This window comes from Streptomyces sp. NPDC001606, assembly GCF_053596835.1.
Genome location: NZ_JBSFHC010000030.1, coordinates 1 through 56,858 on the forward strand (window position 1 = coordinate 1; position 56,858 = coordinate 56,858).

A 56,858-nucleotide genomic window follows, 5' to 3' on the forward strand; every position below is an offset into this window, starting at 1 on the left:
GACGTGGTCGGCGAGGACGAGCTGAACCCGAACTACATCATCCCCAGCGTCTTCAACGACAAGGTCGCGGGCGCCGTCGCCGGAGCCGTCCGCGACGTGGTGCGGCAGAGCGCCTGACCGGCCGGGCACGGTCGGCCCCGGCGTCAGCCGCCGGGGCGCTCCGCCGTCAGATAGGCGATCACCATGTCGCCCAGCATGGTCCGTTGCTGCTCCCGCCGCGCCGGGTCCAGCAGGTCCCGGGCGAACAGGGCGCCGAAGGTGTGCCGGCCGGCGACCCGGAAGACGCAGAACGAGCTGATCATCGCGTACAGATCGACCGCGTCGATACCGGTCCTGAACAGCCCCGACGCCTGCCCGTCGGCGAGGGCCCGGCGGATCGCCTCCAGCGCGGGGCACTCGGTCCGGCCGGGCTTCCCGGCGGCCGCCATGTTCCCGGTGCCGACCAGGCGGACGAAGTCGGGATGCCGCTCATGGTGGTCGAAGACCAGCTCGGCGAGGCGCCGGATCGCCGCGACCGGGTCCAGGTGCTCCACGTCCAGCCGCTGCCCGGCCTCGCGGATCACCCCGTACGCCCGCTCCAGCACGGCCGCGAACAGCTGTTCCTTGCCGCCGAAGTAGTAGTAGATCATCCGCTTGGTGGTGCGGGTACGGGCCGCGATCTCGTCGACGCGGGCACCGTCGTAGCCGGCCCGGGCGAACTCCTCCGTGGCCACGTCGAGGATCTCGCCCCGGGTCCGGGCGGCGTCACGCAGCCGCCCGGCGGGTCGTACCGGTTCTTCGACGCTCGTCATCGGATTCCTTCGGGGCGGCGGGCTGCCGGGGCACGCATACCGTGCCGGTGATTCCGGGGCACACGCACACGCGTGCCGGTGATTCTAGAAGCAGCCCCCCGTCCCCCCACCAGCCCCCACCCAAGCGGCCCGCCGCCCGGCCCGGGCCCCGACGGCCCGCGTAGTGAGGGTTCCGGGGCGCCTGGTGGCCTGTGTGATGAGGGGTCCGGGACCCCGGTGGCCTGCGTGGTGAGGGGTTGGGGGCGCCTGGTGGCCTGCGTGGTGAGGGGTCCGGGACCCCGGTGGCCCGCGTGGTGAACGCTTCGGGACGTCCTGTGGCCCGCGCGGTGAACGGCACCGGACCCGGAGAAGGGCCCGGTGAACCCCTGGTGAGACCTCGGTGAGACGCGGCCCGGCGGCCCGGTCCCGGGCGGCACGGCGACCCATACTCGGCCGCGGCCTGACCAGCGTCCGGCCAGGAGATCCCCGAAGCGCCCGGAAGGCCACGCATGCCGCCCCCCGACCGACACCCCGCGGAACCCACCGAGCCCGCACGCCCCCACTCCGCCCGCCGGCCGCCGGAGCATGCGGCTGCGGCGGCCGGGGGTCCGGACTCCGGTCGCCAGCCGTCGGAGCCCGCTGCGGCTGTGGAGCAAGATTCCGACCGCCAGCTACCAGAGCCTGCTGCGGTCCCGGACCGGGTCTCCGGTCGGGGGCGTCCGGAGCCCGCTGCCACCGTGGAGCCGGAATCCGGCCGACAGTTCCGGGAGTCCGCTGCGGCCCTGGGGCCGGTCCCCGGCCGACGATCGCCCGAGTCGGCTGCGGCCGTGGGGGCGGGCCCTGGCCGAAGGTCGTCGGAGCTTGCCGTGGGCGTGGGTTCGCGCCCGGACCTGCGGTCGCCGGAGTCCGCCGCGGGTCCGGACTCCGGTCGGGGGCTCCCGGAGCCTGCTGCGGCCTTGGGGCCGGTCCCCGGCCGACGATCACCGGAGTCGGCTGCGGCCGTGGGTTCGCGCCCGGACCTGCGGTCGCCGGAGGCCGCTGCGGGTCCGGACTCCGGTCGGGGGCTCCCGGAGTCGGCTGCGGCCTTGGGGCCGGTCCCCGGCCGACGGCCGCCGGAGTCGGCTGCGGCCTTGGGTCCGCACCCCGGCCGACGATCGCCGGAGTCGGCTGCGGCCGTGGGTTCGCGCCCGGACCTGCGGTCGCCGGAGGCCGCTGCGGGTGTGGGCCCGGACTCTGGTCGAGGACTCCCGGAGCCCGCTGCGGGCCTGGGGCCGGTCCCCGGCCGACCATCGCCGGAGGCGGCTGCGGCCTTGGGCCCGCCCCCCAGTCGACGGTCGCCGGAGCCCGCTGCGGCCCTGGGTCTGCCCCCCGGCCGACCATCGCCGGAGCCTGCCGCAGGTGCGCGCACGCGCGTCGCGCGCCATGAGCGGTCGCTGCTCGCGGTGATCGTCGCACTCACCGCCGTACTGTGCCTGTGGGGGCTGGATCACAGCACCTACCACCCGTTCTACGCGAGCGCCGTGCGCAGCATGACCGGGAGCCCGGCCGCTTTTTTCTACGGCTCCTTCGACCCGGCGTCCTCCATCACCCTGGACAAGCTGCCCGGGTTCCTGTGGCCGCAGGCCCTCTCCGCGCTGCTGTTCGGCTTCCACCCGTGGGCGCTGGTGGTGCCGCAGGCGCTGGAGATGACCGGCTGTGTGCTGCTGCTCCATCTGCTGGTGCGCCGCTGGGCCGGTGTCCCGGCCGGGCTGCTGGCCGCCCTGTTCATGGCGCTGACCCCGGTCACCGTGGGCCTCGGCCGCTCGGTCACCGAGGACGCCCCGTTCCTGCTGCTTCTGCTGCTGGCCGCCGAGGCCACCTGGCGCGCCACCGTCCGGGCCCGCCCGCGCACCCTGCTGCTCGCCGGCGTCTGGGTCGGCCTCGCCTTCCAGTGCAAGATGCTGGAGGCCTGGGCGGTGCTGCCCGCGCTGGCCGCGACCTATCTCGTCGCCGCGCCCGCCACCCGGCGCCGCCGGCTCGCCCATACGGCCCTGGCCGGTGCGGTGACCGTGGCGGTGTCGCTGTCCTGGATGCTGGTGGCCGCGCTGACCCCGGCCGGTGCCCGGCCGTATCTCGACGGCACCACGGACGACTCGCCGTTCGCGCTGGTCGTCGGCTACAACTTCCTCACCCGCTTCCACGCCGTCGGCGTCGACGCGGCCGGCACTGGAAGCATCGTCGCGAGCCGGGCGGCGCACGCGGCCGGCCGGATGCCGCCGGGCATGGGCGACGGCGTCGGTAAGATGTTCAGCCCCGGCCTGGCCAGCCAGACCGGGTGGCTGTATCCGCTGGCCGCGTTCGGGCTGGCCGCCGCGGTGCTGGCGGTGCGCCGCCGCCGGGTGCCGCGCACCGACCCGCTGCTCGCCGGCCAGGTGCTGTGGGGCGGCTGGCTGGCGACGTTCTTCACCGTGTTCACCTTCGGCAGCGTGACCGGGCACACCTACTACATGGGGGTCGTGGCGGCCGCCCTGTCCGCGTGGGCCGCCGTCGGAGCCGTACGGGCCCGCCGCTCCCGGGCGCTGCCCGCGGTGCTCGCCGTCAACGTCGGCTGGTGCGTGGCGCTGGCGCTGCACTACCCGCACTTCGCCGGCTGGTCCGCGTTCTTCGCGGCCGGCCTGTGCCTGCTCGCCCTCGCGCTGGCCGGCGCCCGCCGCCGGGCCGCGTTCGCCGTGGGGCTCGCGGCCGTGCTGCTCGTCCCGGCGGTGTGGTCGGCGTCCGCGCTGTCCCCCCGCTACAACCAGCCCGGCAGCTTCGGCCGGGTCGGACCCACCAGCGTCCGCGGCGACACCACCCTGGCCACCCTCGGCCCGCAGCACCGGCGGCTGCTCGGCTGGCTGACCGCGCACCGCGGCGGTGCCCGCTATCTGGCCGCGCTGCCCGGCTGGCAGGCGGCCGCGCCGTACGTCATCGCCGCCGACGCACCCGTCCTGCCGCTGGGCGGCTACACCGGCCGTGTCCCGTACCCGGCCCCGGCCGACTTCCACCGCCTCCTGGACACCGGGCGGCTCCGCTATGTCGTGCTCACCGCCCGCTCCCTCACCGAGCGCACCCCGGCCGCGGCGCTGCTCCGCTGGACCGCCGCCCACTGCACGCCGGTCCCCGCGGCCGCCTACGACCCCGCCGACCGGACCCGGTTGCTGTACGACTGCGGCCCGGGCCACACACGGTGACCCGGGCCGGAGGGCAGTACAACTCCCGTACTACGGACGCACGTTCCACTCGGCGATCACCGGGCGGCCGTGCTCGGTGGACAGCCGGCTGAGCGTGCCGGTCGCCAGCTGGAAGAGCCGGCCCTCGGCGGGCGGCAGGCCCAGGCGGCGCGCGGTGAGCACCCGCAGGAAGTGGGCGTGCGCGACGAGCACCACATCGCCGGACCGGTCGGCGAGGGCCGCGTCCACCCGGGCGAGCACCCGGTCGGCGCGGTCGCCGACCTCGGCCGGGGACTCGCCCGGCTGGCCCTCTGCTCCCGCCGGAACGCCGTGTACCCACAGGTCCCAGTCCGGGCGGCCGCGGTGGATGTCCACGGTGGTGACGCCCTCGTAGCCGCCGTAGTGCCACTCGTGCAGCTCGGGGTCGGGGACGGCCCCGGTCACGCCCGCCAGTTCCGCGGTGCGGACCGCCCGCTGGAGCGGGCTGGTCAGCGCGAGCGCGAAGGTCCGCCCGGACAGCAGCGGGGCCAGCGACTTCGCCTGCTCCTCACCGTGCCGGGTCAGGGGCAGGTCGGTGAAGCTGGTGTGCCGGCCCGTCAGGCTCCACTCGGTCTCGCCGTGCCGGACCAGCAGCAGATCGCCCACGTCAGTCCTTCTTCTCCACCGCGTGTCCGCCGAACTGGTTGCGCAGCGCCGCGATCATCTTCATCTGGGGGGAATCGTCCTGCCGGGAGGCGAACCGGGCGAACAGCGAGGCGGTGATCGCCGGGAGCGGTACCGCGTTGTCGATGGCCGCCTCGACGGTCCAGCGGCCCTCGCCGGAGTCCTCCGCGTAGCCGCGCAGCTGCTCCAGGTGCTCGTCCTCGTCGAGGGCGTTGACCGCGAGGTCCAGCAGCCAGGAGCGGATGACGGTGCCCTCCTGCCAGGAGCGGAACACCTCGCGGACGTTCTCCACGGAGTGGACCTTCTCCAGCAGCTCCCAGCCCTCGGCGTACGCCTGCATCATGGCGTACTCGATGCCGTTGTGGACCATCTTGGAGAAGTGCCCGGCGCCGACCCGGCCCGCGTGGACATAGCCGTACGGGCCCTCCGGCTTGAGCGCGTCGAAGATCGGCTGGAGCGGTTCCACGTGCTGCCGGTCGCCGCCGACCATGAGCGCGTAGCCGTTCTGCAAGCCCCACACACCGCCGGAGACACCGGCGTCGACGAAGCCGATGCCCTTGATGCCGAGCGCGGCGGCGTGCTTCTCGTCGTCGGTCCAGCGGGAGTTGCCCCCGTCGATCACCGTGTCGCCGGGCTCGAGCAGGTCGCCGAGCTCGTCGATGACGGTCTGGGTGGCGGTGCCCGCGGGCACCATCACCCACACATGGCGGGGCGCGTCCAGCTTGGCGACCAGTTCCTCGAGGCTCTTGACGTCGGTGACGTCGGGGTTGCGGTCGTAGCCGATGACGGTGTGGCCGGCGCGGCGGATGCGCTCGCGCATGTTGCCGCCCATCTTGCCGAGACCGATGAGGCCGAGCTGCATGATCAGTTCTCCGATGCGTTCTTGAGAGTGCGGTAGGCGGCGACGAGGGCCGTGGTGGACGGGTCGAGACCGGGCACGTGGGCGCCCTCGGTCAGGGCCGGTTCCACCCGCTTGGCGAGGACCTTGCCGAGCTCGACGCCCCACTGGTCGAAGGAGTCGATGTTCCACACCGCGCCCTGCACGAACACTTTGTGCTCGTAGAGGGCGATCAGCTGGCCGAGCACCGACGGGGTCAGCTCGGTGGCGAGGATGGTCGTGGTCGGGTGGTTGCCGCGGAAGGTGCGGTGGGCCACCTGCTCCTCGGCGACGCCCTCCGCGCGGACCTCGTCGGCGGTCTTGCCGAAGGCGAGCGCCTGGGTCTGGGCGAAGAAGTTGGCCATCAACAGGTCGTGCTGCGCCGCGAGTTCGGGGCTCAGCTCGGCGACCGGGCGGGCGAAGCCGATGAAGTCGGCCGGGATCAGCTTGGTGCCCTGGTGGATCAACTGGTAGTAGGCGTGCTGGCCGTTGGTGCCCGGGGTGCCCCAGACGACCGGCCCGGTCTGCCAGTCCACGGGCTCTCCGTCCCGCTGCACCGACTTGCCGTTGGACTCCATGTCCAGCTGCTGGAGGTAGGCGGTGAACTTGGACAGGTAGTGGCTGTACGGCAGCACCGCGTGCGACTGGGCGTCGTGGAAGTTGCCGTACCAGATGCCCAGCAGGCCCAGCAGCAGCGGGGCGTTGGCCTCGGCCGGGGCGGTGCGGAAGTGGTCGTCGACGATCCGGAAGCCGTCGAGCATCTCCCGGAAGCGGTCCGGCCCGATGGCGATCATTAGGGACAGGCCGATCGCGGAGTCGTACGAGTAGCGGCCGCCGACCCAGTCCCAGAACTCGAACATGTTCTCCGGGTCGATCCCGAACCCGGTGACCTTCTCGGCGTTGGTCGACAGCGCCACGAAGTGCCTGGCGACCGCCTTCTCCTCGCCGTCCAGGCCGTCGAGCAGCCACGTCCGGGCGGAGGTCGCGTTGGTGATCGTCTCGATCGTGGTGAACGTCTTGGACGCGACGATGAACAGGGTCTCCGCCGGATCCAGGTCACGCGTGGCCTCGTGCAGGTCGGCGCCGTCCACGTTGGACACGAACCGGAACGTCAACTCCCGGGCGGTGAACGGGCGCAGCGCCTCGTAGGCCATCGCGGGGCCGAGGTCGGAGCCGCCGATGCCGATGTTGACGACGTTCCTGATGCGCTTGCCGGTGTGGCCGGTCCACTCGCCGGAGCGGACCCGGTCGGCGAAGCGGGCCATCCTGTCCAGCACCGCGTGCACCTTCGGTACGACGTTCTCGCCGTCGACCTCGATCACCGCGTCCCGCGGGGCGCGCAGCGCGGTGTGCAGCACCGCCCGGTCCTCGGTGACGTTGATCCGCTCGCCGCGGAACATGGCGTCCCGCAGCCCGAACACGTCGGTGGCCGTGGCGAGTTCCTGGAGCAGGGCCAGGGTCTCGTCGGTGATCAGGTGCTTGCTGTAGTCGATGTGGAGGTCGCCGACCCGGACGACGTACCGCTCGGCGCGGCCCGGGTCCGCGGCGAACAGCTCGCGCAACTGCGGCTGTCCCTGGGCGCGGTGGTCGGCGAGCGCGGTCCACTCGGGCCGCTGGGTGAGCTTGGGGAAATCTGACTGGGCCATCTCAGGCGGTCTCCTTGGCGGCCACGCCCTGGAGGGCGATGGCGTACATCTCGTCGGCGTCGAGGCGGCGCAGCTCCTCGGCGATGAGTTCGGAGGTGGCGCGGACCTTCAGGGCGAGGGTGCGCGGCGGCTGGCCCGGCAGGGACAGCGTGGCGAGCGGGCCCTCGGGGCGGTCGATGACGATCTCGCCGTCGGCGGTGCCCAGGCGTACGGCGGTGACCACCGGCCCGGTGGTGACCACGCGCTCCACAGCGACGCCGAGGCGGGCCTCCAGCCAGCGGGCGAGCAGCTCGGCGCTGGGGTTGTCGGCCTCCGCCTCGACGGCGGCCGAGGTGATCCGCGTCCGCGCCTGGTCCAGCGCGGCGGCCAGCATCGAGCGCCACGGGGTGAGCCGGGTCCAGGCGAGGTCGGTGTCGCCGGGCGCGTAGTTGCGCATCCGGGTCTCCAGCACCTCCAGTGGCCGCTCGACCGCGTACAGGTCGGTGATCCGGCGCTGGGCCAGCACCCCCAGCGGGTCCTTGGAGGGGGTGTCGGGCGCGTCCACCGGCCACCACACGACCACCGGGGCGTCCGGCAGCAGCAGCGGCAGCACCACCGAGTCGGCGTGGTCGGAGGCCTCGCCGTAGGTGCGCAGCACGACGGTCTCGCCGGTGCCGGCCTCGGAGCCGACCCGGACCTCGGCGTCCAGCCGGGAGTGGGTGCGGTCACGCAGGGTGCGGGCCTGCCGCTTGATCACCACCAGGGTGCGCGAGGGGTGCTCGCGCGAGGCATCCTCGGCGGCCTTCAGCGAGTCGTAGGCGTTCTCCTCGTCCGTGACGATGACCATCGTCAGGACCATGCCCACGGCGGGTGTGCCGATGGCGCGGCGGCCCTCCACCAGCGCCTTGTTGATCTTGCTTGCCGTGGTGTCGGTCAGGTCGATCTTCATGGCCTGCGCCAGCTCCGTCCGTCTCGTGCGAGCATCTCGTCGGCTTCCCTCGGTCCCCAGCTGCCCGACGCGTACTGCGCCGGCCGGCCGTGTGCCGCCCAGTACTCCTCGATCGGGTCGAGGATCTTCCAGGACTCCTCGACCTCCTCCGTGCGCGGGAAGAGGTTGGCGTCGCCGAGCAGCACGTCCAGGATGAGCCGCTCGTACGCCTCCGGGCTGGACTCCGTGAACGACTCGCCGTACGCGAAGTCCATGGACACGTCCCGGATCTCCATCGAGGTGCCCGGCACCTTGGAGCCGAACCGCACGGTCATGCCCTCGTCCGGCTGGACCCGGATGACGATCGCGTTCTGCCCCAGCTCCTCGGTCGCCGTGGAGTCGAAGGGCGAGTGCGGGGCGCGCTTGAAGACCACCGCGATCTCGGTGACCCGGCGGCCGAGCCGCTTGCCGGTGCGCAGATAGAAGGGGACGCCCGCCCAGCGGCGGTTGTCGATGCCCAGCTTGATCGCCGCGAAGGTGTCGGTCTTCGACTTCGGGTCGATGCCGTCCTCCTCGAGGTAGCCGAGGACCTTCTCGCCGCCCTGCCAGCCGCCCGCGTACTGGCCGCGCACGGTGTGCCCGCCGAGGTCCTCGGGCAGCCGCACCGACTTCAGCACCTTCAGCTTCTCGGTGAGCAGCGCCTCCGCGTCGAACGCGATGGGCTCCTCCATCGCGGTCAGCGCGAGCAGCTGGAGCAGGTGGTTCTGGATGACGTCCCGGGCGGCGCCGATGCCGTCGTAGTAGCCGGCGCGGCCGCCGATGCCGATGTCCTCGGCCATGGTGATCTGCACATGGTCGACGTACGACCGGTTCCAGATCGGCTCGTACATCTGGTTGGCGAAGCGCAGCGCCAGGATGTTCTGGACGGTCTCCTTGCCGAGGTAGTGGTCGATCCGGAACACCTGGTCCGGCTCGAACACGTCGTGCACGATCGCGTTCAGCTCGCGGGCGCTGGCGAGGTCGTGGCCGAAGGGCTTCTCGATGACCGCGCGCCGCCAGGAGCCCTCGGGCGGAGCGGCCAGGCCGTGCTTCTTCAGCTGCTGCACGACCTTCGGGAAGAACTTCGGCGGCACCGAGAGGTAGAACGCGAAGTTGCCGCCGGTGCCGCGGGAGGCGTCCAGCTCCTCGACGGCGTCCTTGAGCTGCTTGAACGCGGTGTCGTCGTCGAAGTCGCCGGGGATGAACCGCATGCCCTCGGCGAGCTGCTGCCACACCTCCTCGCGGAAGGGGGTGCGGGAGTGCTCGCGCACGGAGTCGTGGACGACCTGCGCGAAGTCCTGGTCCTCCCACTCCCGGCGGGCGAAGCCGACCAGCGAGAAGCCCGGCGGCAGCAGACCGCGGTTGGCCAGGTCGTACACGGCCGGCATCAGCTTCTTGCGGGACAGGTCACCGGTCACACCGAAGATGACCAGCCCGGACGGGCCGGCGATGCGCGGCAGCCGGCGGTCGCGGGCGTCCCGGAGCGGGTTGACCCAGTCGGCGGCCGGGAGAACCGGTACGCGCACCTCCTCGGGCGCCGCCTGGGCTGCGGATGCGTTGTCGGTCATCGGGCGTCAGCTCCCTTGCTCTTCAGGGACGTCGTGACGGCGTCCAGCAGGTCCTGCCAGGCCACCTCGAACTTGGCGACGCCCTCGTCCTCCAGCTGCTGGACGACCTCGTCGTAGGAGATGCCGAGCCGCTCGACGGCGGCCAGGTCGGCGCGGGCCTGCGCATAGCCGCCGGTGACCGTGTCACCGGTGATCTCGCCGTGGTCGGCGACGGCGTTCAGCGTGGCCTCCGGCATGGTGTTGACGGTGCCCGGCGCGACCAGTTCGTCCACGTACAGAGTGTCCTTGTACGCGGGATCCTTCACCCCGGTGGACGCCCACAGCGGGCGCTGCCTGTTCGCGTGCGCCCCGGCCAGCGCCAGCCACCGCGCGGAGGCGAAGACCTCCTCGTAGGCCTCGTAGGCGAGCCGGGCGTTGGCGAGGGCCGCGCGGCCCTTGAGGGCGACGGCCTCGTCGGTGCCGATGCCGTCCAGGCGCTTGTCGATCTCCGAGTCGACCCGGGAGACGAAGAAGGACGCCACGGAGTGGATCAGCGACAGGTCCAGGCCGCGCTCGCGGGCCTTCTCCAGACCGGCCAGGTAGGCGTCCATGACCGCGCGGTAGCGCTCCAGGGAGAAGATCAGGGTCACGTTGACGCTGATGCCGAGGCCGATGACCTCGGTGATCGCCGGCAGGCCCGCCTCGGTCGCCGGGATCTTGATCATCACGTTGGGGCGGTCGACCAGCCAGGCCAGCTGCTTGGCCTCGGCGACGGTCGCCCGGGTGTCGTGGGCGAGACGCGGGTCGACCTCGATGGAGACCCGGCCGTCACGGCCGTCCGTGCGGTCGTACACGGGGCGCAGGATGTCCGCGGCGGCGCGCACGTCGGCGGTCGTCATCATCCGCACGGCCTCGTCCACCGTCACACCGCGTACGGCGAGGTCGGTGAGCTGCTCCTCGTACCCCTCGCCGGAGCCTATGGCGGCCTGGAAGATCGAGGGGTTGGTGGTGACGCCGACGGCGCTTCCGTTCGCCACCAGCTCGGCGAGGCCGCCCGAGGTGATCCGCTTGCGCGACAGGTCGTCGAGCCAGATCGACACGCCCTCGTCGGCGAGGCGCTTGAGGGCTCCCGGGGTCGCGATTGCTTCGGTCACAGTGATCGTCTTTCTTTCTTTCTCTCGGGAAGGAGTCGGGCGTCGGGGTCAGGCGCGCGCGGCGGCGAGCGACTCGCGGGCCGTGGCGGCGACGTTCTCGGGGGTGAAGCCGAACTCGGTGAAGAGGGTCGTGGCGTCGGCGGAGGCACCGAAGTGTTCGAGCGAGACGATCCGCCCCGCGTCACCCACGTACCGGTACCAGGTCAGGCCGATCCCGGCCTCCACCGCGACCCGGGCCCGGACGGCGGGCGGCAGCACGCTCTCGCGGTACTCGCGGGGCTGCTCCTCGAACCACTCCACCGACGGCATCGACACCACGCGGGTGCCCGTGCCCTCGGCCTCCAGCAGCTCGCGGGCGGCCACGGCCAGCTGCACCTCGGAGCCCGTCGCGATGATGATCACCTCCGGGACCTCCGTCGAGGACTCGCGCAGCACATAGCCGCCCTTGGCCGCGTCCGGGTTCGGCGCGTACACCGGCACGCCCTGGCGGGTGAGCGCGAGCCCGTGCGGGGCGGGGTCGGTGGCGTGCCTCTTCAGGATCTCGGCCCAGGCGATCGCGGTCTCGTTGGCGTCGGCCGGGCGGACGACGTTCAGGCCCGGGATGGCGCGCAGCGAGGCCAGGTGCTCCACCGGCTGGTGGGTCGGGCCGTCCTCGCCCAGACCGATGGAGTCGTGCGTCCACACGTACGTCACCGGCAGCTGCATCAGCGCCGCCATCCGTACCGCGTTGCGCATGTAGTCGGAGAACACCAGGAAGGTGCCGCCGTAGATCCGGGTGTTGCCGTGCAGGGCGATGCCGTTCATCTCCGCGGCCATGGAGAACTCGCGGATGCCGAAGTGGACGGTACGGCCGTACGGGTCGGCCTCCGGCAGCGGGTTGCCCTTGGGCAGGAAGGAGCTGGCCTTGTCGATGGTGGTGTTGTTCGACCCGGCGAGGTCGGCGGAGCCGCCCCACAGCTCGGGGATGACCGGGCCGAGCGCCTGGAGCACCTTGCCGGAGGCGGCACGGGTGGCGACGGACCGGCCCTCCTCGAAGACGGGCAGCGCGTCCTCCCAGCCCGCGGGCAGCTCGCCCTTGCTGACGCGGTCGAACAGCTCGGCCCGCGCCGGCTGGGCCGTGCGCCACTCGGCGATCCGCTTCTCCCAGGCCGCGTGCGCCTCGGCACCGCGGTCCAGGGCCCGTCGGGTGTGGGCGATGACCTCGTCCTCGACCTGGAAGGTCTGCTCGGGGTCGAAGCCGAGCACGCGCTTGGTGGCGGCGATCTCCTCCGCGCCGAGCGCCGAGCCGTGGGAGGCCTCGGTGTTCTGCGCGTTCGGGGCCGGCCAGGCGATGATCGTGCGCATCGCGATGATCGACGGCCGCTCGGTCTCCGCCTGCGCGGCCTTCAGCGCCGCGTGCAGGGCCCGGACGTCGACGTCGCCCTCGGGGGTGGGCTCGATGCGCTGGGTGTGCCAGCCGTAGGCCTCGTACCGCTTCAGCACGTCCTCGGAGAAGGCGGTCGCCGTGTCGCCCTCGATGGAGATGTGGTTGTCGTCGTAGAGGAAGACCAGGTTGCCGAGCTTCTGGTGGCCGGCCAGCGAGGAGGCCTCGGCGGAGACGCCCTCCTCCAGGTCGCCGTCCGAGACGATCGCCCAGACGGTGTGGTCGAAGGGGGAGGTGCCCGCGGGGGCCTCCGGGTCGAACAGGCCGCGCTCGTAGCGGGCCGCCATCGCCATGCCGACCGCGTTGGCGACCCCCTGGCCGAGCGGACCCGTCGTGGTCTCGACCCCGGCGGTGTGCCCGTACTCCGGGTGGCCCGGCGTCTTCGAGCCCTGCGTCCGGAAGGCCTTCAGGTCGTCCAGCTCCAGCTCGTACCCGGCCAGGAACAGCTGCGTGTAGAGGGTCAGCGAGGTGTGACCGGGGGACAGCACGAAGCGGTCACGGCCCGCCCACTCCGGGTCGGCCGGATCATGACGCATCACCTTCTGAAAGATCGTGTACGCGGCAGGCGCCAGGCTCATCGCGGTGCCCGGGTGGCCGTTGCCCACCTTCTGCACCGCGTCGGCGGCCAGCAGACGGGCCGTGTCCACGGCACGCCGGTCCAGGTCGGTCCACTCGAAACCGTCGGAAGTCTGCGTGCTCATCTTCAAGAAGTCCTCGTTCAGTGCGGGAAGGCTGGTCGGACGCGTTCAAACTTAAAAGTCTGACTTTTTCGACGGAAGGTCGGGGTGTGTCAGTCTGTGGTGAATCTGGGACAGCGATCAGGGAACAGGGACGGCGCGAACAGGACATGGCTGACAGAACGCCACAAGCCCACGGCAGTGCGACGGGCGGTGGCAGCGCCGGGGACGGCGACGTCATCAGGACCTTCCCCTTCCCCGCCGAGCTGGCCGTCGGCGGTGTCGGCATGCAGATCGGACCGATGGGGACCGGCCGCACCTGGCACGCCGACGCCCCCCTCGACCGCGTCCACCGCATCGACTTCCACGTCGTCATGCTCTTCACCGACGGACCCGTCCGGCACATGGTCGACTTCGCCGAGTACGAGGCGGACGCCGGCGACCTGCTGTGGATCCGCCCCGGACAGGTCCACCGCTTCTCCCGGGAGAGCGTGTACCGCGGAACGGTCCTCACCATGCAGCCCGGCTTCCTGCCCCGCGCCACCGTCGAGGCCACCGGCCTGTACCGCTACGACCTCCCGCCGCTGCTGCACCCCGACCCCGCCCAGCTCACCGCGCTCCAGGCGGCCCTCGGCCAGCTGTGCCGCGAGTACGAGGACACCAGCACGCTCCCGCTCAGCCTGCACACGGCCGTGCTGCGGCACACCCTGACCGCGTTCCTGCTGCGTCTCGCCCATCTCGCGGCCAGCTCCCCGGAGGCCTCGCGGCAGCATCCCGACAGCACCTTCACCCGGTTCCGCGACGCCGTCGAGCAGGACTTCGCGGTCAACCACAGCGTCAGCGCCTACGCCGACGCCCTCGGCTACTCCCGTCGCACCCTCGTCCGCGCGGTCCGCGCCGCCACCGGCGAGACCCCCAAGGGCTTCATCGACAAGCGCGTCGTCCTGGAGGCCAAGCGCCTGCTCGCCCACACGGACCTGCCGATCGGCCGCGTCGGAGCGGCCGTCGGCTTCCCCGACGCGGCCAACTTCTCCAAGTACTTCCACCTGCACACCGGACAGACCCCGGTGGCATTCCGCGCGGAACTGCGCTGAGACGCCCGGCGAGGAGCACGCCGAAGGCCGGCCGCGATCGCGCGGCCGGCCCTCGGTGTCGGATCGTCAGTGGCCTCGTCAGTGGCCGAAGTCGAACCAGTTGACGTTCACGAAGTCGGACGGCTGGCCGCTGGAGAAGGTCAGGTACACATCGTGGGTGCCGGTCACCGCGCCGATGTTGGCCGGGACCGTCCGCCAGGACTGCCAGCCGCCCGTGTTGGCGACGGCGAAGCTGCCGACCGGGGTGCTGGTGGCGCTGTCCAGGCGCACCTGGACCAGGCCGCTGACCCCGGACGCGGCGCCGCTGGCGACCCGCGCGTAGAACTGGTGAGCCGCCGTGGAGCCGAAGTTCACGCCCTTGTACAGCGCCCAGTCACCGTTCGAGACGTAGGCGACGTCCTGGCCGCCGCCGCTGTCGGTCGTGGTCTCGGTGCCGAGGCCGGACTGGCCGTCGTACGACTCGGCCTGGATGGGGCTGTAGGCGTCCCGGCCGCCGGAGGGCGGGGGAGTGGTGCCGCCGCTCCCGCCGGACGACAGCACCTGCACATAGTCCACGGCCATCGGGTGGCCGGGTTCCGTCGCGCCGGTCGGGCCGCCGCCGAACGCCCCCGGGAAGCCGCCGCCCATCGCCACGTTCAGGATGACGAAGAAGCCGTGGTTCGTGGCGTTGGCCCAGGTGGTCGCGTCCATCTGGGCCGCTGTGACGGTCTGGTAGTTCACCCCGTCGACGTAGAAGCGGATCGCCTCGGGGCTCACCGAGCGGTCCCACTCCATGGTGTACGTGTGGAATCCCGACTGGCAGGTGCTGCCCGGACAGGCGGTGGAATTGCCCAGGCCGGACGTCTCGTTGCACGGGCCGCCCGGGTTGGTGCCGCAGTGCATGGTGGCCCAGGTCTTGTTCAGACCCTGGACGTTCTCCATGATGTCCAGCTCGCCGACGCTCGGCCAGTTCTGGTAGTTGCCCCGGTACGGCGCGCCCAGCATCCAGAAGGCGGGCCAGTAGCCGGCGGCCGCGTCGCCGGTCACGTTCGGCATCTGGATACGGGCCTCGACCCGCAGCTTGCCGCCCGCCGGGGGCTGGAAGTCGGTGCGGGTGGTCTCGATCCGGCCGGAGGTCCAGTTGCCGGAGGCGTCCCGGCGCGGGGTGATGAGCAGGTTGCCGTTGCCGTCGAGGGAGACGTTGCTGGTGCTGGAGGTCATCGACTCGACCTCGCCGGTGCCCCAGTTGGCGGCTCCGCCCGGGTACGACGTCCCGGTGTCGTACTGCCAGTTGGAGGTGTTGACGCCGGAGCCGGCCGCGCCGTTGAAGTCGTCCAGGAAGACCTGGTTCCAGCCGGACGGGGGCGCGGGCGCGGAGGCGTCGGCGGGTGCGGTGGCGGCCGTCGCGGCGGCCGCGGCCAGGCCGAGCGTCGCGACGACGGCGAGGAGCGTGCGCCGCAGCGGGCGGGGTCTGGGTGTGCCGGAGGATGCGCTCATGGGGGGAGGCCTCTCGGGTACGGGGGACTGTGCGGGGGGTTGCTGGGAGCGCTCCCGAAGCTCCTTGAGAGCGCTCTCACGGTGACCGCCAATGTGCTCCCCGGGCCCCCGGCCGTCAAGCCTTGAAGCAACCAAACTCCCTACGTGCCGCGGAAGTTCACCGGATGAAGCCACCCGTACCCGCGCAGACCGCGCCACCTGCCCGGGAGTTGGCGCCGAGCCCGCTCCCAGCCCCCTGCTACGGTGGCCGGATGGCATCGGTCAGGCAGTTCCAAGTCACCTTCGACTGCGCCGAACCCGAGCGTGTCGCCCGCTTCTGGTGCGAGGTGCTGGGGTACGTCGCCCCGCCGGTCCCGGACGGGTTCGCGACCTGGGACGACTACAACCGTTCCCTGCCGCCCGAGCAGCAGGGTGCCTGGTTCGCGTGCAGTGACCCCACCGGCGTGGGTCCCCGGCTGTTCTTCCAGCGCGTGCCCGAGGGCAAGGTCGTCAAGAACCGGGTGCATCTCGATGTGCGCGTCGGCACCGGGCTCGTGGGCGCGGAGCGCCTCGCCACGCTCGAGGCCGAGTGCGCCCGGCTGGTCGCGCTCGGCGCCACCCGCGTGCGCCTGCTGGCGGCCGACGAGGAGAACGAGTCGTGCATCGTGATGCAGGACGTCGAGGGCAACGAGTTCTGCCTCGACTGAGCGCCTTGCCGACCCGGGCCGGTGATCCGAGCGTGGAAATGATCGGAAACGGCGGGTAGCGTTCCCGGCCGGGGACTCGGGAAGGGTGCTGAGGTGAGGCTGACAATTCTGGGCGGCGGCGGATTCCGGGTGCCGCTGGTGTACGGCGCGCTGCTCACCGACCGCGGCGAGGGCCGGATCACCGAGGTCGTCCTGCACGACCTGGACGACCGCCGGCTGTACGCGGTGAGCCGGGTGCTGCACGAACAGGCCGCCGGCCTCCCCGACGCCCCGCGGGTGACCGCCACCACCGATCTGGACGAGGCCCTCGTCGGCGCCGACTTCGTCTTCTCCGCGATCCGCGTCGGCGGCCTGGAGGGCAGGGCGAACGACGAGCGGGTCGCGCTCGCGCACGGCGTCCTCGGCCAGGAGACCGTGGGCGCCGGCGGCATCGCCTACGGTCTGCGCACCGTACCCGTCGCCGTGGACATCGCCCGGCGCGTGGCCCGTCTCGCCCCCGACGCCTGGGTCATCAACTTCACCAACCCGTCCGGCCTGGTCACCGAGGCCATGTCCCGCTACCTCGGCGACCGGGTGATCGGCATCTGCGACTCGCCGGTCGGCCTCGGCCGCCGTATCGCCCGGGTGCTCGGCGCCGACCCGGCGGCGGCCTATGTCGACTACGTCGGCCTCAACCACCTCGGCTGGGTCCGCGGGCTGCGCGTCGCCGGCCGCGACGAGCTGCCGCGTCTGCTCGCCGACCCGGCACTGCTCGGCTCCTTCGAGGAGGGCAGGCTCTTCGGCGCCGACTGGCTCCAGTCGCTCGGCGCGATCCCCAACGAGTACCTGCACTACTACTACTTCACCCGGGACACCGTCCGTGCCTACCAGGAGGCCGAGCAGACCCGCGGCGCCTTCCTGCACCACCAGCAGGCCCGCTTCTACACCGAGGCCGGCGCCCCCGGCGGCTCCGCACTGCGCGCCTGGGACCGCACCCGCGCCGAGCGCGAGGCGACCTACATGGCCGAGAACCGGGAGAGCGCCGGGGCCGGCGAGCGCGAGGCCGACGACCTCTCCGGCGGCTACGAGAAGGTGGCCCTCGCCCTGATGCGGGCCATCGCCCGGAACGAACGCGCCACCCTGATCCTCAATGTGCGCAACCGCTCCACCCTGGCCGTCCTCGACGCCGACGCGGTCATCGAGGTGCCCTGCCTGGTCGACGCGAGCGGCGCCCAGCCGCTCGCCGCCGCACCGCTGCCCGGCCACGCCACCGGGCTGGTGTGCGCGGTCAAGGCCGTCGAGCGCGAGGTGCTCGCCGCGGCCGAATCCGGGTCCCGGGCCACCGCCGTCAAGGCGTTCGCGCTGCATCCGCTGGTGGACTCCGTCACCGTCGCCCGCAGGCTGGTGGAGGACTACATCGAGGTCCATCCTGGACTCGCCTACCTCAAGTAAGAGCCCCCGCTACCTCACCTAAGCCTCCGCCGGCAGACGCACCTCTCCGACAAGCGCCCCCTCGCCCCGGGCGCCCCTCGGACACAGGCATGATGTAAGCGCTTTCCGTCCTGCTTCCCGCCTCCCCGCCTCCGTTTCCCCCTGGAGACCTCATGCACGACGAACGCCCCCGGATCGAAGGGCGCGTGGAACGCCTGCACACCCAGCGGATCAAGCCCGCGATCCACGCCGCCGCCGTCCCCCTGGAGGTCCAGGCCTGGCAGGCGCCGGGCGAGCCGGTCCCGTTCGCCGAGGCCGCGGCCGCCGGGTACCAGCCGTTCGCCATGGGCACCCCGTGGGGACCGCCCTGGGGCACGACCTGGTTCCGGATGCGCGGCCGGGTCCCCACCGACTGGGCCGGCCTGCGCGTCGAGGCGGTCATCGACCTCGGGTTCACCACCGACTGGCCCGGCAACCAGGCCGAGGCCCTGGTGCACCGCATCGACGGCACCCCGCTGAAGGCGGTCAACCCGCTCAACCAGTACGTGCCGGTGGCGCGTCCGGCGGCGGGCGGGGAGACGGTCGACTACCTGGTGGAGGCCGCGTCCAACCCGGACATCCTGGCCGACGGCTTCGCCCGCCCGACCCCGCTCGGCGACATCCGGACGGCCGGCGACCGGCCCCTGTACACCTTCCGCCGCGCCGACCTGGCCGTGCTCGACGAGCAGGTGTTCCATCTCGACCTGGACATCCAGGTGCTGCGCGAACTGATGCGGGAGCTGGGCGAGCACGACCCGCGCCGGCACGAGATCATGCACGCCCTGGACCGGGCCATGGACCTGCTCGACCTGGACGACGTCTCCGGCTCCGCAGCCGCCGTGCGCGAGGCCCTGCGCCCGGCGCTGGCCAGGCCCGCCCACGCCAGCGCGCACATCCTGTCCGGCGTCGGCCACGCGCACATCGACTCCGCCTGGCTGTGGCCGGTCCGGGAGACCAAGCGCAAGACCGCCCGGACCTTCGCCAACGTCACCGCCCTGGCCGACGAGTACGAGGACTTCGTCTTCGCCTGCTCCCAGGCCCAGCAGTACGCCTGGGTGCGGGACACCTGCCCGCAGGTGTGGGAGCGGATCAAGAAGGCGGTGGCCAGGGGCCAGTGGGCGCCGGTCGGCGGCATGTGGGTGGAGGCCGACGGCAATCTGCCCGGCGGTGAGGCGCTCGCCCGCCAGTTCGTGCACGGCAAGCGGTTCTTCATCGAGCACTTCGGCATCGAGACCAAGGGCGTGTGGCTGCCGGACTCCTTCGGCTACAACGCCGCCTACCCGCAGCTCGCCAAGCTCGCCGGCAACGAGTGGTTCCTCACCCAGAAGATCTCCTGGAACCAGACGAACCGCTTCCCGCACCACACCTTCTGGTGGGAGGGGATCGACGGCACCCGGATCTTCACCCACTTCCCGCCCATCGACACCTACAACGCCCGCTTCAGCGGCGAGGAGATGTCCCGGGCCGTGCGCAACTACGCCGAGAAGGGCGGCGCCACCCGCTCCCTCGCCCCCTTCGGCTGGGGCGACGGCGGCGGCGGACCCACCCGGGAGATCATGGAACGGGCCCGGCGGCTGCGCGACCTGGAAGGCTCGCCCAGGGTCGAGATCGAGCACCCCGACGCCTTCTTCGCCAAGGCCCGCGCCGAGTACCCGAACGCGCCGGTCTGGGCCGGCGAGCTGTACCTGGAGCTGCACCGCGCCACCTACACCACCCAGGCCCGCACCAAGCAGGGCAACCGGCGCTGCGAACACCTGCTGCGGGAGACCGAGTTGTGGGCCACCACGGCCGCCGTGCACGCCCCCGGCTACAGCTACCCGCACGAGCGGCTGGACCGGCTGTGGAAGACGGTCCTGCTGCACCAGTTCCACGACATCCTGCCGGGCTCCTCCATCGCCTGGGTGCACCGTGAGGCGGAGGCCGAGTACGCCCGGGTGGCCGCGGAGCTCCAGGCGCTGACGGCCGAGGCGATCGCCGCCCTCGGCCCCGGCACCCCGCGCGTCTTCAACACGAGCCCCCGGGACCGCGCCGAGGTGATCCGTACGGCCGACGGCGCACCGGTGTACGTACGGGTGCCCGCGAACGGCTCCGCGCCCCTCACCGCCGCCGAGCCCCCGCACCCGGTGACGGTGCGCGGGCACGTCCTCGACAACGGGATCGTCCGGGTGCGGGTGGCGGCCGACGGCACCCTGTCGTCCGTGTACGACCTGCGGGCCGGCCGCGAGGTCCTGGCCGGCCCCGGAAACCTCCTGCGCCTGCACACCGATCTGCCCAACCACTGGGACGCCTGGGACATCGACCAGCACTACCGCAACCGCTACACCGACCTGCTGGAGACGGAGCCGGTCACCGTCGTCGAGGACACCCCGCTCGTGGGTGCCGTCCGGGTCGTCCGCGCCTTCGGCAAGGGCTCCCGGATCACCCAGACGATCACCGTCCGGGCGGGCAGCGCGCGCATCGACTTCGAGACGGACATCGACTGGCACGAGACGGAGAAGATCCTCAAGGCCGGTTTCCCGGTGGACGTCCGGGCCGCGCACTCCAGCGCCGAGATCCAGTTCGGCCATGTCCAGCGCCCCACCCACACCAACACCAGCTGGGAGGCGGCGCGCTTCGAGGTCCCCGGCCACCGCTGGGTGCACATCGCCGAGCCCGGCTACGGCGTCGCCGTCGCCAACGACTCCACCTACGGCCACGACGTCACCCGCACCGTCCGCGAGGACGGCGGTACGACCACCACGGTCCGGCTCAGCCTGGTCCGTGCCCCGCGCATCCCCGACCCCGAGGCCGACCAGGGGCGGCACCGCCTCAGCTACGCGCTGCTGCCCGGCGCGAGCATCGAGGACGCGGTCGCCGAGGGCTACGCCCTCAACCTCCCGCTGCGCACGGCGGACGCCGCGGGCGCGCCCGCACCCGTCGTCTCCGTCGTGGGGGAGGGGGTGACCGTGGAGGCGGTCAAGCTCGCCGACGACGGCTCCGGGGACGTGGTGGTCCGGCTCTACGAGTCCCGGGGCGGCCGCGCGAGCGGGGTGCTGCACACCGGGTTCCCGCTGGCCGGGGCCGAGACCACCGACCTGCTGGAACGGCCGCTCGGCCCGGCACCGGCCGACGGGAACGCCGTACCGGTGACCCTGCGCCCGTTCGAGGTGCGGACGCTGCGGCTGGCCGTGGCCCGCTGACCCGGCCGGCCGCCGTGCTTCCCGCTGCCCGGCCGGGTGTCTACAGCGGCAGCGCCTGGGCCGCCGCTCCGGCCGGCTGCGCGGGCAGCGCGACGGGGGCCGCCGGTACCGTCGGGCCGGCCTCCTCGGTCCGCTGCCGCGGCAGCGGCGTGGGCAGCAGCGGACGCGGTCCCGACACCACCGCGTAGTCCGCACCGAGGAACGGCGGTTCGACCAGGCCGGGGTCCTCGCCCAGCGCCAGCTGCACCGCGGCCCAGGGCGCGTTCACCCCGCAGAGCGACAGCTGGTGCAGGCCGCCGGCGGCCCGGGTGTTGACGTCGAGCAGCACCGGGCGGTCGCCGAACATCCGGAACTGGATGTTGGACAGGTAGTGCAGCCCGAAGCCCTCCGCGATCGTCCGGGCCGGCTCCAGCCACCGCTCGTCCAGGGTGAAGCCCCGGCGGCGGCCGTTCTTGGTACGGCCGATCGCCATCCGCACCCGGTTGTCGGGCCCGGTCAGGCAGTCCACGGACACCTCCGGCTGCTCCAGGCGCGGCATCACCAGCCAGTCCACGGGCTCCTCGGCCCGCCGCAGCGCCTCGAGAACCAGGTCCAGCTGCACATACGGCCCCGGGAAGCCGTCGAGGTGGGCGAGCGAGAAGGGCGCCCGGGTGATCACCCGGAAGCCGACCCCGCCCGCACCGGCCGCCGGCTTGAAGCACGCCTTGTGCCCGGCGGCCTCCAACTCCTCTACAGCAGTGAGGAGTTCGTCCGCCGACCGGACCCGCCACCACGGCGGCACCGGCACCCCGACCGCGCCGACCGCCTCGTACGCGGTCGCCTTGTCCTCGAACACCGCCACCGCCTGGGGCGTGGGCGCCAGCAGCGCCGTACCCGCCGCCTCGAACTCCGCGCGGTGTGCCACGATCGCGTCCTGGTGCAGGCGCGGCACGAAGACGTCGATGCCGCGCCGCGCGCACTGGTCGAGGGCGTACTCGACATAGCCGGCCGGGGACAGGCCCTCCGGCTCCAGGTCGGCGGTGTCGGCGGCGGCCAGCACGGGGGAGTCGGGGTCGCCGTGCGTCGCATGGATCTCCACCGCGCGATCGCTGGGATTTCTCCGCAGCTGATCCATGAAGAAGACGTTCTCCGCGTACGTGCGGTTGAGCCATACGCGTACGCGAGAGAACATACGGGCCGCCTTTCGGGTGTGCGGGCAGGGCTCAGCGGCCCGTGCCCGGGCAGGAGGAAGGAAGGGTCACCAAACAGCCCTTGCAAGAAGGGGAGTGAGGGCTTCGGTGTCGGGGCGATCATACGGCGTGCCGGAGGCCCCGCGTGCAACGCGGGTGTTACGGATTTCCGGAAGTGCCGCACGGCCCGCCGGCGCTCGTCGCACGCCGGCCGCGCGCGCTCGGCGCACCGCGCCGGGGAGGTGCGCGGGGCGCCCCGCCCGGCGCCGTACCGACCGGTCCCGTACCCCTCGGCGGGGCGGCACCGCTCGGCAGGGCAGGAAGCTGACAGGCCGCCAGGTGGCCCCTTGTCCCCTGTCCGGATATGTGTTCTTGTGGACTCGGCGTGCTGGTGATCGGAAGGGGCGCGGGGTGGAGTCGACGGCCGGGGCCGGACAGCTGCTGGCCATCAGCGATCTGCACATCTCCTATCCGGAGAACCGGACCCTGGTCGAGGAGATGCACCCCGCCGGCGACGAGGACTGGCTGATCGTCGCCGGTGACATCGCGGAGACCGTCGCCGACATCCGCTGGACCCTCAGCACGCTCGCCGGCCGCTTCCGCAAGGTGCTGTGGGCCCCCGGAAACCACGACCTGTGGACCCACCCGAAGGACACCGTCACGCTGCGCGGCGTCGCCCGCTACGAACTCCTGGTCGAGATCTGCCGCGAACTCGGCGTGGTCACCCCGGAAGACCCCTACCCGGTGTGGCACGGCTCCGGCGGCCCGGTCGTCGTCGCCCCGCTCTTCCTGCTGTACGACTACTCCTTCCTGCCCGCCGGCTGCACCACCAAGGAACAGGGCCTGGCCTACGCGGAGAGCACCGGCATCGTGTGCAGCGACGAGTACCTGCTGCACCCCGACCCCTACCCGAGCCGCGAGGCGTGGTGCCGGGCCCGGGTCGCCGAGACCGAGCGCAGGCTCGCCGAGCTGCCCCCGGACATGCCGACCGTGCTGGCGGCCCACTATCCGCTGGACCGGCACCCCACCGAGGTCCTGTGGCACCCCGAGTTCGCCATGTGGTGCGGCACCACGCTGACCGCCGACTGGCACCGCCGGTTCCGGGTCGCGACCATGGTCTACGGCCATCTCCACATCCCCCGCACCACCTGGCACGACGGAGTCCGCTTCCTGGAGGTCTCGGTGGGATACCCCCGTGAATGGCGCAAGCGTCCGGAACCCCCGGGAAGGCTGCGCCGCGTCCTGCCGCTGGAGGTCGAAGCAGGTGATCGAGGAGCTGCTCCCGGAGTCGGTCGTGGCCGTGGAGGCACACCGTGACGACCCGCTGTGGGAGTCCCCGCTCTACCCGCAGGAGGCGCAGCTGGTCGCCCGCGCGGTGGACAAGCGCCGCCGCGAGTTCGCCGCCGTACGGGGCTGCGCCCGCGAGGCCATGGAGAAGCTCGGAGTGCCCGCCCAGCCGGTCCTCAGCGGTGAGCGGGGCGCGCCGCGCTGGCCGGACGGCCTCATCGGCAGCATGACCCACTGCGACGGCTACTGCGCCGCCGCACTGGTCCGCGCCACCGACCTGGCCTCCCTCGGCATCGACGCCGAGCCGCACGGGCCGCTCCCGGACGGCGTCGGCCCCTCCGTGTTCCTGCGCGCCGAGAGCGAGCGGCTCGCCCGGCTCGCCGGCCGGCGGCCCGCCGTGCACTGGGACCGGATCCTGTTCAGCGCCAAGGAGTCCGTCTACAAGGCCTGGTACCCGCTCACCCACCAGTGGCTCGACTTCTCCGAGGCCGACATCACCCTGCACTCCGGCCCCGGCGGCGAGTCCAGCGGCACGCTGCGCGCGGAACTCCTCGTCCCCGGTCCGCTGGTCGGCGGCCGGCGTCTTCAGACCTTCGAGGGCCGGTGGGCGGTGCGGGGCGAGGTGGTGATGACCACCGTCGTCGTACCGCACTCCTGACGCGGTGCCCGGTGGTCAGACGGGCGGGCACCAGGCGCGCAGCAGGCGGAAGAACTCCTCCTCGGTGCCCGTGAGACCCGCCCGGGCGAGGGCCCTGTCCGCCTCGGCGAGCACCGCGGGCGGCACGACGACGGGCCCCTCGCTCCCCGGTGGCCCGTCGAGGGCGGCGCGCACCGTGTGCAGCAGCCGCAGATAGGCCTGGACAGCGGTGCGTTCACGGTCGGTCAGTACGACGGTCGGCATCGGTCGGCTCTCCCCGAGTGGACGTCATGGTCACGCGCCCTGCTGGCGCCGCGCGCCGTGTCGTACGGCGCACAGGTCCAGCTTGCCGCCCACCACTGACAACGCCCCCCGGGCCCGCGCCGGTTCGCCCGCTCAGCGGAGGTGAAAACGCGCCGCTGGCCGCGAGGCCGAGGGCGTCCTCTGCCCCCGGCTCACGCCTCGGGCCGCTTGACGCTCTCCAGGAGCATGTCCAGCCACTCGGCGACCTTGTCCCGGTGCTGGTCGGTGGGCAACTGCGCGGCGCGCCAGGCGATTCCACGCACCCCGTGGTCCTGGAGCAGCCGCTCCAGCGGGTCCTCGGCGGTCACTGCGGCGGCCCGCTCGCGGTCGGCGAGCTTCTGGAGCAGTTCCTGCTCGGTGCGCTGGAGCGCGCCCGCCAGCGCCTCGGGGTCCTCCGCGGTGAGGAAGCCGGCGTGCACCCGGAAGAAGCGCTGGAGCGCGTCGCAGTGCTCCATGGTGGGCCGCCGGTCGCCGTTGATGAGGGCCCCGGCCTGCTGCCGGGACATGCCCGCGCCGTCGGCTATCTCCTGCTGGGTGTACTTGCGTCCGTTGGGTTTCATCCGGGTACGGCGCAGCAGGTCCAGGCGTTGCAGGAAGCGGGACTGGACATCCGGTTCGCCCGCCGGCCGGCCGCTGAGCAGAGCCTTGACCACCGGCTCCGGCACCCCGCAGGCGAGGGAGAGCCGGCCGGTGTCGAAGACCTCGGCCTGCGGCACGCCGAGCCGGTCGGCGAGGGCGGTGACGCGGGCGACGACGGCCGGCAGCTGAGCGGTCGCCGCGGCGCCCGGATCCTCGTAGCCATCGGTCACCGACAGAACTCCTACGTTTCTCGAGGGCTTCGGACGCGTGCGTGTTCTCCGCAAGCGCTCGCCGTGAACTTCCCGGAGAGTAGCCGGTGCCGAGAACTCGCATCCAGGTCTCGCCACAACTGTGGCGAATTTCAGCCGTCAACCGGCATGAAATGCCACGATAGTTGACATGGATCGCGGCGGGGCAGCAGGATCGCATCGCCGCGTGAAGGCCGCAGAGGCAAGAGGGGTGACCTCCCGATGGCACATCAGGCAGGAGGGCAGCGGCCGGTACCGCGGCCCGTCCCCGAGACCTCCGACACCTTCGGGACCCAGGCGTATCTGAGGGACTACGCCCTGCTGCTGGACTCTTTGCCGTTCCCGTCGCTGGTCGTCGACCACCGCTGGAACGTCGCACTGGCCAACGGCGCCTTCGGGACGCTCTTCCACGGCGTGCGGCCGCACCCGACGGCCATGCCGACGGAGAACTTCCTGCGGTTCGTGCTCTTCCACCCGGACGCGGCGGACGTCCTCGGCGAGCACGAGTCCGGCTGGTGCCTGCCGATGCTGGCCCACCTCAAGTCGGCCCTGGACAGCCACGGCCACGACCACGAACTCCAGTCGGTCCGCCGCGACGTCGCCGAGGACCCGATCATGGAGGCCGCCTACCGGCAGGGGCTGCCGCACTGGATCCGGGCCGTCGGCGAGTCCGGCACCCGGCTCGACGGTGCCGTACGGCTGCTGCTCCACCCGGACCCGCGCCGGGGCCCCACCGAGTGCCGCATCGTGGAGGAGACCCCGCAGACCCTGCGGGAGCTGGGCCACCGGCGGCTGACGATGGTCCTGCGCGACCCGCGCCGGACCGCCGCGCCGGTGCGCCGCCCGCGCCGGCCACGGGGCGGCGCCGCGCACCTGGCGGTCGTACCCACCGCCCAGGACTGAGCCGCACCGCACCTTCACCGCGCCACGCGGACCCGCGCCGAGATTTCACATGAGCGCCACCACCCCCTTCCCTGACGTTTGTTGCTCTTGGAACACTCGCTCCGCGCAGAATCCGTCATGCGCCCGTCGTGCGACGGGCACACGACGGCGTGCGGCACCACCGACGTCAGGACGAGAGGACCCTCACTCATGCCCGAAGTCAACCGGCGGCGTTTCCTCCAGATAGCGGGGGCGACCGGCGCCTTCACGGCGCTGTCCGGCAGCATCCAGCGCGCGGCCGCGCTGCCCGCCCACTACCGCACCGGGACGCTCGAAGACGTCGAGCACATCGTCGTCCTGATGCAGGAGAACCGTTCCTTCGACCACTACTTCGGCTCGCTCAACGGTGTCCGGGGCTTCGGCGACCCGCGCGCGGTGACCCAGAACGGCCGCTCCGTCTGGCAGCAGTCCGACGGCACGAAGGACATCCTGCCCTTCCACCCGGACGCCGACGACCTGGGCCTCGCCTTCATCCAGGACCTGCCGCACGGCTGGAACGACACCCACGCCGCCTTCGACAACGGCAAGTACGACAAGTGGGTGCCGGCCAAGTCGACGACGACGATGGCCTACCTGACCCGGAACGACATCCCGTTCCACTACGCGCTCGCGGACGCCTTCACCATCTGCGACGCCTACCACTGCTCCTTCATGGGCTCCACCGACCCCAACCGCTACTACCTCTGGTCGGGCTACGTCGGCAACGACGGCACGGGCGGCGGTCCGGTCCTCGGCAACGACGAGAAGGGGTACGGCTGGACGACGTACCCCGAGCGGCTGGAGCGGGCGGGCGTCTCCTGGAAGATCTACCAGGACATCGGCGACGGCCTCGACGCGAACGGCAGCTGGGGCTGGATCCAGGACGCCTACCGCGGCAACTACGGCGACAACTCGCTGCTCTACTTCAACCAGTACCGGGACGCCAAGCCCGGCGACCCGCTGTACGACAAGGCCCGCACCGGCACCGACGCCGCCAAGGGCGAGGGCTTCTTCGACCGGCTGAAGGCGGACGTGACGGCAGGCACGCTGCCGCAGGTCTCCTGGATCGTCGCCCCCGAGGCCTTCACCGAGCACCCCAACTGGCCCGCCAACTACGGCGCCTGGTACGTCTCCCAGGTCCTGGACGCGCTGACCGCCAACCCCGAGGTGTGGGGCAAGACCGCGCTGTTCCTCACCTACGACGAGAACGACGGCTTCTTCGACCACGTCCTGCCGCCGTTCCCGCCGGCCTCCGCCGCGCGGGGCAAGTCGACGGTGGACGTCTCCCTGGACCTGTTCAAGGGGGACGCGAGCCATGTCGCCGGCCCCTACGGCCTCGGCCAGCGGGTGCCGATGCTGGTCGTCTCGCCGTGGAGCAAGGGCGGTTACGTCTGCTCCGAGACCCTGGACCACACCTCGGTCATCCGGTTCATCGAGCGCCGCTTCGGGGTGCACGAGCCGAACATCTCGCCCTGGCGGCGGGCCATCTGCGGCGACCTGACCAGCGCCTTCGACTTCTCCCGCAAGGACAGCCGGCCGGTCCTGCTGCCGTCCACGGCCGGCTACGCGCCGCCGGACCGCGACCGCCACCCCGACTACGTGCCCAAGCCGCCCGCCAACCCCTCGCTGCCCCGGCAGGAGCGCGGCAGCCGCCCCACCCGCCCGCTGAAGTACGCCCCGCTGGTGGACGGTGCGGCGGACACCGCGGCCGGGACGTTCACGCTCGCCTTCGCCTCGGGGGCGGAGGCGGGCGCGGCCTTCCTCGTCACCTCGGGCAACCGCACCGACGGCCCCTGGACCTACACCACCGAGGCCGGCAAGACCCTCTCCGACACCTGGAACTCGGCCTGGTCCGGCGGCTCCTACGACCTCGCGGTGCACGGCCCCAACGGCTTCCTGCGCCTGTTCAAGGGCCGGAACAAGGTCGCGGGCCCGGAGGTCACCGCCCGGCACAGCGGTGACGACCTGGAACTCACCTTCACCAACCGGACGTCCGGGACGGTGCGGCTGAAGGTGGCCGACGGCTACGGCGGCCCGTCCTGCACGGTGTCCGTACGCTCCGGCGCCACCGTGCGGCACACCGTCGACCTCACGGCGAGCCGGCGCTGGTACGACCTGACCGTCACCTCGGAGGCCGACCCCACCTATCTGCGCGGCTTCGCAGGGCATGTCGAGAACGGGCTGCCCGGCGTCAGCGATCCGGCGATCGCCACCCGGTGAACGGGCGGTGAACAGGGCTCCGTGCGGACTGGTCAGGTACCGGTCAGGGCAGGGTAGTGTGCCCCGGTGACCACGCAATCGAACACTCCCGCAGGCTGGTACCCCGATCCGCACGGGGCTCCGCAGACGCTTCGCTACTGGGACGGGGCCCAGTGGACCGAGCACACCAACCAGCAGCCGCAGCAGGGCCAGGCGCCGCAGGAGGCCGCCGCTCACATCCCGCAGCAGCAGGCCGCCGACCCCAGGGTGCAGCGTCAGGTGCAGCAGCAGGCCGGGATCGCGGCCGCCGGTCCCGGCGGGGGCACCCTGTTCACCGAGCCCGTGCTGGTGGTGAACCAGAAGGCCAAGCTGATCGAGGTGACCAACGAGTACAAGGTCATGGATCAGAACGGCCGGGAGATCGGCTCGGTCACCGAGGTCGGCCAGGGTGTACTGAAGAAGATCCTGCGCTTCGTCTCCAGCTGGGACCAGTTCATGACCCACAAGCTGGAGATCCGCGACGCCCACGGCCAGCCGCAGCTGCTGCTGACCCGGCCCGCGAAGATCTTCAAGTCCCGGGTCGTGGTGACCCGTCCGGACGGCTCCGAGGTCGGCGAGATCGTCCAGCAGAACATGATCGGAAAGATCAACTTCGCCATGATCGCGGGCGGCCAACAGGTCGGCGCGATCAAGGCGGAGAACTGGCGGGCCTGGAACTTCGCCATCGTGGACCACGCGGACAACGAGGTCGCCCGGATCACCAAGACCTGGGAAGGCCTCGCCAAGACGCTGTTCACGACCGCCGACAACTACGTCCTCCAGATCCACTACCAGCTGCCCGAGCCGCTGCTGAGCCTGGTGGTCGCGACGGCCCTGACCGTCGACACCGCCCTCAAGCAGGACCAGCGCGGCTGGAACTGAGCGGCGCCGCACGGGGGCGGACGGGGAGCACGGCAACGGCGGCCGGTCCACGCGAGACGCGTGCGGACCGGCCGCCGCCGTTGTTCGCCCACCGTGCCGCTCGCGGCACCGTTCACAGCGCCGTGAGGTGTCCCGGCTGCTCCGGCTGACGCGGCACCAGCGCCGGCTCGGCCGTGGCCGTCTCCGGCTCCAGCGCCAGCACCGCGGCCACCGGGTGGTCGGCGTCGCCGTGGCCGTCGTACATCTCGTCCGTCTCGTCGCCGGGGTACCCGGCCTGCGGCGCCACCCGGGTGAGCAGCAGCACGCCCCACGCGGCCAGGCCCGCCCCGGCCAGCGCCAGCAGCACACCGGCGGCGCCGCCCCGCAGACCCTGCCCGAGCAGGGTGAGCCCGATCACCGCGGCCGCCGTCGGGTTGGTGAGGGTGACCAGGGCCAGCGGGGCGCCGAGGCCGCCGCGGTACGCGGTCTGGGACAGCAGCAGTCCGCCGACCGCGAAGGCGGCGACGAGCACCGCGACCACGATCACCTCGACGCCCAGGACCGGGCCGGACCGGTCGGTGGCCGCCACCGTCACCGTCTGGGTGAGCGCGGAAGCGACCCCGGAGGCGATACCGGAGGCGGTCGCGTGCCGAAGGCCCGGCCGGGCGCCGGGCCGGGACAGCAGTCCGATCAGCGCGCCGGTCGTACCGGCGACGGCCACCGCCTCGGTCAGGCTCAGCACCCGCTCGGGTGCCGGACCCGACGCGGTGACCAGCAGCGCGCCGAGCCCCAGCAGCGTCAGCGCCGTACCGCGCCACTCCGCCGTGCTGACCCGCCGCCCGGCCGCCCGGGCGCCCAGCGGGACGGCCGCGACCAGGGTGAGCGCGCCCAGCGGCTGGACGACGGTGAGCGGGCCGTACCGGAGAGCCACGACATGCAGCAGCGCGGCGGCCGCGTTCAGGCCGACCGACGACCACCAGGCGCCCGTGCCGAGCAGGCGCAGCAGGCCGGTGTCCGCGCTGCGCGAGGCGAGGCGCTCCTGGGCGACGGCGGCGAGGGCGTAGGCGACGGCCGAGACCAGCGACAGCGCGACGGCGATCAGGGCGGGGGCGTTCATCGGCCCGCTCCCACCAGGACCTGGCGGCGCGGGATGTCCTGGCCACCGGTGCCCTGATCACGGGTGTCGTGGCCGGCGGTGCCGGGCGTCCGGCGCGGCGGCCGGATGACGGCGAGGGTCAGACCCAGCATGGCGGTCGCGACGAGCGCGTCCAGCCAGTAGTGGTTGGCCGTGCCCACGATGACCAGCAGGGTGATCAGCGGGTGCAGCAGCCACAGCGGGCGCCAGCGGGACCGGGTGGCCGCGATCAGTCCGATCGCCACCATCAGCGCCCAGCCGAAGTGCAGCGAGGGCATCGCCGCGAACTGGTTGGACAGATGGTCGCTGGACGGCGGGCCGTACACCGAGGGGCCGTAGATCCGGGCGGTGTCGACCAGGCCGGTGCCGGTCAGCATGCGCGGCGGGGCCAGCGGAAACGTGAACGGCAGCACGAGGGCCGCCGTGGTGACGACCGCGAGGACCCGCCGCGCCCATATGTAGTGCGGGGGCCGGCGCAGATAGAGCCAGACCAGGAAGGCGAGCGTGGCCGGGAAGTGAACGGTCGCGTAGTAGGTGTTCGCCAGGCGGACGAGGGTGTCGCCGTGCAGCAGCGCCGACTGTACGGCGGTCTCGTGCGGCAGGTGCACGGCCCGCTCCAGGTCCCAGACGCGGTGCGCGTTGTGGAAGGCGTTCGCCGTGTGGCCGGTCGCCAGCTGGCGGCCGAGCTTGTAGACGAGGAACAGCCCGGCGACGAGCAGGAACTCGCGCAGCAGCGGCGGGCGCGATGTCGCGTCCGGAGCGCTCGGAGCGTCTGGCTCCGTTTCTGCCTCCGCAGGCTCGGTGCGGGCGTTCATCCCCCGGCCCCCTTCGCTGACGTGGTGGTGCTGACGGTGGTGCGTGGACGGTGTGCCGGTGGTGCGTGGAGCACTCATCGATACGTTGTCGTTCCGATACGTCAGTGTACCGATACGCTTGGGTACCGGTACACTGGCGTATCGATTGATGTGCGACACACTGGAGACATGTTTCGGACGGCGCTCGAGAAGCGCCTGACCGGACTCCGGTGCCGAAGGAGGGCACCGGCCGTACACGAGTGAGGGGAAGCACCGCATGACGTCGCAGGCCGCGGAGGGACCGGAGTCGGTCGTCGCCTCGCGCCGCTCCAAGATCACGCCGGAGCGTGAGCGGGAGTTCTTCGACGCGGTGCTGGAGCAGATACGCGAGTGCGGATACGAGTCCGTCACCATGGAGGGTGTCGCCGCCAGCACCCGGTGCAGCAAGTCCACGCTCTACCGGCAGTGGAAGACCAAACCCCAGTTCGTCGCGGCCGCCCTGCGGGCCAGCCGCCGGGTCCGGTTCGCCGGGATCGACACCGGCTCGCTCGCCGAGGACCTGCGCCAGGCCGCGCGGGCCGCGGGCGACTGGTCCGGCAAGGACACCAAGCTGCTCCAGGCGCTGGGGCACGCGGTGACGGCGGACAAGGAGCTGGCCGAGGCGCTGCGCGAGGCGCTGGTCTACCCGGAGATCGCCGCGCTGGAGGGGATGCTCGCCCGGGGCGTGGCCCGGGGCGAGGTGCCCGCGGGGCACCCGGCGCTGGAGTTCGTCCCCGCGATGATGTTCGGCGTACTGCGCGTCCGGCCGGTCCTCAACGGCCAGTACGCCGACGCCGGCTATCTCCTGCGGTTCGTGGAGGCCGCCGTGCTGCCCGCACTCGGGCTGACCTGAGACCCAGGCCGCCGTTCACCGGGATGACCGGACGGTGACCTGCTCGCGCCGCACCGTGGGGACGGGGGCGGCGCGCACCACCGGCCGGGTGGGGTTCCTCCTTGAGCGGAGGGGAGCCCCACCCGGCCGCATCGCGTGGCGGCGCCGCCGGGTACCTCAGACGTTCTGGCCGTCGCCGCCGCCGGACGAGATCCTGATCCCCTTCACGATGGTGTCGATGACGGACACGTCCTGCCCGACGTCCACGCCGAAGCGCACCACGACCATCTGCTTGGCGTCGTTGGGCGAGGGGAAGGCGACCGACTCCACATAGCCGTCGGCGCCCTTGCTGGTGACCGCCTTCCAGCGCACCAGATAGCCCTTCTGCCCGGCCACCGTCACCGCCTGGGACGCGAGCACCTGGTGCGAGGTGATGCTGCCGTAGGTCGTGCCGCCGTACGACTGCTTGGCGTTGGCCGCGATGTCCGCCTTGGCGACCTGTTCCGCGGTCTCGCCCTCGGTGCCCAGCGCCACCGCGGGAGCCGAGTAGGCGCCGCCCGCCGTGCACGTCTGCTTGCCGTTGCCCGGGCAGGTGTAGGAGTCGTCCGAGGTCACCTGGGCGCCGACGCTGATCGTCTGCCCGGTCCAGCCCTTCGGCACCGGCAGGCTGATGCCGTCGACCGGGTCCGGCACCGTGCCGCCGCCCTTGATCTTGGGTGCCCCGGACGTCCGCGGCGACGGCGAGGCACCGCCCCCGGACCCACCCGACTCACCGGACCCGTCCGAACCTCCGGACCCGTCCGAGCCGCCCGGCCCGCCGCCCCGGCCCCGGTCCGGGACACCTCCCGGCCCCCGCTGCGCACCGGCCCGGGTGCTGCTGCCGCCGTCGTCCTTGGAGAGGGCGTACACGCCGACCCCTATACAGGCCAGGACCGCGGCCGCGGCCGCGACGGCTATGCCCGTACGCAGTCCCGTCCGGGACCGGACCGCCGGCTGTACGGGATACCCCGGATATCCCGCGCTCCCCGGGTATCCCGCGCTCCCCGGATGTCCGGGAGTCCCCGGAGACTCCGGATACACGCCGTACCCCGGGGCGGCCGACGGCTGCGGGCCCGCCGGGGGACCCCAGGGGGCGCCCGTCCCGGCGGGGCGGGTCCGGTCCGTCCAGGCCGTGCCGTCCCACCAGCGCTCGGTGCGCGGACCGTCATTCGTCTGCCCGGGATCGGGGTACCACCCGGGAGGAGTCACCTGCGTCATGCCCCCACCGTATGAGGCAACGGTGAAAGTGTGATGAGAGGATGCGCCGCGGATTGCGGGCGGCGCGTGCACGTCTCCCGGCCGGGAAGGCTCCGGCGCGCCTCCGGGCGAAGCCGGGCGAGGCCGCCGTCCGGCGGAACGCCTAGGGGCGCCGCAGCGCGTTGACGGACCGTCAGCCGCTCACCGGCTGGTCGGGTGGGCTTCCGCGTCGCCTGTGCGCCCCCGCGTTCACTCGGCGGGGCAACAGTCGCTCCGACCGGCCACCACACCTCTGCCCGGACGGCTAGGCTCGTGGTCTGTACGTCATTCGGGCGACCTGGGGAGGTAACGGGATGACGGAGGGACGGCCGCCGGCAGCCGCCTCGGGTTCCCTGTGGGAGCGGGATGCCGAGATCGCCGCCGTCGCACAGGCGCTCGACGTCCTGTGCGCCGACCAGTCGTCGGCGGGCAGTCTGCTGGTGTTCCGGGGCGAGGCCGGGATCGGCAAGACCGCACTGCTGGCCGAGACCCGCCGGATGGCCGAACGCCGCGGCTGCGCCGTCTGGTCCGCCCGCGGCGCCGAGACATTGCGATCCGTCCCCTTCAACGTGGTACGGCAGCTGCTCCAGCCCGCGCTGCTGTCCCTGCTCCCCGAGGAGGCCCGCGAGTACCTCGGCGACTGGTACGACATCGCGGGCCCCGCCCTCGGCATAGTCGACCCCGGCGAGGACAACCCCGACCCGCAGTACGTCTGCGACGGACTCGTCGCCGCCGTACGCCGGCTCGCCCGCCGCGAGTGGCCGCTCGTGCTGCTGATCGACGACGCCCACTGGGCCGACCAGGAAACCCTGCACTGGCTCGCCGCGTTCGCCGAACGCCTGGAGGACCTCTCCGTCCTGGTCGTGGTCGGCCGCCGCCCCGGCGAGGCCGGCGGCGAGAGCGCCCGCCACCTCGACGCGGTCGCCGCGGCCGCGGGCCACGCCGTCAGCAACCTCAACGCCCTCACCCCCACCGCCACCGCGGGCATCACCCGCGCCGCCCTCGGCCGGCACGCCGACGACGCGTTCTGCCGCGAGGTCTGGGCCGTCACCGCGGGCAACCCCTACGACACCGTCGAACTCCTCGCCAAGGTGCAGGACAGCGAGGTGACGCCGGTCGAGTCCCGGGCCGGTGAACTGCGCGCCCTCAACCGCGCCGCCCGCGGCGGCGGACTGGTCGACCGGCTGATGGAACTCGGCCTGGAGGCCACCCAGTTCGCCTGGGCCGCGGCCATCCTCGGCACCGGCATCACCGTCGACATGGTCGCCCGCCTCGCCACGATGGACGAGGGCGTCGCCCGGCACTGCGCGGAACTCCTCTGCGCCGCCCGCATCCTCACCGCACCCGATCCGGGTGCGCACGCCGAACCCGCCCCGGGGGAGCTGGAGTTCGTCCACCCGCTGATCGCCACCGCCGTCTACAACTCGATCCCGCCCGCCATGTGCACCGCCATGCACGGGGTCGCCGCCCAGATCATCACCGAACTCGGCCGCGGCGCCGCCCAGGCCGCCCGGCACCTGCTGAAGGTGCACCCCGAGGGCGACCAGGAACTCGTCGAGCAGTTGCGCGAGGCCGCCCGCGAGAACCTCGCCGTCGGCGCGCCCGACGCGGCCCGCCGCTGTCTGGAACGCGCCCTGGAGGAGCCGCCGCTCCCCGAGGTGCACGCCCACGTCCTGTACGAACTGGGCTGCGCCACCCTGCTGACCGCACCCGCCGTCACCATCGACCACCTCCAGAGCGCGCTCGGCATGCCCGGCCTCACCGGACCCGACCGCGTCGACGCCGTCGTCCGCCTCTCCCAGGCCCTGCTGCACAACGACGAACTCGAGGAGGCCGTCCGCACCATCGAGGCCGAGGCCGCCCGGCACGACGCGGTCCCCGTCCGGATGCGGCTCCAGGCCTTCCAGTTCATGTGGGAGGGCATCCACGGCGAGACCGTCTCCCCGGCCCGCTCCCAGCGCCTCGCCGAACTCGCCCGCACCTGCACCGGCCGCGACAACTCGGAACGCGCCCTGCTGATCCTGCGCGGCTTCGACGCCATGACCCACGGCGAGAACGCCGAGGAGGTGATCGAGCTGTGCGACCGCGCCCTGGTCAACGGCCGGCTCGCACCCGGCCTCGGCTGGACCGACCGCGAGTGGGGCATCGAACTGCTGATGATGCTCGACGCCTACGCCGACCGGCTCGACCGGGCCGAGAGCCTCTTCGCCGAGGCTCTGCGCGTCTACACCGGCGCCGGCTGGCGCGGCGGCCATCTCTCCCTGGCCAACGCCTTCCTCGGCCTCGCCTACCGCAGACAGGGCCGCCTCAAGGACGCCGAGACCACCCTGCGCGAGGCACTCGCCCTCGCCGAACGCGTCGGCCGCCGCCTGCCGCTGTACTGGTCGGCCAGCTGCGGACTGGTCGACACCCTGCTGGCCCGCGGCCGGGTCGAGGAGGCCTGGTCGGTCGCGGAGCAGTACGGCTTCGCACCGCCCTATCCGTCCACCATCGTGCTGCCCGACATCCGGTCCGTGCGCGGGCGGCTGCTGCTCGCCGTCGGCCGCACCGAGGAAGGCATCAACGAACTCGAGGCCGCCGAGAAGACCGCCGTGACCCGCGGCGGCCACAACCCCGTCCTCGCCCCCTGGGCCATCGACCTCGCCAAGGCCCTCGCCGGCCAGGACCCGGCCCGCGCGGCCCAGCTCGTCACCGACGCCCGCCGCCAGGCCGAACGCTTCGGCACCGACACCGCGATCGGCGAGGCCCTGCGCTGCGCCGCCGCCCTGGAGACCGGGCCGCGCGCGGTCCAGCTGGCCGGCCGGGCCGTCGCCTATCTGGAGGCCTCACCCTGCCAGTTCGAACACGCCGCGGCCCGCATCGAGTACGGCATCGCCGCCGGCTCGGCCACGGAACTCCACCGGGGCCTGGACCTGGCCCGGTCCTGCGGAGCCGAGGGACTGGTGGCACAGGCCCGGCAGGCGCTGGAGGGGCTGGAGGAGGGACGGACTCCGTAGGGGCGCCGAGCCCCGAGGGCCCCGCCGGTCTCCCGGGGAGGCACCTCACGGCGCCGCCGCGAACACCACCCACACCTGGCCGTCGGCAAAGTCCAGCGGGCTGCCGTCGGCCGCCGTGAACGCCGTACCGTCCGTGGCGGCCGGCCGTGACCAGCCGGCGGCGAAGGACCGCCCGTCGCGCAGCACCTCCGCCCGGCCCGATCCCACCGTCTCGGTGTACGGCGTCGCGTTGCCGAGCACATCGTGGTAGCGGGACACACGGACCCGCACGTACTGCACGACGACCGTCGCCGGGGCGATCCGCGCGCCGCCCGTGGTGACCGCCGGGGTGCCGTCCATCGCGACCAGCCAGCCGCCCCGCCCGGCGGACCAGGTGAAGGTGAAGCGGGCCGCGGGATAGCGCACGGTGCGGGTGGCCGTGGGCGTGCCCCCGGCGGGCGCCGGGCCGTAGCGGAAGCCGGTGGTCAGCGCGGCCCGGCCCGGGGCGGCGGGCAGCAGGCGGGCCGGGTGCAGATAGAGGTTGTGCGGCGCGGCCCTGCCGGGGCCCCGGACATAGGCGGCCGGGGCCTGGTCGGGGGACTCCTCACGCAGCGGCGCCCGGCCGATCAGTGGCAGCAGCTTGCGCTGGGCCCCCGAGAACGCCAGGAACGGCCGGTCGAACTGGCGCAGCAGCTCCAGATCGGACTCGCGGGCGCTGCGCACCGGGCCGACCGTCTTCGGCAGCCTGGACGCGTACACCGCCATCAGCCGGCTCAGGCCGCCCTCCACCTGCTCGGCGTACACCACGTCGGCCGTGTCCAGCCCGGTCTGCGGACGCGCCGCGGGCACATTGTCGATCTTCACGGCGAGCGGGGACCCGGCCGCGGCGGGCGCGGTCGGTGCCGGGGTGCGGTGCGGGGCCCGGTCGTCCGCGCCGTGCTGCGGGCCGGTGCAGCCCGCCATGAGTGACGCCGTCAGCGTGGCGGCGAGCAGTGCCGCCGTCAGCGCGGCGCGCCGGGGGCGCGCCCTGTGTCCCATGCCCACCCTTGTCACCCCGTCCGTGTGGTCCGATTGTGCGCCCGCGGAGTCCCGTCCGGCCAGAGCGGGGGGTTCGGTGCGCGGTCGTACGGGTACCCGGGCGCCGCCGCGAACAGGACGGCGCCGCCGCCGACCGGACGCAGCCATCGGCACGGATGCGCCGGAGCGAGGCGGCGCGCCCGCGACCGAGGGAGCGCGACCCCATGAAGGCAGTCACCTGGCAGGGCCGGCGGGACGTCCGCGTCGAGGACGTGCCCGACCCGAGGATCGAGGAACCCACGGACGCCGTCGTCCGTATCACCTCCACCGGGCTGTGCGGCTCGGACCTGCACCTGTACGAGGTGCTCACCCCGTTCATGACCCCGGGCGACATCCTCGGGCACGAGCCCATGGGCATCGTCGAGGAGGTCGGCCCCGGGGTACCCGATCTCAAGGCGGGCGACCGGGTCGTGGTGCCGTTCCAGATCGCCTGCGGAAACTGCTGGATGTGCCTCACCGGGCTGCCGACCCAGTGCGAGACCACCCAGGTCACCGGCGAGGGCATGGGCGCCGCCCTGTTCGGCTACACCCGCCTGTACGGCGCTGTCCCGGGCGGCCAGGCCGAGTATCTGCGGGTGCCGCAGGCGCAGTTCGGCCCGATCAAGGTGCCCGAGGGCCCGCCGGACGACCGGTTCGTCTATCTCTCCGACGTGCTGCCCACCGCCTGGCAGGCCGTCGAGTACGCCGCCGTCCCGCCCGGCGGCACCGTGGCCGTCCTCGGGCTGGGCCCGATCGGCGACATGGCCTGCCGGGTGGCACTCGCCCGTGGCGCCGAGCGGGTCTTCGGCGTCGACCTGGTGCCGGAGCGGCTCGCCCGGGCGCAGCGCCGGGGCGTGGCCACCTACGACCTGCGCGCCTTCGACGACGAGAAGTCGCTGGTGCACGCGATCTGGGACGAGACCGGCGGGCGCGGCCCGGACGCCGTGATCGACGCCGTGGGCACCGAGGCGCACGGCAGCGCCGCCGCCAAGCTCGCCCAGACGGCCACCGGGATGCTGCCCCGCAAACTGAGCGGACCGCTCGCGGAACGCTTCAGCGTCGACCGGCTCGGCGCCCTGTACATGGCCATCGACCTGGTACGGCGCGGCGGCACGATCTCGCTCAGCGGGGTGTACGGCGGGATGGCCGACCCGATGCCCCTGCTCACCCTGTTCGACAAGCAGATCCAGCTGCGCATGGGCCAGGCCAACGTCCGGCGCTGGACCGACGTGATCATGCCGTATCTGACCGAGGAGGACCCGCTCGGCGTCGAGGACTTCGCCACGCACCGGCTGCCGCTGACGGACGCGCCGCACGCCTACGAGATGTTCCAGCGCAAGCAGGACGGCGCCGTCAAGATCCTCATGCAGCCGTAGCCGTAGCCGTAGCCGTAGCTGTGGCCGTGACCTCGGCGGTCGCAGGGGTGGCTCAGTGGTGCCGCTCGCCGAGGATCTCCGCCAGGTCGTACCGCACCGGCTCCTCCAGCTGCGCATAGGTGCAGCTCTCCGGGGTGCGGTCCGGGCGCCAGCGGCGGAAGCGGGCCGTGTGCCGGAAGCGCTGGCCGTTCTCCATGTGGTCGTAGGCCACCTCGGCGACCCGCTCCGGCCGCAGCGGCACCCAGGACAGGTCCTTCTTCCCCGACCAGCGGCTCGGCGCGCCCGGCAGCCGGGCCGTCTCATGGGCGGTCTCGTCGGACCAGGCCGCCCACGGATGCCCGGCCACGTCGTCCATCCGGAGCGGCTCCAGCTCCTCGACCAGCTCGGCCCGCCGCTTCATCGCGAACGCGGCCGACACGCCCACATGCTGCAACCGGCCCTCTTCGTCGTACAGTCCCAGCAGCAGCGAGCCCACCACCGGGCCGCTCTTGTGGAAGCGGTACCCGGCGACGACGACATCGGCGGTCCGCTCGTGCTTGATCTTGAACATGGCGCGCTCGTCCTGGAGGTAGCGCAGCGTCAGCGGCTTGGCGACGATCCCGTCGAGACCGGCGCCCTCGAACTGCTCGAACCACCCCTGCGCCACACCGAGGTCGGTCGTCGCCGGCGCCAGATGCACGGGCGGGGTGGCCTCGGCGAGGGCCCGGTCGAGCAGGGCCCGGCGGTCGGTCAGCTCCACGTCGAGCAGCGAGGTGTCGTCCAGCGCGAGCAGGTCGAAGGCGACGAAGGACGCCGGGGTCCTCTCGGCCAGCATCCGCACCCGGGAGTCCGCCGGGTGGATCCGCTCGGTCAGCGCGTCGAAGTCCAGCCGACCGCCGCGCGCGATCACGATCTCCCCGTCGAGCACGCAGCGCCTGGGCACCCGCTCTCTCAGCGCCCCGACCAGCTCGGGAAAATACCTGGTCAGCGGCTTTCCGGTACGGCTGCCCAGCTCGACCTCGGCCCCGTCCCGGAACACGATCGCACGGAAGCCGTCCCACTTCGCCTCGTAGTGCATGCCCGGCGGGATCTTCGCCACGGACTTGGCGAGCATCGGCTTCACGGGCGGCATCACCGGCAGATCCATGCCCCCGATTCTGCTCGCATGTGTCAGGTGTCGCCCGGTATGCGCCCGCCGGGGGGTGCGCCTACCGTGGCCGCATGGGCGATGCGGTGGAACTGGAGGTGGGCGGCCGGACGGTACGGCTGTCCAGCCCGGACAAGGTGTTCTTCCCCGAGCGGGGCTTCACCAAGCTGGACCTCGCGCGGTACTACACCGCCGTCGGTCCCGGCATCCTGCGCGCCCTGCGCAACCGCCCGACCACCCTGGAGCGCTACCCGGACGGCGTCGGCGGCGAGTGGTTCTTCCAGAAACGGGCTCCCAAGGGCATGCCCGACTGGATCCCGACCGCCCACATCACCTTCCCCAGCGGCCGCAGCGCGGACGAGATGTGCCCCACCGAGGAGGCCGCCGTGGTGTGGGCCGCCCAGTACGGCACGCTCACCTTCCACCCCTGGCCGGTACGCGCCACCGATGTCGACCGCCCCGACGAACTGCGCATCGACCTCGACCCGCAGCCCGGCACCGAGTACGCCGACGCCGTCCGCGCCGCCCACGAACTGCGCGCCGTGCTGGACGAGTTCGGCGGGCTGCGCGGCTGGCCCAAGACCTCCGGCGGCCGTGGCCTGCATGTCTTCGTGCCCATCGAACCCCGCTGGACCTTCACCCAGGTACGGCGCGCCGCGATCGCCGTCGGCCGGGAGATGGAACGCCGGATGCCCGAGCAGGTGACGATCAAGTGGTGGAAGGAGGAACGGGGCCGCCGCATCTTCCTTGATTACAATCAGACCGCTCGGGACCGCACCATCGCCTCCGCCTACTCGGTACGGCCGCGCCCGCACGCCCCCGTCTCCGCGCCGCTGCGCTGGGACGAGGTCGAGGCCGCCCATCCCCGTGACTTCGACCTGGCCACCATGCCGGCCCGGTTCGCCGAACTCGGTGATGTGCACGCCGACATGGACGACCACGCCTACTCCCTGGACGCCCTGCTGGAGCTGGCGCGCCGCGACGAACACGACCACGGCCTGGGCGATCTGCCGTATCCGCCGGAGTACCCGAAGATGCCCGGCGAACCGAAGCGGGTCCAGCCGAGCCGCGCCCGCCGCGAACAGACCCCCTGAGGGGTCGAGTGCCTCTCCCGGCCCCGGATCGCCCGAGGCCGGCGCGGCTATCCTGAGCGCCAGCCGCGCGAGGAGGAGTCCCGAAGTGACCGAGGCAGTGTCGCGCCCCACGCTGGAGGCCGTGGCCGCGCGGGCCGGCGTGTCCCGGGCCACCGCGTCCCGGGTCGTCAACGGCGGGGACCGTGTCCGCGAGCCGCTGGCCGCCCGGGTCCGCCAGGCCGTGGAGGAACTCGGCTATGTGCCCAACCAGGCGGCCCGCACCCTCGTCACCCGGCGGCACGACGCCGTCGCGGTCGTCATCGCGGAACCCGAGACCCGGGTCTTCGCCGACCCCTTCTTCGCCCTGCAACTGCGCGGCATCAGCAAGGAACTGACCGCCCACGACAACCAGCTGGTACTCCTGCTCACCGAGGGCCGCGCCGACCACGCACGCGTGGCCCGCTATCTCGCCGGGGGCCATGTCGACGGAGCGCTCGTCTTCTCCCTGCACCTGGACGACCCGCTGCCCGCACTGATCCACGACGCCGGTGTCCCCACCGTGTTCGGCGGACGGCCCGGCTGGAGCGAGGGCGCCCCGGCGGAGGACCCGGCCGTGGTGTACGTCGACTGCGACAACCGGGGCGGGGCCCGCGCCGCCGTACGCCATCTCGTGGACCTCGGCCGCCGCCGTATCGCCCACATCACGGGCCCGCTGGACCAGACCTCGGCGGCGGACCGGCTCGCCGGCTACCGGGACGTCGTCGGCGCCCTGCCCGGCGCGGACCAGGCCCGTCTGGTCGTGGAGAGCGACTTCACCCCGGCCGGCGGGGAACGGGCCATGCGCGAACTCCTCGTCCGCTGCCCGGACCTGGACGCCGTCTTCGCCGCGAACGACCTCACCGCACTCGGTGCCCTGCGCGTCCTGCGCGCCTCCGGCCGACGGGTGCCCGAGGACGTGGCCGTGATCGGCTTCGACGACGTACTGCCCGTCGCCGAACAGACCGAACCGCCGCTGACGACGGTCCGTCAGGAGATCGAGGAGATGGGCCGGCTGATGGCCCGGCTGCTGCTGCGCAGGCTGTCCGGCGACCGGCGCGCCGACCACACCCCGTCCGATGCGCCGGCCCCCGTCATCGTCCCGACCACACTGGTACGCCGCGCCTCCGCGTGAGGTCACCGAGGCCGCGCGGGGCTCAGCCCTGCCGCTGCTCGCTGCGGATCACCGCGAAGCGGGCGCCGTAGGGGTCGGCGAGTCTGGCCATGCGGCCCACGCCCTCCATCGTCGTCGCGGGAACGGCGACCGTGCCGCCGAGTTCCTCCGCCCGGGCGACGACGGCGTCGGTGTCCTCGACCTCGAAGTACGGCAGCCAGTACGGGCGGCCCTCTCCCTCGGCGCCGGCGGCGGCCTGCGGCACGAAGCCGCCGAACATCGCGTCCTCACCGCCCTCGGCCGGGTTGACGCAGGTGTACGTCCCGCCCGGGAACGGCACCGCCGAGGTCTCCAGGCCGAGCACCTGGTGGTAGAAGTGGGCGGCCGCCGCGATGTCCGGGGTGTACAGCTCGACCCAGCACAGCGAGCCGGGATCGCCCGCCACGTCCAGGCCCTTGATGCGCCCGGGCTGCCAGATCCCGAACGGCACCCCCGCCTCGTCCGCGAGGATCGCCATATGACCCTGGCCCATCACATCGATGGGCTGTTGCAGCACGGTGCCGTGGGCCTGCTCGGCCGCCTTGGCGGTGGCCTGTGCGTCCTCGCTCTGGAAATACACCGTCCAGGCCGGCGGACCCTGCTCGGGGCCGGCCTGCATACCGCCGGCCACCGTCCGGCCGTCCTGCTGGAAGAAGCCGTAGCCGCCGGCGTCCGGCCCGGCCGACTCGAACCGCCAGCCGAAGAGACCGCCGTAGAAGGAGACGGCGCCGTCGATGTCCGGGGTGGCGACATCGATCCAGTTCGGAGCGCCGTTGACGAAACGGGTGGTGAGCATGTGCCCTCCTCGAAGGGGTCCCGTCCTGTGCACTGCCGAGTCTGGCACCGCCCACTGACAACCGCCGCCGGAACCCCGCTCACTCACGGTGATCGCCGCTGCCCCGGATTTCACCCCGCCCCGCGCGCCGCCGTGCGCGGCGGGGGACCGGCGGCGCATCATCGAGGCGGCGGGAGCTCCCGGCGGCGCCGTTGACGCGCTGTTGATCGAACGTTTTTCACGGCCCGGCACCATCCTGGGCATGTACTTCGACACCATCACCCCGGCCGACGACACCTGGCGGGCGCAGGCCCTGTGCGCACAGACCGGGCCGGACTTCTTCTTCCCCGAGCCGGGCAGCTCCGTGCGCGAGGCGAAGCGCATCTGCGGCCTGTGCGAGCTGCGTCCCGCCTGCCTGGAGTACGCACTCGCCAACGACGAGCGCTTCGGCGTCTGGGGCGGCCTCTCCGAAAAAGAACGCCTCGCCCTCCGCCGCACCTCCTCCTGACCCGCATGCCCTCTGCCGAGCTTCGGTCACGTGCAAGCGAGCCCGTGCAATGACGGCCGAGCCGCGTGCGCCTTCTTCTGGACCTACGCCACGCTGACGGAGCTTTTTGCCGTCCTGGGCCGCCTCCGACCGAGCCTGCGCAGTCATGGCCGGGTCCGCGTGTCTTCTGGGCGAGCGCTGTGCACTCGTGGCCGAGCCGCGTGTGCCCTCTGCTGGGCCTGCGCCGCGCTGACGGAGCCCGCCCGCCGTTTGCCGGCCTGCGTTGCCTCTGACCGCGCCTGTGCACTCCGGCCCGGGCCCGCGGAGTACGGCCGAGCCGCGTGCCTCGTCCTATGGGCCTGCGCCACCGCTGGCAGCGCCTGCGGAGTGATGGCCGAGCCCGCGTCTGCTGCTGAGCCTGCGCTACCTATGGCCGAGCCTGCGCGGCCATGGCCGATCCCGTGCACCTCCGGCTGGGCATGACGTCCGCGAACGAGCCCGCGCCCCCGCCAGGCTGGGCACCCCCGCCAGAGCCGGCACCCCCAGCCGGTCCCGCGCCCCCGTCGTCGTACATCGTCCGGTGAGCCCAGCGCGACTTCGCCGGGCTCACCCGTGTCGTGGTCAGCCGGTGTGGCGGGCCGCCATGCGGGCCTTGCGGGCGGCGAGGCGCTCGTCGAACTTCGCGGCCTCCGCGTCCAGCCCGCCCATGTACAGGCCCAGCTCCTCCTGTGCCTGGCGGCCCTCGGGGCCGAGCCCGTCGATCTCCAGGACCTTCAGGAAGCGCAGCACCGGCTGGAGCACGTCGTCGTGGTGGATGCGCAGGTTGTACACCTCGCCGATGGCCATCTGCGCGGCCGCCCGCTCGAAGCCCGGGATGCCGTGTCCGGGCATCCGGAAGTTGACGACCACGTCCCGCACCGCCTGCATGGTCAGGTCGGGGGCCAGCTCGAAGGCGGCCTTCAGCAGATTGCGGTAGAAGACCATGTGCAGGTTCTCGTCGGTTGCGATGCGCGCCAGCATGCGGTCGCAGACCGGGTCGCCGGACTGGTGCCCGGTGTTGCGGTGCGAGATCCGGGTGGCCAGCTCCTGGAACGCGACATAGGCGATCGAGTGCAGCATCGAGTGCCGGTTGTCGGACTCGAAGCCCTCGCTCATGTGGGCCATGCGGAAACGCTCGAGCTTGTCCGGGTCCACCGCCCGCGAGGTGAGCAGGTAGTCCCGCATCACGATGCCGTGCCGGCCCTCCTCGGCCGTCCACCGGTGCACCCACGTGCCCCACGCGCCGTCGCGGCCGAAGAGCGAGGCGATCTCGTGGTGGTAGCTCGGCAGGTTGTCCTCGGTGAGCAGGTTGACCACGAGGGCGATCCGCCCGATGTCCGTCACCTTGGACTGCTCCTGCTCCCAGGCCTGCCCGTCCTCGAACACACCGGGGAAGTTACGGCCGTCGCTCCAGGGCACGTACTCGTGCGGCATCCAGTCCTTGGCGACCTTCAGGTGCCGGTTCAGCTCGGTCTCGACCACTTCCTCCAGCGCGTACAGCAGCCGCGCGTCGGTCCACACGGACGGGCTGCCGAGGTGAGGGGAAGTGATCGTCACAGGAACTCCAGGGGGACGCCGAACCAAGGGGGAGAGGTGGGGGAGGTGCCGGCGAGCGGCGCCGGAACCTACGTGATCGTAGGCTACGAATCCGTAGGTTACGAACCCGTAGGTTAAGTTCGCCGTAAAGGCTGCTGATCAGCGGGGCCGGACCCGGGTTGACGCCATACGGAACAGCCCCGGGACCCGCCAGGTCCCGGGGCTGTCGGGCTGACAGAATCACCCGATCAGGCGTACAGCTCCCGCAGCCGCACCGAGAGACAGGTCACACAGCCCTCCAGCTTCTCGAACTCGCTGATGTCCACCGTGATCACCTCGTGGCCGAGATCGGTCAGCAGCTCCGCCGTCTTCGGGGCGCTCGCCGCCATCAGCAGCTTGTGCCCGCCGAGCAGCACCACATGGGCGCCGGACTCCTCCGGCACCGACAGGAAGCGCGGGAAGAGCGCGGGCCGGTCCACCTTGGGGATGTGCCCGATCACCGTGCCGTCGGGCAGCGCGGTCACCGCCGACTTCAGATGCAGCACCTTGCTCACCGGCACGGCCACCACGCGCGCGCCCAGCGGCTCGAAGGCGGCCCGCAGCTGCTGGACACCGGCCACGTTGGTGCGCCCGCCCCGGCCGACATAGACCGTGTCGCCGACCTTCAGCACATCGCCGCCGTCCAGCGTGCCCGGCTCCCATATCCAGTTCACCGAGCAGCCGAGGCTCGCCACCGCCTCCTCGACACCGGCGGTCTCCGCCCGGCGGGGATCGGCACCGGGCCGGGTGATCAAGGCCACGTTCCGGAACATCACGACGGTGTCCTCGACGAACACCGAGTCCGGGCAGTCGTCGGCCGGTTCGACCTCGATCGTCTCCCAGCCGTGGGCGCGCAGCGCCTCGACATACGCCTCCCACTGCCGCACGGCGAGCTCCACATCGACCTTCTCCCGCTCGATGTGCGTCACCAGGCCTTCGGCGAGACGGGGGCTGGGGCGGCGGACGAGGGCCTTCTTGCTGGGCACGAGAAGCCTTTCGTATCGGTCGGACGGTTCGGTCGCGGCAGTGGTGCGGACCGGCGCCGGACGGGGTCCGGCACCGGTCCGCCATCATGCAGCCCGCTCCGGCCTGGGCAAAACCCTCGTTGTCAGGCTGTGCCCAGGCCGACATCCTCCGGTGCGATCTCCTTCAGTTCGCCCCCTTCCATCAGCAGCCACCGGGTGATGCCGACCGATTCCAGGAAGGGCAGGTCGTGGCTGGCCACGAGCAGTGCGCCCTCGTACGACTCCAGGGCCGAGGTGAGCTGCCGTACGCTCGCCATGTCGAGGCTGTTCGTCGGCTCGTCGAGCAGCAGCAGCTGCGGTGCCGGTTCGGCGAGCATCAGCGCGGCCAGGGCCGCCCGGAACCGCTCGCCGCCCGAGAGGGTGGCCGCCTTCTGGTCCGCCCGGGCACCCCGGAACAGGAAGCGGGCGAGCCGCGCCCGGACCCGGTTGTTGGTGGCGCCCGGCGCGAACCGGGCCACGTTCTCGGCGACCGTCCGCTTGTCGTCCAGCACGTCCAGCCGCTGGGGCAGGAACCGCAGCGGGACATGCGCCGTGGCCACGCCGGCCACCGGGGCCAGCTGCCCGGCGACGGTCCGCAGCAGGGTCGTCTTGCCGGAGCCGTTCCGTCCGACCAGCGCGATCCGCTCCGGGCCACGCAGGTCGAGGATCCCCGGGACGCGTACGCCGTGGGCGAGTTCCAGGTCCTCCAGGGTGAGGACCTGCCGGCCGGGCGGCACGGCCGTGTACGGCAGCTCGACGCGGATCTCGTCGTCGTCCCGTACGGCCTCCACCGCCACGTCCAGGCGCTCCTTCGCCTCGGCGAGCCGCTCCTCGTGCAGGATGCGGTGTTTGCCCGCGGACTCCTGGGCGGCGCGTCGGCGCGCTCCCATGACGATCTTGGGCTCCCGCTTGCTGTCCCACATCTTCTGGCCGTACCGCTTGCGGCGGGCCAGTTTGACCTGGGCGTCGACGAGTTCCCGCTTCTGCTTGCGCAGATCCGCCTCGGCGACCCGGAGCATCCGCTCGGCGGCCTCCTGCTCCACCGCGAGGGCATCCTCGTAGGCCGAGAAGCCGCCGCCGTACCAGGTGACCTCGCCGGAGCGCAGCTCGGCGATCTGGTCGACCAGGTCGAGCAGTTCCCGGTCGTGGCTGACCACGACCAGGATGCCCGGCCAGGAGCCGACGGCCTGGTACAGCCGGCGGCGCGCGTACAGGTCGAGGTTGTTGGTGGGTTCGTCCAGCAGCAGCACGTCCGGGCGGCGCAGCAGCAGCGCGGCCAGCCGCAGCAGCACCGACTCGCCGCCGGACACCTCTCCGACGGTGCGGTCCAGGCCCAGGTGGCCGAGGCCGAGTTCACCGAGCGTGGCGAGGGCGCGCTCCTCGACGTCCCAGTCGTCGCCGACCGCCTCGAAGTGCTCCTCGGACGTGTCGCCCGACTCGATGGCGTGCAGCGCGGCCCGCCGGCCGGCGATCCCGAGGGCCTCGTCGACGCGGAGCGTGGTGTCCAGGGTGATGTTCTGCGGGAGATAGCCGATCTCGCCGGTGGCCTTGACGGCACCGGCGACCGGGACGAGTTCGCCGGCCAGCAGCCTCAACAGGGTGGACTTGCCGGAGCCGTTGACGCCGATGAGACCGGTTCTGCCGGGGCCGAAGGCGAGGTCGAGACCGTCGAGGACGGTGGTGCCGTCGGGCCAGGCGAAGGAGAGGGCGGTGCAGGTGAGGTTCGTTGACACAAGGGCCTCGCGGTGTGGGTGGGTGCGGTCGGGGGCGAGCGCGTGGGAGACACCGCGAGGCGGACACCGAAGGACCCAGGGCACGAGGAGGCCCGAGAACGGAAAAGGGCCTGTGCCAGAGGACGGCTCGGACGCCGAGGTCGTACGCCACGCACACCACCTCAGGGGTGTGAACGCGGTGTCTCAGGACCTCAGACGAGCAACGTCCTTCTCCAATCGACGGCAACAGGACCGATTACACGGTAGGAAGGGCGCGCAGCGCTGTCAACGGAATTAACCGCGGGGGCGCCGGGCGCGGAGGGCTCAGCAGGCGTCGCGCATCAGCTCGGCCAGACCGTGGTCCAGGTCCAGCTGGAGGTGTTCGAGGCCGGCCGGCACCAGCTCGTCCGTCGCGTCCAGGAACCGCCGTATCTCGCCCGAGCGCACATGCACCAGCGCGGTGCCCTCCGGGGCGTGGAACTCCAGCACGGTGCGGTCGTACCCGTACGGCCGGACCCGGACGTCGCCCAGGCCCTCGGGCCCCTCCAGCCCGGCCGCGAGCAGCTCACGGGAGAAGGTCCAGCACACCTCCACGCCCTCCAGGGTGGCCGGGGCCGGGAAGGTCATGCGGACGGCGAACGGATCGCTCCGGTCGTAGCGCAGCGTGGCGGGAATGCTCGGCATGCGCGGTGCGGCGGCGACGAGACGGGCCTCTACGGGCTGCTCGATGACGGTTGACAACGCCTTGCTCCCTCGTGACGGCTGGGCTACGTCCGGGTGCGACGCCCGGCACTGAGAGAGACGACGGATCCGGCCGTTGCGTGCACGCGGGGAACGAGTGACCTCGGTCACCGCATTCATGCCTGGCCGGTAGAAGCCCCGAGGGCGGGTACTCGGCGGCGTGCAGCAAGGCATCGGCGCGAGGAAGGGAGCGATCATGCCAGCCGGTTCCAGCCCGAAGCGCGAGCGTCAGTACGAGCACATCAAGAAGAGCGCGCAGGACAGGGGCGAGAGTGCCGGACGCGCCAAGGAGATCGCCGCGCGGACCGTGAACAAGGAACGTGCCCGCTCCGGCGAGTCCAAGACCGCCAGCCGCAGCTCCACGCAGGACAGCAAGTCGTCCTCCGAGCGCGGCGGCCAGCGGTCGGGCAACCGCGTCGGGTCCCACGGCCCCACCCGCGACCAGCTCTACAACGAGGCCAGGCAGCGCGGCATCGAAGGCCGCTCCCATATGAACAAGGACGAGCTCCAGCGTGCGCTGAACGCCAAGAAGGGCTGAGCCCGGAAAGGTCGGCGGGCCGACGGAGTCGGGATGCGGAGGGGTGAGCCTGGCGCGGCTGCTCAGGCCGGCGTTTGGCGGTAAGGGTCCAGTGCCGGGACCGTTTTCGTGGCGATGAACTCCGTGATGCGGTACGTGCACACGCCGGCGATCACGAACGGGTCGCCCGCGGTGAGTCGCTCGATCAGGGTCCGGTTCGACGCGACCGCCAGGATCACCCCGCCGTCGCGGGGGTTCTTGCGCCCGGAGGCCAGGAAGAAACCTTTCTCGTACTGTTCCTCCAGCCACTTCACATGGTCGGGCAGCAGGGCGTCCACCGCTTCCAGCGGCGCGTTGTAGTTCAGCTCCAGTACGAACATGATCGCGAGCGTACCCCCTGGCGTCCGGGGGCCGGCCGGGAAGCCGTACAGTCGTGGGCACCATGACGACCGTAGGCGTACCCGCGGGCTGGCCCGCGACCGAGGACGAGGCCCGCGCGGTCCAGGACGAACTGCGCGGGCGGGTGGTGCTCGACGAACCCGGACCGCCGCCCGGCAGCGGCCCGGTGACCGGCGTGGACGTCGCCTACGACGACGCCCTCGACCTCGTCGCCGCGGCCGCCGTCGTCCTGGACGCGGCCACCCTGGAGGTGGTGGCCGAGGCGACCGCCGTCGGCCGCATCTCCTTCCCTTATGTGCCCGGGCTGCTCGCTTTCCGTGAGATCCCCACGGTCAGGGCCGCCCTGGACCGGCTGCCGTGCCAGCCCGGTCTGGTCGTGTGCGACGGCTACGGCCTCGCCCATCCCCGTCGCTTCGGCCTCGCCAGCCACCTGGGCGTGCTCCTGGACCTGCCGACCATCGGCGTCGCCAAGAACCCGTTCACCTTCACCTACGACGACCCCGCCCCCGCGCGCGGCGCCTGGGCACCGCTGCTCGCCGGAACCGAGGAGGTCGGCCGCGCGGTGCGCACCAGGGACCGCGTCAAGCCGGTCTTCGTCTCCGTCGGCCACCGGGTGAGCCTGGACAACGCCGTGGCGCACACCCTGGCGCTGGCCCCGGCCTACCGGCTGCCGGAGACCACGCGCCGGGCGGACGCCCTGTGCCGCCGGGCGCTCCAGGAGGCGACGGCGCGCCGGGCGCCGGCCTCCTGAACCCGTAGCTGCCTCACGCGCGCGTGGAGGCGCTCGGGGTCTCGGCGGCCACCCGGAAGGTGATCCCGGCGGCCCGCAGCCGCTCGGTCAGCGCGTCGCCCATCGCCTGCGCGGTGGTGACCTGCCCGGCCGTCGGCGGCAGTTCGTCGAAGGCCAGGCACAGCGCGGCCTCGGCGAACATCCGGGCCGTCTCGTCGTAGCCCGGGTCGCCGCCCGCGACCTCGGTGAACACCCGCCGCCCGCCGCCCTCGCCGACGAACCGCACGGTGAACCAGCTCCGCGCCCGCTTCTCCGGGCTCGGCCCGTCGCCCGGCTTGAGCCGGTCCGACAGCCAGCGCCGTGCGGGCGGCAGCTGGGCGGCCGCCGCGACGGCACCGACGGCGGCGACCCCGCCGAGCGCGACCGGCAGATGCCGGACCGCGGCGAAGTGCCGGTAGCGGAAGTCGGGGCCGTACCGCTCCAGGGCCTTCGCCGAGCGGCGCACGATCTGCGGATCGATCGTCGGCAGCGGCACCGCCCACGCGCCGACCTCCCCGGCGAACCGCGGCGCGCCCGCCGGGGTTGCCACCCGGCGCCCGAGCAGCCGGGGCTCGTGCCGGGCCCGCTCGCGCGCGGCGGACAGCATCTGCCGGCCGCGGGCGATCTGGTTCAGCGCCGAGGCCAGCGTGCCGCCGGAGAACGCCGCGTCGGTGCTCACGAACCCGTCCACGGTCAGCGGCACCCCCTCCGGCAGCTGCCGGACGGTGAAGTACACCCCCAGGTCGTGCGGTACGGAGTCGAAGCCGCAGGCGTGCACCAGCCGGGCGCCGGTCTCCCGCGCGCGTGCGTCGTACCGGACGTACATCAGGTCCACGAACTCCGGCTCACCGGTGAGGTCCAGGTAGTCGGTGCCGGCCTGCGCGCAGGCGGCGACCAGTGCCTCGCCGTGCTGGATGTACGGCCCGACGGTCGTGGCCACCACGCGCGCGTGGTCGGCGAGGGCCCGCACGGTGTCCGGTTCGGCGACGTCGGCGCGCAGGACGCCGATCTCCGCGCCGCCGGGGAGCGCTTCGCGCAGCCGCTCCAGCTTGCGTGCGTCGCGGCCCGCTATCGCCCAGCGCAGGTCCCGCGGCGCGTGCGCGGCGAGGTACTCCGCTATCAGCGTTCCGACGAAGCCCGTCGCTCCGAAGAGCACGAGGTCGTACGGACGGTCCGTCCTTTTCAGCCTGGCCATGACACCCCTTCGTCCCGCAGCCCGCGCCGCCGTCGGTCGCTGAGGCTAGCGTGAGGTGTGCGCGCTCCGACGACCGGCCTTTCATCCGTCCGGGTGATCCCGGACGCGCCGGGCACTTGGCTAAGCGCTTGCTCGTTGAGGTCTTGTGTCCGGTGGAACGTGTTCTTAGCATCACCGGTGTTACATCGGTAGTGTCACACTCGCTTGGGGGCTCGATGACGACGGCAGTGAAGCCGGGGCAGGCTGGCCCGCTCACCGGCGTGCGCGTGGTGGAGCTGGCCGGCATCGGGCCGGGCCCGTTCGCCGCCATGCTCCTGGGCGACCTCGGCGCCGACGTGGTCCGGGTGGACCGCCCGGGCGGCCCCGGCATCGGCATCGACCCGGCCCGCGACATCACCAACCGCAACAAGCGCTCGGTCGTCGTCGACCTCAAGGCGGCGGACGGACCCGCGCGCGTCCTCGATCTCGCCGAGCGGGCCGACATCCTGATCGAGGGCTACCGCCCGGGCGTCGCCGAGCGGCTCGGCGTCGGCCCCGAGCACTGCCACGCCCGCAACCCCCGTCTGGTCTACGGCCGCATGACCGGCTGGGGCCAGGACGGCCCCCTCGCCCCCCGCGCCGGCCACGACGTGGCCTACATCGCCGTCACGGGCGCCCTCGGCATGATCGGCCGGCCGGACGAGCCCCCGCCCGTCCCCGCCAACCTCCTCGGCGACTACGCGGGCGGTTCGCTCTACCTGGTGGTCGGCGTGCTCGCCGCGCTGCACCACGCGCGCGCGACCGGCACCGGACAGGTGGTCGACGCCGCCATCGTGGACGGCACGGCCCACCTGTCCGCGATGATCCACGGCATGCTGGCGGCCGGCGGCTGGCAGGACCGGCGCGCCGCCAACCTCCTCGACGGCGGCTGCCCCTACTACGGCACCTACGAGACCGCCGACGGCCGGTACATCGCGGTCGGTGCCCTGGAGGAGCAGTTCTACGACGAGTTCCTGCGCCTGCTCGGCCTGGCCGAGGAGGACGGCGCCCGCACGGACTGGACCCGCTGGGGCGAGCTGCGCGAAAAGATCGCCGCCCGCTTCAAGGCCCGCACCCGGGACGAGTGGACGGCCCTCTTCGAGGGGTCCGACGCCTGTGTGGCCCCGGTGCTGTCCCTGCGCGAGGCCCCGCACCACCCGCACCTGGCCGCGCGCGGCACCTTCGTCAGCCACTCCGGCGTCACCCAGCCCGCCCCCGCCCCCCGGTTCTCCGCGACCCCCGCAGCCGTCCGCGGCGGGCCGGCCCTGCCCGGCGCGCACACGGAGTCGGTGGCCCGGGACTGGGCCGTACCCGCGCTGCACGACCCCCCGGCCGCCGACGGCGACTGACCCCACCGACCCAGGCGACCCCGCCCCCGCTCGGCCCACCCTCCCGAAAGGCACTCCAGTGAGCACCGAAGCGTACGTGTACGACGCGATCCGCACCCCGCGCGGCCGCGGCAAGGCGAACGGCGCCCTGCACGGCACCAAGCCCGTCGACCTGGTCGTCGGCCTCATCCACGCGCTGCGCGACCGCTTCCCCGGCCTCGACCCGGCCGCCGTCGACGACATCGTGCTCGGCGTCGTCGGCCCCGTCGGCGACCAGGGCTCCGACATCGCCCGGATCGCCGCGATCGCCGCCGGACTTCCGGACACCGTCGCGGGCGTGCAGGAGAACCGCTTCTGTGCCTCCGGCCTGGAGGCCGTCAACCTGGCCGCGGCCAAGGTCCGTTCGGGCTGGGAGGACCTGGTCCTCGCGGGCGGTGTGGAGTCCATGTCCCGGGTGCCGATGGGCTCCGACGGCGGAGCCTGGTTCAACGACCCGATGACCAACCTCGCCGTCAACTTCGTGCCGCAGGGCATCGGCGCCGACCTGATCGCCACCATCGAGGGCTTCACCCGCCGGGACGTGGACGAGTTCGCGGCCCTGTCCCAGGAGCGCGCCGCCACTGCCTGGAAGGAGGGCCGCTTCGACCGCTCGGTGGTCCCGGTCAAGGACCGCAACGGCCTGGTCGTCCTCGACCGCGACGAACACATGCGCCCCGGCACCACCGCCGACTCCCTCGCCAAGCTCAAGCCGTCGTTCGCGGACATCGGCGAGCTGGGCGGCTTCGACGCGGTCGCGCTCCAGAAGTACCACTGGGTGGAGAAGATCGACCACGTCCACCACGCGGGCAACTCCTCCGGCATCGTGGACGGCGCCTCCCTGGTCGCGATCGGCTCCAGGGAGGTCGGTGAGCGCTACGGTCTCACCCCGCGCGCGCGGATCGTCTCCGCGGCCGTCTCCGGCTCCGAGCCGACCATCATGCTCACCGGCCCCGCGCCCGCCACCCGCAAGGCGCTCAGCCGGGCCGGCCTCACCATCGACGACATCGACCTGGTCGAGATCAACGAGGCGTTCGCCGCGGTCGTCCTGCGCTTCGTGAAGGACATGGGCCTCAGCCTCGACAAGGTCAACGTCAACGGCGGCGCCATCGCCCTCGGCCACCCGCTCGGCGCGACCGGCGCCATGATCCTGGGCACCCTGGTGGACGAACTGGAGCGCCAGGACAAGCGCTACGGCCTCGCCACCCTGTGCGTGGGCGGTGGCATGGGCATCGCCACCATCGTCGAACGCATCTGAACTCCCCGCGGAACCAAGCGACTTCAACGGAGACGACTGTCATGACCGAGAGCACCACCATCCGCTGGGAGCAGGACGACACCGGTGTCGTCACCCTCGTGCTGGACGACCCCGACCAGTCCGCGAACACCATGAACCAGGCGTTCCGCGCCTCCATCCAGGCCGTCGCCGCGCGCGCGGAGGCCGAGAAGGACTCCATCCGCGGCATCATCTACACCTCCGCCAAGAAGACCTTCTTCGCGGGTGGCGACCTCAAGGACATGATCAAGGCCGGTCCCGAGGACGCCCAGCAGGTCTTCGACGCCGCGACCGAGATCAAGAACGCGCTGCGCCGCATCGAGACCCTCGGCAAGCCGGTCGTCGCCGCCGTCAACGGCGCGGCCCTGGGCGGCGGTTACGAGATCGCGCTCGCCTCCCACCACCGGATCGCCCTGGATGCCCCCGGGTCCAAGATCGGCCTGCCCGAGGTCACCCTCGGCCTGCTGCCGGCGGGCGGCGGCGTCACCCGCACCGTCCGGCTGATGGGCATCACCGACGCGCTGCTGAAGGTGCTGCTCCAGGGCACCCAGTACAGCCCCCGGCGCGCCCTGGAGGCCGGCCTGGTGCACGAGGTGGCCGCCACCCCGGAGGAGATGCTCGCCAAGGCCCGCGCCTTCATCGACGCCCACCCCGAGTCGCACCAGCCGTGGGACGTCCCCGGCTACCGCATCCCGGGGGGTACGCCGGCCAACCCGAAGTTCGCCGCCAACCTGCCCGCCTTCCCGGCCAGCCTGCGCAAGCAGACGAACGGCGCCCCCTACCCGGCCCCGCGCAACATCCTCGCCGCCGCGGTGGAGGGCTCCCAGGTCGACTTCGAGACCGCGAGCACCATCGAGACCCGCTACTTCACCGAGCTGGTCACGGGGCAGACCGCCAAGAACATGATCCAGGCGTTCTTCTTCGACCTCCAGGCCGTCAACTCCGGCGCCAACCGCCCGAAGGGCGTCGAGCCCCGCCAGGTCCGCAAGGTCGCCGTCCTCGGCGCCGGGATGATGGGCGCCGGCATCGCCTACGCCTGCGCCCGCGCGGGCATCGACGTCGTCCTGAAGGACGTCACCGTCGAGGCGGCCCTCAAGGGCAAGGGCTACTCGGAGACGCTGTGCGCCAAGGCCGTCGCCAAGGGCCGCACCAGCCAGGAGAAGGCCGACGCGCTGCTCGCCCGCATCACCCCCACCGCCGAGGTGACCGACCTCGCGGGCTGCGACGCGGTGATCGAGGCCGTCTTCGAGGACACCGCGCTCAAGCACAAGGTGTTCCAGCAGATCGAGTCCGTGGTCGCGCCCGACGCGCTGCTGTGCTCCAACACCTCCACCCTGCCCATCACCACGCTCGCCGAGGGCGTGGAGCGCCAGGCCGACTTCATCGGCCTGCACTTCTTCTCACCGGTCGACAAGATGCCGCTGGTGGAGATCATCAAGGGCGAGCGGACCGGCGACGAGGCCCTCGCCCGCGCCTTCGACCTGGTCCGGCAGATCAACAAGACGCCGATCGTCGTCAACGACTCGCGCGGCTTCTTCACCTCCCGCGTGATCGGCCACTTCATCAACGAGGGCGTCGCCATGGTCGGCGAGGGGCTGGAGCCCGCCTCCGTGGAGCAGGCCGCGGCCCAGGCCGGCTACCCGGCCAAGGTGCTCTCGCTCATGGACGAGCTGACCCTGACCCTCCCGCGCAAGATCCTCGGCGAGACCCGGCGGGCCGTGGAGGAGGCCGGCGGCACCTACACCGCGCACCCGGCGGAGGCGGTCATCGACCGCATGGTGGACGAGTTCGGCCGCACCGGCCGCAGCGGCGGCGCGGGCTTCTACGACTACACCGAGGACGGCAAGCGCGCCGGGCTCTGGCCGGGCCTGCGCGAGCACTTCACCAAGCCGGGCCAGGAGATCCCCTTCCGCGACATGCAGGAGCGGATGCTCTTCGCCGAGGCGCTCGACACCGTACGGCTCCTGGAGGAGGGCGTCCTCACCTCGGTCGCCGACGCCAACATCGGGTCGATCCTCGGCATCGGCTTCCCCGGCTGGACGGGCGGCGTGCTCCAGTACATCAACGGCTACGAAGGCGGTCTGCCGGGCTTCGTGGCCCGCGCGCGCGAGCTGGCCGAGCGCTACGGCGAGCGGTTCACCCCGCCCGCGCTGCTGGTGGAGAAGGCCGGGAAGGGGGAGCCGTTCAGCGACTCAGTCCGCCCCTGACCCGCCGAGCCACTCGCCCAGCTCCTCCCGCAGCGACCGCTGGAAGGTCGTGAGCAGCGCCTGCACCACCAGCGGCTGCATATGCGCGGACAGGGACTTCACATCCCGGGTGTCCCGCTCCGCCACCTCGCCGCGGAAGAGCTGGGCCAGTTCGTGGGCCGCGGCGCGCGAGTGCTCCATGAGCACCCCGCGCGCCGCCCGGATCGCGTCCTGCGACAGCGGCACGTCGAGGAGCCGGACGCCGAGCCGGAGCAGCCCGCAGTCGACCCGGAGCATCCCCTCGTCCTCCTCCCGGACCACGCCCATCGCCGTCAGGCACTCGATGTCCTCAGCGGCGAGGGGGCGCCCGGCGCGCCGTTCGAGTTCGCCCCGCGACACGGTCTCCACCGTGTCCGGCGCCCAGGACGCGACCACCGCGCGATGGATGGCCAGGTCGTGCGGGCCGAGATCCGGCGGCAGCTGCTTGAGGTACCGCTCGATCGCCGCGAGGGTCATGCCCTGCTGCTGAAGCTCCTCGATCAGCGCGAGGCGCGCCACATGCTCGGGCCCGTAGTGCCCCACCCGGCGCGGACCGATCGCCGGCGGGGGCAGCAGCCCCTTGCTGCCGTAGAACCGGACGGTGCGGACGGTGACACCGGCCCGGGCGGCCAGCTCGTCGACGGTGAGGGTGGGCTCCCCGGTGCCGGGCTCCCCAGTGTCGGTCGTCATGTGCAGCAGTATCGCTGTCTCACCAGAACTGTGAAACCGGTGAAGATCCCTGTGAGAAACGCCGCTCTGTGGCGTGGATCACCGCGTATCCGGACAACCCTCTGGGAAGCTGCTGCCTTGGTCTGTACCGATGCCCACCGGCGGGTGCGGGCCGAGCAAGTACGGACACCCGGGCCCACGAGGT

Annotated in this window: 46 protein-coding genes; 21 read left to right on the forward strand and 25 right to left on the reverse strand. The window is 72.6% G+C overall.

Annotated elements, in window-relative coordinates:
* Positions 1-143: 143 nt before the first annotated feature.
* Positions 144-791 carry a TetR/AcrR family transcriptional regulator gene (locus tag ACWCV9_RS35235; RefSeq protein ID WP_450792791.1) on the reverse strand — a complete coding sequence of 216 codons (648 nt, stop codon included), beginning with the start codon at positions 789-791 and terminating at the stop codon, positions 144-146.
* Positions 792-2,212: 1,421 nt separating this feature from the next.
* On the opposite strand from ACWCV9_RS35235, the gene ACWCV9_RS35240 reads away from it, so the two are divergent.
* A complete protein-coding gene (locus tag ACWCV9_RS35240; RefSeq protein WP_450792793.1) occupies positions 2,213-3,979 on the forward strand; it encodes an ArnT family glycosyltransferase in 1,767 nt (588 codons plus the stop codon).
* Positions 3,980-4,009: 30 nt separating this feature from the next.
* Here the strand turns inward: ACWCV9_RS35240 and ACWCV9_RS35245 are convergent, their stop codons facing one another.
* From ACWCV9_RS35245 to tkt, 7 genes are read right to left on the reverse strand one after another with little or no spacing between them, the layout of a single operon-like run.
* Entirely contained in the window at positions 4,010-4,603 is a 594-nt protein-coding gene (locus ACWCV9_RS35245) for a histidine phosphatase family protein (RefSeq protein WP_450792795.1), read from the reverse strand.
* A gap of 1 nt (position 4,604) precedes the next feature.
* Complete coding sequence (gnd, locus tag ACWCV9_RS35250) at positions 4,605-5,483, reverse strand: phosphogluconate dehydrogenase (NAD(+)-dependent, decarboxylating) (RefSeq protein WP_385848049.1); 879 nt, start codon at positions 5,481-5,483, stop codon at positions 4,605-4,607.
* 2 nt (positions 5,484-5,485) lie between these two features.
* Positions 5,486-7,144 carry a glucose-6-phosphate isomerase gene (gene pgi / locus ACWCV9_RS35255; RefSeq protein ID WP_450792797.1) on the reverse strand — a complete coding sequence of 553 codons (1,659 nt, stop codon included), beginning with the start codon at positions 7,142-7,144 and terminating at the stop codon, positions 5,486-5,488.
* A gap of 1 nt (position 7,145) precedes the next feature.
* Positions 7,146-8,072, reverse strand: coding sequence for a glucose-6-phosphate dehydrogenase assembly protein OpcA (gene opcA, locus ACWCV9_RS35260; RefSeq protein ID WP_450792799.1), 927 nt, complete (start codon positions 8,070-8,072; stop codon positions 7,146-7,148).
* Positions 8,069-9,658 (reverse strand): glucose-6-phosphate dehydrogenase, encoded by a 1,590-nt coding sequence (zwf, locus tag ACWCV9_RS35265; RefSeq protein WP_450792800.1) that lies wholly within the window; start codon positions 9,656-9,658, stop codon positions 8,069-8,071. Before zwf ends, opcA begins: the two co-directional genes overlap by 4 nt.
* On the reverse strand, positions 9,655-10,791 hold the full coding sequence (gene tal, locus ACWCV9_RS35270; protein WP_450792802.1) for a transaldolase: 1,137 nt from the start codon (positions 10,789-10,791) through the stop codon (positions 9,655-9,657). Before tal ends, zwf begins: the two co-directional genes overlap by 4 nt.
* Before the next feature lie 48 nt (positions 10,792-10,839).
* Positions 10,840-12,915: a transketolase gene (tkt, locus tag ACWCV9_RS35275; RefSeq protein ID WP_450792804.1), complete on the reverse strand. Its 2,076-nt coding sequence runs from the start codon at positions 12,913-12,915 to the stop codon at positions 10,840-10,842.
* 146 nt (positions 12,916-13,061) lie between these two features.
* Here tkt and ACWCV9_RS35280 point away from each other — a divergent pair, with 146 nt between their 5' ends.
* Positions 13,062-13,985, forward strand: a complete 924-nt coding sequence (locus ACWCV9_RS35280) for a helix-turn-helix domain-containing protein (RefSeq protein WP_450792805.1) — start codon at positions 13,062-13,064, stop codon at positions 13,983-13,985.
* Positions 13,986-14,063: 78 nt separating this feature from the next.
* Here ACWCV9_RS35280 and ACWCV9_RS35285 read toward each other — a convergent pair whose 3' ends face one another.
* Positions 14,064-15,461, reverse strand: a complete 1,398-nt coding sequence (locus tag ACWCV9_RS35285; RefSeq protein ID WP_450792807.1) for a glycoside hydrolase family 16 protein — start codon at positions 15,459-15,461, stop codon at positions 14,064-14,066.
* 251 nt (positions 15,462-15,712) lie between these two features.
* Here ACWCV9_RS35285 and ACWCV9_RS35290 point away from each other — a divergent pair, with 251 nt between their 5' ends.
* From ACWCV9_RS35290 to ACWCV9_RS35300, 3 genes are all read left to right on the forward strand, one after another.
* On the forward strand, positions 15,713-16,147 hold the full coding sequence (locus ACWCV9_RS35290) for a VOC family protein (RefSeq protein WP_450792809.1): 435 nt from the start codon (positions 15,713-15,715) through the stop codon (positions 16,145-16,147).
* A gap of 93 nt (positions 16,148-16,240) precedes the next feature.
* A complete protein-coding gene (locus tag ACWCV9_RS35295; protein ID WP_450792811.1) occupies positions 16,241-17,578 on the forward strand; it encodes a 6-phospho-beta-glucosidase in 1,338 nt (445 codons plus the stop codon).
* Positions 17,579-17,730: 152 nt separating this feature from the next.
* The gene (locus ACWCV9_RS35300; protein ID WP_450792813.1) at positions 17,731-20,775 is read left to right on the forward strand and encodes an alpha-mannosidase; all 3,045 of its coding nucleotides are present in this window, start codon (positions 17,731-17,733) and stop codon (positions 20,773-20,775) included.
* A gap of 40 nt (positions 20,776-20,815) precedes the next feature.
* On the opposite strand, the gene ACWCV9_RS35305 is transcribed toward ACWCV9_RS35300, so the two are convergent.
* Positions 20,816-21,946 carry an ATP-grasp domain-containing protein gene (locus tag ACWCV9_RS35305; protein ID WP_450792815.1) on the reverse strand — a complete coding sequence of 377 codons (1,131 nt, stop codon included), beginning with the start codon at positions 21,944-21,946 and terminating at the stop codon, positions 20,816-20,818.
* A gap of 409 nt (positions 21,947-22,355) precedes the next feature.
* On the opposite strand from ACWCV9_RS35305, the gene ACWCV9_RS35310 reads away from it, so the two are divergent.
* Together ACWCV9_RS35310 and ACWCV9_RS35315 are read left to right on the forward strand one after the other, a co-directional pair.
* Positions 22,356-23,261 (forward strand): metallophosphoesterase family protein, encoded by a 906-nt coding sequence (locus tag ACWCV9_RS35310; RefSeq protein ID WP_450792817.1) that lies wholly within the window; start codon positions 22,356-22,358, stop codon positions 23,259-23,261.
* A complete protein-coding gene (locus ACWCV9_RS35315) occupies positions 23,209-23,889 on the forward strand; it encodes a 4'-phosphopantetheinyl transferase family protein (RefSeq protein WP_450792819.1) in 681 nt (226 codons plus the stop codon). Before ACWCV9_RS35310 ends, ACWCV9_RS35315 begins: the two co-directional genes overlap by 53 nt.
* 15 nt (positions 23,890-23,904) lie before the next feature.
* Here the strand turns inward: ACWCV9_RS35315 and ACWCV9_RS35320 are convergent, their stop codons facing one another.
* Both ACWCV9_RS35320 and ACWCV9_RS35325 read right to left on the reverse strand, forming a co-directional pair.
* Positions 23,905-24,132: a hypothetical protein gene (locus ACWCV9_RS35320; RefSeq protein ID WP_385848030.1), complete on the reverse strand. Its 228-nt coding sequence runs from the start codon at positions 24,130-24,132 to the stop codon at positions 23,905-23,907.
* A 191-nt stretch (positions 24,133-24,323) separates the two neighbouring features.
* A complete protein-coding gene (locus ACWCV9_RS35325) occupies positions 24,324-24,980 on the reverse strand; it encodes a helix-turn-helix domain-containing protein (protein ID WP_385848029.1) in 657 nt (218 codons plus the stop codon).
* 240 nt (positions 24,981-25,220) lie between these two features.
* Here ACWCV9_RS35325 and ACWCV9_RS35330 point away from each other — a divergent pair, with 240 nt between their 5' ends.
* From ACWCV9_RS35330 to ACWCV9_RS35340, 3 genes are all read left to right on the forward strand, one after another.
* Positions 25,221-25,901 carry an MmyB family transcriptional regulator gene (locus tag ACWCV9_RS35330; RefSeq protein ID WP_450792820.1) on the forward strand — a complete coding sequence of 227 codons (681 nt, stop codon included), beginning with the start codon at positions 25,221-25,223 and terminating at the stop codon, positions 25,899-25,901.
* A gap of 189 nt (positions 25,902-26,090) precedes the next feature.
* The gene (locus ACWCV9_RS35335; RefSeq protein ID WP_450792822.1) at positions 26,091-28,139 is read left to right on the forward strand and encodes a phosphocholine-specific phospholipase C; all 2,049 of its coding nucleotides are present in this window, start codon (positions 26,091-26,093) and stop codon (positions 28,137-28,139) included.
* Positions 28,140-28,205: 66 nt separating this feature from the next.
* Complete coding sequence (locus tag ACWCV9_RS35340) at positions 28,206-29,039, forward strand: phospholipid scramblase-related protein (protein WP_450792824.1); 834 nt, start codon at positions 28,206-28,208, stop codon at positions 29,037-29,039.
* A 112-nt stretch (positions 29,040-29,151) separates the two neighbouring features.
* Here the strand turns inward: ACWCV9_RS35340 and ACWCV9_RS35345 are convergent, their stop codons facing one another.
* Both ACWCV9_RS35345 and ACWCV9_RS35350 read right to left on the reverse strand, forming a co-directional pair.
* A complete protein-coding gene (locus ACWCV9_RS35345) occupies positions 29,152-30,135 on the reverse strand; it encodes a hypothetical protein (protein ID WP_450792826.1) in 984 nt (327 codons plus the stop codon).
* A complete protein-coding gene (locus ACWCV9_RS35350) occupies positions 30,132-30,968 on the reverse strand; it encodes a phosphatase PAP2 family protein (RefSeq protein WP_450792827.1) in 837 nt (278 codons plus the stop codon). Before ACWCV9_RS35350 ends, ACWCV9_RS35345 begins: the two co-directional genes overlap by 4 nt.
* Positions 30,969-31,224: 256 nt before the next feature.
* Between ACWCV9_RS35350 and ACWCV9_RS35355 the strand changes: the two genes are divergently transcribed.
* Entirely contained in the window at positions 31,225-31,839 is a 615-nt protein-coding gene (locus tag ACWCV9_RS35355; RefSeq protein ID WP_450792829.1) for a TetR/AcrR family transcriptional regulator C-terminal ligand-binding domain-containing protein, read from the forward strand.
* Positions 31,840-31,995: 156 nt separating this feature from the next.
* Here ACWCV9_RS35355 and ACWCV9_RS35360 read toward each other — a convergent pair whose 3' ends face one another.
* On the reverse strand, positions 31,996-33,075 hold the full coding sequence (locus ACWCV9_RS35360) for a DUF2510 domain-containing protein (protein ID WP_450792830.1): 1,080 nt from the start codon (positions 33,073-33,075) through the stop codon (positions 31,996-31,998).
* 332 nt (positions 33,076-33,407) lie between these two features.
* Here ACWCV9_RS35360 and ACWCV9_RS35365 point away from each other — a divergent pair, with 332 nt between their 5' ends.
* Positions 33,408-36,089: an ATP-binding protein gene (locus ACWCV9_RS35365; RefSeq protein ID WP_450792832.1), complete on the forward strand. Its 2,682-nt coding sequence runs from the start codon at positions 33,408-33,410 to the stop codon at positions 36,087-36,089.
* 45 nt (positions 36,090-36,134) lie between these two features.
* On the opposite strand, the gene ACWCV9_RS35370 is transcribed toward ACWCV9_RS35365, so the two are convergent.
* The gene (locus tag ACWCV9_RS35370; protein ID WP_450792833.1) at positions 36,135-37,106 is read right to left on the reverse strand and encodes a DUF3048 domain-containing protein; all 972 of its coding nucleotides are present in this window, start codon (positions 37,104-37,106) and stop codon (positions 36,135-36,137) included.
* 203 nt (positions 37,107-37,309) lie between these two features.
* On the opposite strand from ACWCV9_RS35370, the gene ACWCV9_RS35375 reads away from it, so the two are divergent.
* Positions 37,310-38,500, forward strand: a complete 1,191-nt coding sequence (locus ACWCV9_RS35375) for a zinc-dependent alcohol dehydrogenase (protein WP_450792835.1) — start codon at positions 37,310-37,312, stop codon at positions 38,498-38,500.
* Between the two features lie 52 nt (positions 38,501-38,552).
* Here ACWCV9_RS35375 and ACWCV9_RS35380 read toward each other — a convergent pair whose 3' ends face one another.
* Positions 38,553-39,626 (reverse strand): ATP-dependent DNA ligase, encoded by a 1,074-nt coding sequence (locus ACWCV9_RS35380; RefSeq protein ID WP_450792837.1) that lies wholly within the window; start codon positions 39,624-39,626, stop codon positions 38,553-38,555.
* 74 nt (positions 39,627-39,700) lie between these two features.
* On the opposite strand from ACWCV9_RS35380, the gene ligD reads away from it, so the two are divergent.
* Positions 39,701-40,720: a non-homologous end-joining DNA ligase gene (gene ligD / locus ACWCV9_RS35385; protein WP_450792839.1), complete on the forward strand. Its 1,020-nt coding sequence runs from the start codon at positions 39,701-39,703 to the stop codon at positions 40,718-40,720.
* Between the two features lie 85 nt (positions 40,721-40,805).
* Positions 40,806-41,870: a LacI family DNA-binding transcriptional regulator gene (locus ACWCV9_RS35390; protein ID WP_450792841.1), complete on the forward strand. Its 1,065-nt coding sequence runs from the start codon at positions 40,806-40,808 to the stop codon at positions 41,868-41,870.
* 22 nt (positions 41,871-41,892) lie between these two features.
* Here the strand turns inward: ACWCV9_RS35390 and ACWCV9_RS35395 are convergent, their stop codons facing one another.
* Positions 41,893-42,684: a VOC family protein gene (locus ACWCV9_RS35395; RefSeq protein ID WP_450792842.1), complete on the reverse strand. Its 792-nt coding sequence runs from the start codon at positions 42,682-42,684 to the stop codon at positions 41,893-41,895.
* A 241-nt stretch (positions 42,685-42,925) separates the two neighbouring features.
* On the opposite strand from ACWCV9_RS35395, the gene ACWCV9_RS35400 reads away from it, so the two are divergent.
* Complete coding sequence (locus ACWCV9_RS35400) at positions 42,926-43,171, forward strand: WhiB family transcriptional regulator (protein ID WP_450792844.1); 246 nt, start codon at positions 42,926-42,928, stop codon at positions 43,169-43,171.
* Between the two features lie 600 nt (positions 43,172-43,771).
* On the opposite strand, the gene ACWCV9_RS35405 is transcribed toward ACWCV9_RS35400, so the two are convergent.
* The 4 genes from ACWCV9_RS35405 to ACWCV9_RS35420 all read right to left on the reverse strand — a co-directional run bounded on the left by ACWCV9_RS35405 (position 43,772) and on the right by ACWCV9_RS35420 (position 48,221).
* Positions 43,772-44,746: an acyl-ACP desaturase gene (locus ACWCV9_RS35405; RefSeq protein WP_450792846.1), complete on the reverse strand. Its 975-nt coding sequence runs from the start codon at positions 44,744-44,746 to the stop codon at positions 43,772-43,774.
* Between the two features lie 227 nt (positions 44,747-44,973).
* Positions 44,974-45,750, reverse strand: a complete 777-nt coding sequence (ddaH, locus tag ACWCV9_RS35410) for a dimethylargininase (protein WP_450792848.1) — start codon at positions 45,748-45,750, stop codon at positions 44,974-44,976.
* A gap of 122 nt (positions 45,751-45,872) precedes the next feature.
* Complete coding sequence (locus ACWCV9_RS35415) at positions 45,873-47,501, reverse strand: ABC-F family ATP-binding cassette domain-containing protein (RefSeq protein WP_450792849.1); 1,629 nt, start codon at positions 47,499-47,501, stop codon at positions 45,873-45,875.
* A 303-nt stretch (positions 47,502-47,804) separates the two neighbouring features.
* Positions 47,805-48,221, reverse strand: coding sequence for an SsgA family sporulation/cell division regulator (locus tag ACWCV9_RS35420; protein ID WP_450792851.1), 417 nt, complete (start codon positions 48,219-48,221; stop codon positions 47,805-47,807).
* A 196-nt stretch (positions 48,222-48,417) separates the two neighbouring features.
* On the opposite strand from ACWCV9_RS35420, the gene ACWCV9_RS35425 reads away from it, so the two are divergent.
* Positions 48,418-48,759, forward strand: a complete 342-nt coding sequence (locus ACWCV9_RS35425) for a plasmid stabilization protein (RefSeq protein ID WP_450792853.1) — start codon at positions 48,418-48,420, stop codon at positions 48,757-48,759.
* A gap of 62 nt (positions 48,760-48,821) precedes the next feature.
* Here ACWCV9_RS35425 and ACWCV9_RS35430 read toward each other — a convergent pair whose 3' ends face one another.
* On the reverse strand, positions 48,822-49,118 hold the full coding sequence (locus tag ACWCV9_RS35430) for a YciI family protein (protein ID WP_450792855.1): 297 nt from the start codon (positions 49,116-49,118) through the stop codon (positions 48,822-48,824).
* Positions 49,119-49,180: 62 nt separating this feature from the next.
* Here ACWCV9_RS35430 and ACWCV9_RS35435 point away from each other — a divergent pair, with 62 nt between their 5' ends.
* Positions 49,181-49,888, forward strand: coding sequence for an endonuclease V (locus ACWCV9_RS35435; protein WP_450792857.1), 708 nt, complete (start codon positions 49,181-49,183; stop codon positions 49,886-49,888).
* Between the two features lie 13 nt (positions 49,889-49,901).
* Here the strand turns inward: ACWCV9_RS35435 and ACWCV9_RS35440 are convergent, their stop codons facing one another.
* Positions 49,902-51,101: a saccharopine dehydrogenase family protein gene (locus ACWCV9_RS35440; protein ID WP_450792859.1), complete on the reverse strand. Its 1,200-nt coding sequence runs from the start codon at positions 51,099-51,101 to the stop codon at positions 49,902-49,904.
* Positions 51,102-51,316: 215 nt separating this feature from the next.
* On the opposite strand from ACWCV9_RS35440, the gene ACWCV9_RS35445 reads away from it, so the two are divergent.
* Genes ACWCV9_RS35445 through ACWCV9_RS35455 form a run of 3 tightly spaced genes read left to right on the forward strand, consistent with a single transcriptional unit; the run spans position 51,317 to position 55,966 of the window.
* Positions 51,317-52,468, forward strand: coding sequence for a CaiB/BaiF CoA transferase family protein (locus ACWCV9_RS35445; protein ID WP_450792861.1), 1,152 nt, complete (start codon positions 51,317-51,319; stop codon positions 52,466-52,468).
* A gap of 58 nt (positions 52,469-52,526) precedes the next feature.
* On the forward strand, positions 52,527-53,741 hold the full coding sequence (locus ACWCV9_RS35450; RefSeq protein WP_450792863.1) for an acetyl-CoA C-acetyltransferase: 1,215 nt from the start codon (positions 52,527-52,529) through the stop codon (positions 53,739-53,741).
* 41 nt (positions 53,742-53,782) lie between these two features.
* Entirely contained in the window at positions 53,783-55,966 is a 2,184-nt protein-coding gene (locus tag ACWCV9_RS35455) for a 3-hydroxyacyl-CoA dehydrogenase NAD-binding domain-containing protein (RefSeq protein WP_450792865.1), read from the forward strand.
* Here the strand turns inward: ACWCV9_RS35455 and ACWCV9_RS35460 are convergent.
* A complete protein-coding gene (locus ACWCV9_RS35460; RefSeq protein ID WP_450792867.1) occupies positions 55,952-56,674 on the reverse strand; it encodes a MerR family transcriptional regulator in 723 nt (240 codons plus the stop codon). The genes ACWCV9_RS35455 and ACWCV9_RS35460 overlap by 15 nt on opposite strands.
* Between the last annotated feature and the right edge of the window lie 184 nt (positions 56,675-56,858).

Excerpts from the sequence above, each read along its gene's own strand:
- ACWCV9_RS35375 (WP_450792835.1), top strand. The coding sequence starts at position 37,310 with ATGAAGGCAGTCACCTGGCAGGGCCGGCGGGACGTCCGCGTCGAGGAC.
- ACWCV9_RS35285 (WP_450792807.1), bottom strand. The coding sequence starts at position 15,461 with ATGAGCGCATCCTCCGGCACACCCAGACCCCGCCCGCTGCGGCGCACG.
- ACWCV9_RS35400 (WP_450792844.1), top strand. The coding sequence starts at position 42,926 with ATGTACTTCGACACCATCACCCCGGCCGACGACACCTGGCGGGCGCAG.
- ligD (WP_450792839.1), top strand. The coding sequence starts at position 39,701 with ATGGGCGATGCGGTGGAACTGGAGGTGGGCGGCCGGACGGTACGGCTG.
- pgi (WP_450792797.1), bottom strand. The coding sequence starts at position 7,144 with ATGGCCCAGTCAGATTTCCCCAAGCTCACCCAGCGGCCCGAGTGGACC.
- ACWCV9_RS35300 (WP_450792813.1), top strand. The coding sequence starts at position 17,731 with ATGCACGACGAACGCCCCCGGATCGAAGGGCGCGTGGAACGCCTGCAC.
- ACWCV9_RS35380 (WP_450792837.1), bottom strand. The coding sequence starts at position 39,626 with ATGGATCTGCCGGTGATGCCGCCCGTGAAGCCGATGCTCGCCAAGTCC.
- ACWCV9_RS35445 (WP_450792861.1), top strand. The coding sequence starts at position 51,317 with ATGACGACGGCAGTGAAGCCGGGGCAGGCTGGCCCGCTCACCGGCGTG.
- ACWCV9_RS35455 (WP_450792865.1), top strand. The coding sequence starts at position 53,783 with ATGACCGAGAGCACCACCATCCGCTGGGAGCAGGACGACACCGGTGTC.
- ACWCV9_RS35345 (WP_450792826.1), bottom strand. The coding sequence starts at position 30,135 with ATGAACGCCCCCGCCCTGATCGCCGTCGCGCTGTCGCTGGTCTCGGCC.
- ACWCV9_RS35350 (WP_450792827.1), bottom strand. The coding sequence starts at position 30,968 with ATGAACGCCCGCACCGAGCCTGCGGAGGCAGAAACGGAGCCAGACGCT.
- ACWCV9_RS35460 (WP_450792867.1), bottom strand. The coding sequence starts at position 56,674 with ATGACGACCGACACTGGGGAGCCCGGCACCGGGGAGCCCACCCTCACC.
- ACWCV9_RS35440 (WP_450792859.1), bottom strand. The coding sequence starts at position 51,101 with ATGGCCAGGCTGAAAAGGACGGACCGTCCGTACGACCTCGTGCTCTTC.
- gnd (WP_385848049.1), bottom strand. The coding sequence starts at position 5,483 with ATGCAGCTCGGCCTCATCGGTCTCGGCAAGATGGGCGGCAACATGCGC.
- ACWCV9_RS35430 (WP_450792855.1), bottom strand. The coding sequence starts at position 49,118 with ATGTTCGTACTGGAGCTGAACTACAACGCGCCGCTGGAAGCGGTGGAC.
- ACWCV9_RS35365 (WP_450792832.1), top strand. The coding sequence starts at position 33,408 with ATGACGGAGGGACGGCCGCCGGCAGCCGCCTCGGGTTCCCTGTGGGAG.
- ACWCV9_RS35235 (WP_450792791.1), bottom strand. The coding sequence starts at position 791 with ATGACGAGCGTCGAAGAACCGGTACGACCCGCCGGGCGGCTGCGTGAC.
- ACWCV9_RS35330 (WP_450792820.1), top strand. The coding sequence starts at position 25,221 with ATGGCACATCAGGCAGGAGGGCAGCGGCCGGTACCGCGGCCCGTCCCC.
- ACWCV9_RS35335 (WP_450792822.1), top strand. The coding sequence starts at position 26,091 with ATGCCCGAAGTCAACCGGCGGCGTTTCCTCCAGATAGCGGGGGCGACC.
- tkt (WP_450792804.1), bottom strand. The coding sequence starts at position 12,915 with ATGAGCACGCAGACTTCCGACGGTTTCGAGTGGACCGACCTGGACCGG.
- ACWCV9_RS35425 (WP_450792853.1), top strand. The coding sequence starts at position 48,418 with ATGCCAGCCGGTTCCAGCCCGAAGCGCGAGCGTCAGTACGAGCACATC.
- ACWCV9_RS35305 (WP_450792815.1), bottom strand. The coding sequence starts at position 21,946 with ATGTTCTCTCGCGTACGCGTATGGCTCAACCGCACGTACGCGGAGAAC.
- ACWCV9_RS35280 (WP_450792805.1), top strand. The coding sequence starts at position 13,062 with ATGGCTGACAGAACGCCACAAGCCCACGGCAGTGCGACGGGCGGTGGC.
- zwf (WP_450792800.1), bottom strand. The coding sequence starts at position 9,658 with ATGACCGACAACGCATCCGCAGCCCAGGCGGCGCCCGAGGAGGTGCGC.
- ACWCV9_RS35320 (WP_385848030.1), bottom strand. The coding sequence starts at position 24,132 with ATGCCGACCGTCGTACTGACCGACCGTGAACGCACCGCTGTCCAGGCC.
- ACWCV9_RS35395 (WP_450792842.1), bottom strand. The coding sequence starts at position 42,684 with ATGCTCACCACCCGTTTCGTCAACGGCGCTCCGAACTGGATCGATGTC.
- ACWCV9_RS35355 (WP_450792829.1), top strand. The coding sequence starts at position 31,225 with ATGACGTCGCAGGCCGCGGAGGGACCGGAGTCGGTCGTCGCCTCGCGC.
- ACWCV9_RS35435 (WP_450792857.1), top strand. The coding sequence starts at position 49,181 with ATGACGACCGTAGGCGTACCCGCGGGCTGGCCCGCGACCGAGGACGAG.
- opcA (WP_450792799.1), bottom strand. The coding sequence starts at position 8,072 with ATGAAGATCGACCTGACCGACACCACGGCAAGCAAGATCAACAAGGCG.
- ACWCV9_RS35370 (WP_450792833.1), bottom strand. The coding sequence starts at position 37,106 with ATGGGACACAGGGCGCGCCCCCGGCGCGCCGCGCTGACGGCGGCACTG.
- ACWCV9_RS35290 (WP_450792809.1), top strand. The coding sequence starts at position 15,713 with ATGGCATCGGTCAGGCAGTTCCAAGTCACCTTCGACTGCGCCGAACCC.
- ACWCV9_RS35360 (WP_450792830.1), bottom strand. The coding sequence starts at position 33,075 with ATGACGCAGGTGACTCCTCCCGGGTGGTACCCCGATCCCGGGCAGACG.